The organism is Natrinema sp. H-ect4, assembly GCF_041894845.1.
In the GTDB taxonomy this organism is placed as follows: domain Archaea; phylum Halobacteriota; class Halobacteria; order Halobacteriales; family Natrialbaceae; genus Natrinema.
On the sequence record NZ_JBHDYC010000008.1, the window covers coordinates 1 to 57,671 of the forward strand.

Consider the following 57,671-nt stretch of genomic DNA (forward strand, 5'->3'; position numbering starts at 1 on the left):
GAGTATTTTTATTCTATCGTGTGAATTATTCACAAGAGTTCCCACAACTCTGGAAGGCTCAATGAATCATAGGAAGTATGCGTTCCGACCACTCCGCAGCGCCTTCGACAGGGACAGGTACCGCAAGCCGCTCTCGTGTTGCCACTTTTTGAGAATCTGCTACGCGTCGTTCCGGAAGAAGCTCGACAGCGCATCAGTGATCGATCCCGGACCGTGAATGAACATCACCATCAGGGCTTCCCGGAGGCACCGATACAAAACACGGGTAAAGCTCACAGGTCACGGAATGCGGCGTCAAAATCATCGTCTTCGAATCCGGCAGAATCGACATCTGCCTGTGCTTGGAGGTCAGCGATCTGGTCCACGAGTCGCCGGTATTCGTCATTCGTCTGGCGTTCCGACTCCGCTATCTCAGTTTCGAGAACCGCCTTCGTCTGAATCAATCGGTAGAGGTCTTCGACCGTCTCATCATACCGCTCCCGGGTTTGCATTCGCTCGACCACGTCACGGATCTCGGCTTCCTCGACCGGTTTGGTGATGTAGTCATCGAATCCCATCCCGATAACGTCGAAATCAGGTGTCACCGCCGAGACCATCACGACACGCGTTCCCAGATCGCGCTCACGGATGCGCTCGAGCACCTCGTCACCAGACAGTCCAGGCATCCGCCGGTCCAAGAGGACGACATCAATCGTGGAATCAGCGATCTCGAGTGCCTCCTCTCCATTATACGCGACCTCGACAGGGTACTCATCCCGGAGCCATGCTGCCATCAGGTCGGCGAGACCCTGATTATCTTCGACAATCAATACCCCTCCCGCGTTGCTCGATACGTCGTTAACCATTGGATTGCTCTGAGTCGATATCCTGCTTGTCGTCGGCCGTCTCTGACGAAGAACGTGGTTCGTCAGTGAACTTGATACCGGTGAATTCGAATCGCGCCCCGCCCTCACTACCGGACGAGGCAGTTACCGCCCAGCCGTGGGCACCGGCGATCTGTTTCACGATATTCAAGCCGAGACCTGTACTTTGATCAGTCGTGTATCCCGGCTCGAAAAGCTGATCACGGTCGCCTTCGGGAAGGCCGGACCCGTCGTCTTCGACGAAAAAGCCACGATCAGAGTCAAGGTCCCCAATTGTAACAGTCACGTCCTCGCCGCCGTGTTCGACCGCGTTTCGGAAGAGGTTTTCCAGTAACTGTCGGAGCCGAGACCGATCTGCCCGAATGGTTCGATCGGTCGTTATGCTAATTTTGCCGTCCTTCGTTTCCACGTTCTGCCAACACTCATCGCCGAGAGCACCGAGAGTGACTACTTCGAGGTCATCGATGGTCTGTCCCGCCCGAGCGAGCGTCAGTAAATTAGTGATGAGTGTTTTCATTCGCTCGTGTGCTTGCTCAATAGGATCAAGATGCTCACTCTCACACTCTTCGCGTGCCAGTTGGAGTCGGCCTTCGGCAACGTTCAGCGGGTTCTGAAGGTCGTGAGACACGACGCTGGCAAAATCGTTCAACCGCTTTTTCTGACGTTTGAGCTTCTGTGTGTTCTGTTTGCGCTCGGTAATATCGCGGCTGATTCCCATGATTCCGATAATCTCTCCGTCCTCGTCACGGTACGGGTATTTGTCATCGAGAAAGACATGCTTCTCGCCATCGATGAGCCGAACCGTTTCCTCAGTTACAGCCTCGCCGGACTCGATAATATGCTCGTCAACGGCTCGAATCTCGGCTGCGCTTTCCGAGTCGAACAGGTCCTCGTCGTGTCTACCGACAATCTCCTCGGGCGTGTGACCGAACAACTCAGCGCCGCTTTCATTAATGAATTGATAGTACCCCTCTGTGTCTTTGATATAGATCGCTTCCGAGGTGTTCTGCACGATTGCCTCCAGTTGCCGGGTTTTCTCTGCTACTTCTTCTTCGCGTGCGACGCGTTCGGAGATGTCCCGGAAGATACCGTATGTGACGGGACCGTCCGGAAGCGAGACCGTCTCGACACTGATTTCGACTGGGACGTGGTCCCCGTTGTCGGTAACTATATGGATGGGTGATCCATCAGGAAGTCGCCGCCTGGTTCCACCCGTTTGAACGTGTTCCTCGAAGAGTTGCTGATAGAGGTCAGCCTGATCTGAGGGATGGAGCTCGGACTGATGCATTCCGATAATTCCGTCACTTGACATCCCGAGCAGGGTTTCGGCAGCGTCGTTTGCCTCGATAATCTCGCCCGTCTCACCATCGGCAACGAACACTGGATCCGGAGCCGCCCCAAGCAACGTTTCATACCGCTCTTTCAACATCGAGAGTTCCCGTTCGCGCTCCCTGCGCTCCGTGATGTCTCTCGTCGCGCCGACCAATTGTGTGACAGACCCATCCTCGATGATCGGGCTCAGCTTCGTCTCCCAGAATCTCGATTCTCCATCAACGGGGATTTCCTCTACATATTGAAGCGTTTCCTGGCGCTCCACACACTCACGGAACCGCGACTCAATATCGGCCCCGGCCTCGTCACCGACCACTTCTCGGGGAGTCTTCCCTGTGACTTCGGCACTGGTACGTCCCGTTGCGTCTTCGTAGCCCTCGTTGACACGCCTGATACGAAACTCCTTGTCAGCGCTAACATCTATGAGAAACAGTGCATCCTGGGTGTTCTGGAACACCATCTCCGCCCGTTCCAGTTCCTGTTCTTGCTCTTTGCGATCGGTGCTGTCGATCCCGGCACCGATAATCCGTGTAGCTGTTCCGTCTTGTTCTGTAACGACTTGGACGCGTGTGTCGATCCACCGGAACCCGCCGTCTTCGTGTGCGATCCGGATTTCCCACTGGGCCGTCTCGCCTTCCTCGATAGCCGCCTCGATGTTTGCTTCGAGTTTCGCCGTGTCATCGGGATGAATCCGGTCAAAGAACGCATCGAACGTTCCCTCGAATGCGCCTGGTTCGAGCCCGAGGATGCGTTCCATCGTCTCGTCCCAGACGATTTCTTCCGATTCTATGTCCCATTCCCAGACGCCTGCATCTGCCGCGTCGAGAGCTACCGAGAGGCGTCGTTCAGCTTGCCTGAGTTCCTGTTCGCGTTCTTTACGATCGGTGATATTTCGCATCGCTAGAACCAGCTGTGTGACTTCGCCGTCCTGAATGAGAGGTGTCAGTTGTACCTTCCAGATTCTCGACCCCTCATCTCCTGGAACCACTTGCTCGAATTCAACCGGTTTCTGAGTCGTCACACACTCGCGGAACTGCGAACGTAGCTCGCCCCCGACCTCGTCACCCAGCATTTCCCGGGGAGTCATTCCAGTTATATTGGGTGTGGTATATGGAGTGAGCGCTTCGAACGCTTCGTTGACGCGATTGAGGCGATACTCCTGCTCATCGACAACGTCTACGAGAACGAGTGCATCCTGGGTGTTCTGGAACACGGTCTCCGCGATTTCCAACTCCCGTTTGCGCTCTCTGCCTTCGGTCACGTCCTGTTGGAAGCCGATGTAGTTGACCACCTCACCGGCATCGTTCCGCACGGGAGCGAGCTCGAGCTTGTTCCAGAACTCCGTCCCGTCCTTGCGATAATTGCGGATGTCGATCGATATCGGTTCCTCTGCCTCGATTGCGTGCCGAATCCTGGCGACTCGGTCCGGATCGGTATCCTCGCCCTGCAAGAATCGACAGTTTCGCCCAATGGTTTCCTCCCGTGAATACCCGGTCAGATCAACGAACGCATCGTTGGCGTAAATCAGGGGGTTATCCTCCAGGTCCGGGTCAGCGATTGTGATACCGATCGGAGCTTTGTCAATCGCCTGCTTTCGCTGCTTGAGTATCTCTTCTCGTTCTTTTTGTTCCGTGATATCTGTTTGAACTGCGACGAATGCATGAATTTCGTCGTTGTCGATAACAGGTGCGACTGTCTGCCTCGCCGTGTACGTCTCTCCGTTCTTGCGACGGTTGATGATCTCTCCTTCCCACACCTCGCCCGCGAGAATGGTATTCCACATGTCCTCAAAATAGTCCTCGGACATTTCTCCGGAGTCCAACACGCGTGGCGTCTTCCCCATGACCTCTGCCCGGGTAAATCCAGTCATCTCCTCAAATGTCGGGTTGACGTACTCGAATCTCCCGTCGGGATCGGTGATGAAGATTGCGTGTCCCGAGGCATCGACCGCCTTCTGGATGCGCTGGAGCTCAAGTTCGCGCTCCTTGCGCTCGGTGATATCTCGACAGACGATGAGATGCATGCCAGGGACAATATCGTTGGTCACCGAGCACTCGACGATTCGTTCTGAACCATCCGGCCGAACCAACGTTGCAGTCTCGCGTTGTAGTCCAGAATCTCGATCATCTCTCGAAAGTTCACGGAAATCAAAACTATCGACGGTAAAGTCGTCGAACGAACGACCCAGTACCTCTTCCTTTGGCAGACCAATGAGGTTGGTGGCACTTTCATTCGCTCGGAGAGTCTGCCCGTCGTCGTCGACAATCACCAGCGTATCGGCTGTTTCCTCGAAGATACGCTGGAATAGATCTCCAGACTGCTGTCTGACCGGCACTATCTCGTTGGTATCGTCGCTCTCCGGCCCCGCTGTGGACTGCGGGAGCGTTATCGTGATTGTCGTACCTTCGTCGGAGGCAGTCGTTTCGATGTCGCCGCCGTGGCCGGTGACGACCCAATAGACCATCCAGAGACCGAGGCCTTGGCCGTGGACCAGCGGCTCTTCAGTTCCAGTTTCGAGGACCCGATATTCCTGCTCGGGGAGTCCCGGACCGTCGTCGGATACCTCTAACTCGATCGTTTCATGGTCGACTTCAGCGGAGACGGTCACCGTGGGGGTTTCTGGGTGCTTGCACGCGTTTTCGATCAACTCGAGGAGCGCCGCTTTGAGGTTCTGATATCCCGATATTGGCACCTCATCTGGTCCAGTGACTTCGATTGAGGCCTCGGGATACTCGCCTTCGATATCCGCATTCACTTCACGGATCAACGTCATCATGTCGAACGATTGGACTTCGATATCTTCTATGAGGAAGGCATCGAGTTCAGTCGATTTCTCGGCGAGCGCCAGGACTCTGTCGATAGCGGAGATGACCGCGCTTCCATCGATCGAATCGTCTTCGAGTTGGTCGACCATCATGTCCGTGTAGCCACGGATAACGGTGAACTCGTTGCGAATGTTGTGTCGGAAAACTCTCAACAGAACTGTGTTGAGCTGCTGTTGGCGGACGAGATTCTGTTCTCGTTTCTTCTGGTCGGTTATGTCGACGACGCCACCTCTGTAGCCCTCGATGCGCCCCTCGTCGTCAGTGAGGGCCGTCACACTGTCAGACACCCATCGGATCTCTCCATCGGCAGTTCGGACGCGATATTCGAACTTATCGAGCTCGCCGACCGACGTGAGGGTTTCAGAATACGTCGCATACGCGTCTGGATCGACAAATACCTCGTCTTCGATACTGTCTACTGCCGCGCACAGCTCCTCGCCACTTTCGTACCCGAGTAGCTCCGCAAACGCCGGATTCGCCATGGCATACTCGTCGAGTGTGTCCGTAGTCGTGTAGATCCCTTCGACGGCGGTTTCGAAGAGCTGTTGATAGCGTTCCTCCAGTTCCGACGCGAGTTGCAGCGTGCCCCTGGTGGTTTTCTCCAGTTCTGCTTGCAGGGCCTCCTTCTCCTCGGTCCGTTGGTCCAATTGCGTGGCTTCGATTTCGCGGCCGAGGAGGCGTGCGACCAGTTCGATGAACATCTTCTCCTCGGTGGTAAACCCGTCTTCCCGGGGAGTTCGTTGGATAAAACAGACTGTCCCGTAGACCTCTCCCCGCACGAACATCGTGGTTCCGAGATAACAGTCGATGTTGTGTTCTTTGTAGGCCGGATCGTTTTGCCATCCCTGCTCTGGGGCATTCGAAATCGCAACGGGCGATGGCTCCTGTACCGTATGGCGACAGTAGGTTTTGCTGCGATCGAGCGTCGTTCCTTCGGGGAGCAACTCGGGATCCTTGCCAACGCTGACGAGTATCTCATCCGTCGTACTGTCGCTGGGATGGCGCTGGATGTGCCCGTTTGTGACTCCAAGATACTCTCTGCCTATTGCGAGGACGCGCCGTTGTTTCTCTTCCAACGACAACTCGGCGTCGTCTATCACCTCGTAGACCTGCTGGGTCGGTGGCGTTTCGTTTGCCGAGTTTCTCTCAGTAGTCATCGGACAGGTCCTCCGGTATGGTTTCGTCAGTCATCTTTCTCAGTGATGCGGTGAATTGCTGTCGGTGACCACGAGCGCTGTGGCATCGTCGTCTGATTTGCCGTATTGTTTGAGCAACCGGTTTGCTATCGCGCCAGCCGAATCCTCTGCATTCCCCCGTATTCCGTCCCACTCCCACCGGGTCGAAACGCCGTCAGAGTACAAAATCATCGTATACGACGGACGCCACTCCCGAGTGACCACAGCGGGCTCTGGGAAGTTGCCGCCGATGACGCCCCGTCGTACGACAAATCCCGTCCACTCCGGACCAGCTACTGTCACGTTGATATTCCCCACGTTGGCAAACGTGAGCGTTTCCTCAGTCCAGTCGAATTTCGCGAGCGCCATCACAACACCGCGAGTCCCATTACAGGCGCGGTCTGTCCCCCGAAAGATCGAATCAAGTGACTGCTCAGCGTGTGACTCGACGTAGTCACGTGCCGTGGTCGATGCTTCGTGTGCCTGAGGGCCATGCCCGAGACCGTCGATAACGCCGACGAGGGTCGTGTCGTTCCACGTCTTGAACACAAATGCGTCACCGTTTGGCAGGTCGCTGGAGATTCCTCTCGACGCGGCTCCAATCGAGGCTGGAATTGGGTTCGTCGCCCTGTGTTCGGGAGTCAGCCATCGATCTGTCACCAGTCGTGTCCCAGTATCTGTGCCTTCGGGTGTCGTGACGGTGAGTTCGTCCATGATCTGGTTGACCGTTGAGAGGTCAAGCCCGAGCGAGTCAGTAGTCGCAGACTCCGTCGTGAACGTGGCTTCGATATCCTGGATTTCGGGAGCGGTAGGATGTGCCTCTAGCCGGATCCCCGTCCGTGAATCGGCCGAGAGTCGTTTTATATAGAGCGTTCCACCACCAGCGTGTTTATGGAGGTTCGCAGCCAGTTCCGCCGCCACGTCCCCGAGATCAGCACGATCGTCGGTCTCGAACCCGATTTTAGCCGCCAACCGTTCGGATGATTGTCGTGCTGTGGCAAAATCGGCTGTTTCGGTAACGTCAACGGTGGCTGCATCAGTGACAACGAAATCGGTCAACTCACTCATCGGTAGAGATTGATCCGGTCATCATTGCCACTTTTTGATAGTGATGGTGGTGCCCTCACCCTGTTCGGTGTCGATTTCCATGTCGTCCATAAGCGTCTGTGTCCCGGACAATCCACGGCCCATACCGTCCGAGGTCGAAAACTCCCCCTCAAGAGCTGCGGCCGAATCGGCAATCCCCGGCCCTTCGTCCTCGAACACGAACGCAAGACCGGTTCGACCGTTCTCTTCGATCTGCTCCCAATCCATGACTCCCTCTCCAGCATATAAATGAATATTCCGGGCGAGCTCGGAGACAGCCGTAACAATCCGGGTAACGTCCGTGGTCCCGAGGCCGAGATCCTCGGCGACGTCTCGAGCCTGCTGACGAGCCTGGAGGATGTCAGCTTCCGAGTCAATCTCAACTCGGCCAGAGATACCCGTCATTGCGAGTCCAAGTTCACCCCCAATAACTCGAATGCGGTATCGGTCGACCGTGCCGTCTCGATGCCGTCCAAATCGTAGCCGAGTTCGACAGCCGTGATTGCGACTTCCGGGCGTATACCTGCGACAACCGTCCGTCCGCCCATAAGATCAATCATCTGGGCAGTCTCCGAGATATGCCGGGCAAAAAACGAATCCATCAACCCGACGCCAGACAGGTCAAGGATAACCCCGTCTGGCTGTGCTGTTTCCATCTCTTCCAGAATGTCCTCTTGCAACTCGTCGACAGCTTGATCGGTCGGATTGTCGGGGAACGTTCCCAACAGGATGTCGTGAATGCGAACGACATTGCCACTGGTCGTCGACATCAGTCGAACGACACCTCCTTAATTTCGAGCGCTGTCTTGAGTCCGTCCTGGAGCGACGAGCGGGTTTCGACATCGAATCCGATTCCGAGCTGGACGAGAGTCTGGGAGATATCCGGATTGAGGCCCGTGATGATGGTTTGACCACCCATCAGTTTGACCGCGTGGATCGTATCGATGAGATGTTGGGCCGTCTGGGTATCGATCGCTTCCGTGCCGGTAATATCAATAATGGCGACTGAAGCTCCTGTCTCGTCAATCAGTTGTAAGAGCTCTTCAGTAAACTGTTCGGCTTGTGTGGAGTCCAACCTGCCGATGATCGGTGAGAGCAGGATTCCGTCCCAGATCTCGACGATGGGGGCTGACAGGTTCTGAGACTCATCGGCCCTAGCCGGCTGACGTTCCGGGTTTCGGTAGCGCTCGGTGATGTCCCGACCGATACTGGCAATCGCTTTGAGACTTCCATCCTCGGTTTCAACGGGAGTCCACTGGAACTCGTATGGGATTCGGTCCCCAGTCTTGGTTTCGAGGACTGTGTCCAGTGTGACGGCCGTCCGATCGTCGGTGATCGTCTCGATAGCCGTGCGCACGTCCTCACGCTCTTTGTCGGGAACGAGACCGGCGGGATCAAGGTTCGCGATCTCGTCGTTGGCGTATCCTGTGACGCTCGTGAACCGATCGTTCCACTCTACGTACTCACCGTCGGGAGTAAATACGTAGAACAGGTCATCCAGTGTGTTGATAGCGTCTGATAGTAGTTCGGGATCCGAAGGAGGAGTCACAGGTACCCTTTCATTCCCCTAATTGATATAACCTTACGCTATCCATTTGGTAGTTATTTAATCTGTCACTAAATACATAACCTTCCGTTGAGAGCGATTATCTATGGCCGATTCGGATTCCCGGGATAGGACCGAGCACAAGTCCCTGTATAAAACCGCAGTAGAGCAGTCACCCGATGGGATATTTGCCCTGACAAACGATTTGGAACTGGCGTTAGTGAATAGACGGATTGAATCATTAGCCGGTGCTGAACAAGAGGAGTTGGTTGGGAGCCACGCGTCGGTTTTCCGCGAGATTGGGCTCGTCGATGAGGACAATTACGACCGAGCAATTGCCGCCTGTAGAACAGTGCTGAATGGTGACGCCGATTCGGAGCACTTCGAAATTCAACTCACGCCACAATCCGACCCGATCACTGCCGAGTATCGGGTCAAACGAGTGTCCCGGGAGGAGGAAAACGCGCTGTTGCTTGGAGTGCTCCGGGACATCACCCCCCGGATTGAGCAGCAAAAACAGATCAAACGCCAACGAAACGAGCTCAAGACGGTTAGTCAAATCCAGTCATTACTCCACGAGATCATGCAATCACTCCCATCAAGCACGACGAGAGCTGAGATTAATCAGGTCGTGTGTGATGAGCTCATTCAATCAAACTTCTATGATGCTGCCTGGATGGGATACAAAGGGTCTCGCGAAGAACAACTGGGAGACATCTATACCGCAGGAGTGGACCCCGATCTCCGAGAGTCCATCACGCCTCGTGACATGGACAGGGGCGGAGCGTCACTTCTGAGCGAGGCGTTCGATACTGAACGCATCCAAGTGATCAGTAGTCCGGCGACGGATCCGCGACTGCCCGATCAATTTCGAGATCGGCTCATCCGCCATGGATATGAATCCCTGATTCTCGTTCCGCTCACAATCGATGATATGTCTTTTGGAGTATTAATGACCGCAACCCATCGAAAGAATGCGTTCATCGGTCGGGAACGGATGGCTTTCGAAGCGTTAGGGAGTATCGTTGAATTTGCGGTGAATGCCGTCGAGAACATCCAATTACTGCAAGGGGCGAAAATGATCGAACTCAGATTCCGGATACAGAAGGGTGCGATCGCTGCAGACATCTCTGATACGTTCGATTGCGAGTGCCATCTCGATGGTATTTCCCCTGCTCCTAACGACAACCTACGATGTTTCTTTTCCGTTGAGGATGCACCCCCGGATGAGATAACTGCTTTTGCGGAACGGCGAGCTGCGGTTCGAAGCTTCGAGGTGATCGACGAGAGGGAGTCGGGTGGGACATTTGAGATTGTCTTGCAAGGGTCACCGTTGCAACCGCTCATTGAATCCGGGATTCCTATCGAGAGAGCTTCAGCGTCAGACGGAACCGCATACATATCAGTTCGGATCGGTGCAGAGAGAGATCCAATTGAGATCCTTGACAGGTTAGAATCGGTCAATCCAGAAATCGAACTCGTGAGTAAACAGTTGGTTGAGGATACGCGTCACCCCGTCATTGAACTCAGAGGATGGGTGGGCGAACATCTCACGACCAAGCAACGTCGGGCATTGGAGGAGGCGTACTTTCGGGGCTATTTCGAATGGCCCCGAGAGAACACTGCAGAGGAGATCGCTGAAGCCCTAGGCGTCTCGTCCGCTACGTTCCACGCTCACCATCGCAAGGCGACTCAGAAACTCCTCTCAGTGGTGTTTGAAAAGAGTCCAGAGCGGGAGATGTAGGTTACCAACAGAGCGGAGACGGAGAACCTGTCCGAACGCTCCCCAACGGGCGATCTATTGGGAAACGCCCTTACAGGGGTGACAGCGCCAGCAGATCCTGGATGTTCTTGAGGTAGACACATTTTCACTACCACTGGTGCCACCGACACAGGCTTCACGACGAGCCGTCTTCCGGACTATTGCGACAACCTCCTATAGCGAGTGGCCTGTCTACGACTCGACGCCGTTGTACGATCGGAATTCACTCGCTGGCCTCGAAGAAGACATCCGAACCGTTGCAGCCACCTGGTTTGACCACGAGGCCCACGACTCCGTCGCCGAGTTTGTTGCTCACTACCCATTGACGTATGTCGAGTTTCACCCTCACGACCGGTATTCGAGAGCAACACGATACGAGATGGCGCAGCTCCTCCGCGCATTCCTGCTCAAGGAAATTCACGGCTGGACCCACGAGACGGCACTCGTCACGTACCTCACCCAACGCCCAGAACTCCGTGCGCAACTGGGTCTGGAGACAGTTCCAGACCAATCGACGCTCTGGCGCAGCTGGCACAAGCGGTTCGCAGCTGACCTTCGCGAGACAGTCGAGACGGCGGCTCGAACGATCCTCATCAAAGCTCAGGATGCGGGTGTCGCGGTTCCGCGTGAACCGACACGAACGCCCCGAGACCACGGGAACGAGTCTGATGAGTCAGACCCGGACGATCAAACTACGTTGGAGCAGGCAGAGAAGATCACCGACCACGTCAGCCGTATCGTTTTCCCGGCATTTTCGCTGGATCGTGGAGACGGCTGTGAGATCCACGAGAACGCCTACTGGGACCTGCAGACGTATCTCGGACTTCGTGAGCGCCTCGCGGCCAACGAGGGCGCTCGTAGCTTCACCTACGAGTCGACTCGAGAGCGGACACCATTGGGTCACGCCCATCGCGAGCAAGTTCGTGACCTCTCCATCGTGAAGATCCGCGAGATGTATCGACAGGCCATCGGAAGGCTTCTGAACGAAGTTGCGGAGACAGAGCAGTTCTTCCGAGCTGGGATTGTTGCAATCGACATTACCGAAGCCGACCCCTTCACCGGTGATCGAACGGGCCACGAAGACGAGATCATCGGGACGAAGGAGAAGACCGATGAGTACGCCTATCAGTGGGCCACCGTCCAGTTAGTAGGGAATGCAGTGCCGATTGTGCTGGACGCACGGCCGGTTCGGAAGGGTGAGCCTCGCTTGGAAATCGTTGAGGACCTCTTGAATTCAGCCGAGGAAATGGTTCACGTTGATAACGTGCTGATGGACCGTGAGTTTGACAGCCAACACGTCCTGGAGATGCTCAGCCAGCGTGGCTTGTCGTATGTCGTCCCCAAACGAATGCAGACCAGCGAAAAAGCGCAGGCCAAGCGCCTCCTCAAACGGGGAAAGGACCGTTACGAAACTGACCGGAAATTGCATCTCGGAAAGAACGAGTGGCACGAGACGACGCTGATCTATCGCCGGAAAAAGAACTCAGAGCACGACGACCATCGACAGTATTCGGTGTTCATGACGAATAGAGGGACTGGGCACCTCACGGAGTATGGCTACCGGTGGGAAATCGAGAGTGGCTACAAGTCGATAAAGCGATTCATGGCGGCGACGACGTCGAAGGATTTCGGGCTCAGGTTCTTCTACTTCGCGTTCGCGTGTCTGTTGTACTCGATTTGGCGGGCAGTCGATCTGCTCGTCCAGGTTGAATTGACCGGGGAGTACGAGCACTCGCCGATCGTGACAGCCGACAATACGCTGACGCTGCTGAAGAAGGAGACTGGAATCGGGTAGAAAGCTCTCAGTCTGGGTTAGCACGACGTCTGAGTGGCTACACTATCCGAGGTCTCGGAAATGCTCCGAATTAGTTTCCAGTTCAACAAGAATACCCGATTGGAGAGGGATCTGAAGCAGGTTCCGCTCATCGATTCGGCTGAAACCACGCATCACAACCCCGCTAAGCCCACTGTAGTCTCAACTTCAGGGAGGCTCGGAATATATAGCGTTCCGGAATTTATCGAATCGGTTACTCCGAAGTTCCCCGGTCGGATTGGACACTGGGGATAGTCGAACACCCTGCTCTGGTGAGGGCAACGAAGACCTCCTCGCAGTCGATTCCACCCAATTACCGGTACTAGGGAGAACGCTGCAGCGCTGAATGAGTTCGTCGATTCCTGGAGAGTGGATCGTGACAAGCCTGTGGATCGGGGAGGTTCTCGAGGCTTCCGGTGCTGTAAATAGTACTTTTCATTAGTGGTCTGAATGAACTTGCTGCGTCAGGCAGTGGGGATGGCAGGCAGATTGTTGAGGCCCTATACAATGGCGAAATGAATCGCTTCCGCAGGGAGAGTGCGAACGAACTGGAGTATTCTCTCGAAGAGAACGGGTACATCGAACCTCGTGATATACTGGATTACGGTCAAATTCGTGCCCAACTTATCGAGCGCTTCGTCGATGAAGGTCTCCTGCCACGAGGCAGACAGGACTGGGGAACTGCTTTTACGATTGAATGAGAACTGTTGCTTTCTTACCACTCTCAGACTTTCATGGTCAGCTAGCGACTGATTCCGAGATTTGTCATCAAAGGGATGAGGAGAGTAAGCGACAAATCACGACGCCTGAGCGAATGGATCTGTCCTGAAAGCGTACTCCAGTTGCTCCTCGGAGAACAACGATATCCAGTACTGTTTCCCCTGACCTGTGGGACGTATCCAGACCATCAGTGACGCTTTCGCGGCGTTCGACGAATCCCGATTCGCTGGTGGGAGTGTTCCGACGGTTTCCCTCGAGTAGCGTGATATCGAGGCTCAGCTGGCGTGGATGTGCGTCTACCGAGTTCTGATGGACGGAGCTGTTCGAATCGTCGTTCGGAAGGTCTAGCGGTGCCGACTTCGGCCGGGACGATGCCACCGGTGATCCGTCACGACTGGCTGGCTATTGGAGATACAATAGGTGGGTAGCTACAATAGGCTCAATCTGCTCGATAGGTGGTGGTGGTTCAATAGTCGCAATGTGTACAGTAGATATGCGCAATATAATGGGTCAACTATGTTTGTTGGATACGATCGGCTATCTGAGGAGACTCTACTGCGGTTCGTTCGATAGCTGGAATAGCTATAATCGGTGGCGAGTCAACAATAGGTACCTATCCTCCCTCACCTACTTGTTCTATCACACCTATCTTGCCTATCCTATCTATTATGGCTATTCCACCTATTGAACCTATTGGGTCTATCGTGTCTTTTGTAAGTGGTGGTACTATCCTATCTGGCGTGCCTACTCTATCTACTGTCTCTTGAGTTGGCCTCGACAATCGGTGTTGGCTCCTACAATAGGTGCCTGAACTACCTTTCCTATTGGTCCTATTCTACCTATTGTAGTTACCTCTCCTATTGTACCTCGAGTAGGTAGAATTAATATGATGGGGTGGAATCCATTCTTCACCAGCTGAAATAGGAGATATCAGAACAATAGGGGCCTATTCTGGCTCGCCTATGGCAGGTACATCCAACAATGTCCGATACAACGACCGAGTCACGTGCCGTAAGCGTGGTTATCTTGAAAGGTGGCGTCGGCAAATCAACAACTTCGATGAATCTCGCGCGCCAGCTTGTAGAGCGTGGACGAACCCTCTACGCTGATCTCGATCCGAACGGTCACGCAACGAACGGCCTCGGTTTCGAAGCGGCATACAATGGTGAGATCAATCTCGGTGACGTCATTCTCGAGGGCAACGCGACACCGCATGACTTGATTCGATCGACCGATTACGGCTTCGACCTCCTTCCGTCTTCGAACACACTCGAGGATGTCGAAAAGGACCTTGCGGGCGCGATGCAGGGCTCGGCTCGGATCAAATCGAAGATCGTCGATCCGTTACTCGGTGACGAGTACGACTTCATCGTTTTCGACTGCCCGGCGTACCCGGGGATGCTCAATAACAACGCCCTCGTTGCGACGGGGAACGTCGTGATCCCGATCGAACCGGGCTCGAGTGCGATCGGTGGCTACAAGCGAACGATGGAACGGTTGATCGAACCGGCCCGGGAGTACATCGACGTCGACGTCCTCGCTGTCGTTCCGAACAAACTGTCCGATCGGATCGACCAACAGACCGAAGATCGGGAACTACTCGAGAACCTGAATACTGCGACCTACGAGGTAAATCCAGGACAATCGTTACAGGAGGCGATCCCGAACTTCGCTCGGATTACGGCCGACGAGTTCGATGCGATCGACGCCGGCGAGATGGCTCCGCCAAAACCCGGTATCCGTCACCGATCGGCGCTGTCGCGATCACTGCAGCAGAATCAACCGTTGCAGGATTACGACCCCGATAACGATCAGATCGACTTTTACGAGGAACTTGCCGAAATAGTTGCCGTCGGAGGGGTTGAACGATGAGTAACCCGTTCGACGATCTCAAAGACGACGAGACGGACACGTCCGAGTCGGAAGATTCGAACGACTCCGAGTCACGAACTGACTCGAACCGAACTGACAAACAACCGTCGGTAGCGGAGTCCTCCGCCTCGAGTATACACGAGGAGTCTGCTTCAGAAACGTCCGTGGAGGGAGAGAGCTCCGACGCGACCTCGGATGAACCGCTATCGCCTGCAGAAACGGGACCGGCGTTCGAGTACAGTGAAGTGAAACAGAAGCCGTTCTACGCACGCACCGAGACGGTGAACCAATTCGAAAACGAGATTCGGATGACGATCGTTCCGACACTTGCCGAGGCCGGACTGCTCGACGAAGAGACACGCGAAATTCACGATGCGGTCCTCCGCCTCGCAAACGAGCAGCCAGAACGGATCGCCGAACTCGTTCTCGAGGAACGACGACAGTCGGGGAGTCAGTGAGTTCGGTGGGCCGTATTCCTCATCGATTCGGCGCTGATCTGTGAACGGTTTCTCCGTCCTCGTAGTGATTGCTGAATCTCGAGCGATAATGGTTTGCAAAATGGGGCTCTCAACCTCTTTCTGTGAAGAATAGGTCCCTTAGGTTCAATAGGGTGTGTTGACAGCCTTGATGAAACGAATACAATAGGATGAATAGGTGCAATAGCCTAGGTATTTTGGATAGTAGAAAGGGTGTACGTTGTGGAAAGAATAGGAGGTGCATCGCCTCAATCTGAAGTTCCGAGGCAGTTGACCGGCCGACAATAGAGTTCGCTCTGTGAGTTCGAATGGGCGAATCTACGAAGCAGGCGCGACTAGATGATTGATATATCCTGAACTCACGGAACGATGTCGATACCAATTTATAAATTATATTATATAGTTCTGGGGCAGTGTGGTAGCACAGTTTCGGAGGAGAGGCTATAGTAGTCGTGGGTCAAATTCCCGTTGATTGGTGATTTTCATCGCCACTCAAGAGTCGGTTTCAAGCCCTGTCGACCAGTGTCATCGTATCGAACCCGACGGCGTGAAGCGCGTAAATCTACTGTCTGAAACTGCTTAGTAATTGACGGCGTCACCGTGGCCAGAATCGAACTACATCCGTTTGATCATGCTGTGTCCATCTCCAGCGTCTCTTGGAGAGGTTCGACACGAAACACGTAATCCGCGTAACTGCCATCAAGATTCGCGGGACTCTCTTCGGCGGCATGCTCTTGACAGAGAACGGCCTCTGCCTCAACGGCACCATGCCCGGTTTCTTCCTGATATCGTTCGAGGACAACAAATATCGCCCTCTCGGTGCAGTCGCGACGGTGGCATTCGGGCAGCGAGTCCGGAACTCCGTCCTCGCGTCGGTTCTCGTCGTCTGCTTGCTTCTCTCGTCCGTTTTCCGTGTCTGCCATCCCCTTTTCTTAGGGAAGCAAGCGGGATAATGCTGTGTGGTCGTTCGTAATCTCGGAGATGCATACGCGCTTTGTGGTCTCCATGATCGCTGACACCTATCACTGATTGTGGATTTCAGCAAGGCCAGATATTGGTATCCTTCGGCTACCCGTCAGCAGCGACTATCCCCCCGGCTGCAGGAGCAATCTATTGATTACTTGGGTTTAACTTTTGAACGAAAAGCCTCAGAAATCGCGTCAGACATTCGCTGGCGAAGTGACCTGGAACTCGTCTGGTCAGCTACTATCTCTTCGATTTCGTTGAACGATGCTTCGACGCGTATTTGGACTTCGTCACGGACGTCTCGAACTGTCTCCGTGTCTTTACCTTCCGAATTCGTGAAATAGCACACACGAGACTCGACTCCGTACTGTTTGGGATTGAACTCCGCGACAGTACATCCATCGTAATGACCTGCCTGAAGTCCACCTTCACGACGTGTCCCACGGATTCCAACCGCAGGAACAAGTGGGAGACTGTAAACCGTACTCTCCCAATCCAACGATGCGATGCCGTGGGATTCCTCCGCGTTCACTCCGAGGCGGATGCCAATCCGACCAGAGCTATACGCAGGTTTATAAGCTTTAAATACATATTTTTGAACGTCTTATGGCTGACCCGAAGGAATCCATCAACATCGAAAACGTAGTCGCGTCGACCGGCATCGGGCAGGAACTCGATCTCCAGAGCGTCGCAATGGACCTCGAGGGGGCCGACTACGACCCCGAACAGTTCCCCGGTCTCGTCTACCGCACCCAGAATCCCAAGTCCGCCGCACTGATCTTCCGTTCAGGGAAGATCGTCTGTACAGGCGCGAAAAGCACTGACGCCGTCCACGAGAGTCTCAACATCGTCTTCGACGAACTTCGCGAACTCCAGATCCAGGTCGAAGAGGACCCCGAGATCATCGTCCAGAACATCGTCAGCAGCGCTGATCTCGGCCGCAACCTCAATCTGAACGCGATCGCCATCGGGCTCGGCCTCGAGAATATCGAATACGAACCGGAGCAGTTCCCCGGACTCGTGTATCGCCTCGATGAGCCGAAAGTCGTTGCCCTCCTCTTCGGTTCCGGGAAACTGGTTATCACCGGCGGGAAGAAGGTGGAAGACGCCAGTCAGGCCGTCGATGTGATCGTTACCCGCCTCGAGGAGCTCGGCCTGCTCGAGTAACGCGTCTTCGTCCGTCGCTAAACCGTTTTGTTTGTACTGTCACCCGCTTTAGAAGTGCGACAGTAACAACTGAAACGAGTCACACCGACCGCACAGTCCGCGGTTCGGAGCGAACGCAGTGAGCGAGAACCGCGTTCCCATCGTATGATCGGGTGTACAGTGACTTTCAGCTACTATCGGGACAGAACCCGTTGTACAAGTACAGACGGAGGCGGTACCACGACGGGCGTCTGCGAACGTAGTGAGCACTTCACGACTTGCCGACCAGATGAATCCCGGATGCGCTACGATCCTGTTTCGATGAGTTCCGCTTCTCCGTACGTCTCGTCGACGGTAGTAACTCGAACCGTGGCCTCGATCGCTGCAATGTCTTCCTCGAGAAAGAGGACGAATCCGCTCTCGGTTTTGCAGACGAGCGTTCCGTCGGATTTCTCATCGACGATATCGACGGTGACCTCTTCCCCGGGCTCGGGTTTCCCGCCGAGGGGCTCCCCGCACCGCCAACAGTCAGTTTCGTATTCTGCGGACCCTTCTGGGGCATTGTTTGCCCCACATCGAGGCGTATCACACTTGATGAATGAGTCGTGTTTCCCTGGATGGTAGCGTCCCACGTCGCAACCGATGCCGGTAGTCCGTAAAAATATGCCGCTGATCACTTGGCGGAGGCACCGATCCCGCGTTCCAGTGATCGTTGAGTAGGCACATCATCTCGAGAGCGACACGCCCAGCGACATCGATCAGTTACGAGTATGCGCACGCCTTGCTCCACTTCGATGTCGATGACGACACCGAGCGGTCGAAACGCGAGGTCGGGGCCGAAGCTGTCGCGTATGTCGTCGACCGATACTGCGGGCTCGACACCAGCGGGTCAGCGTTCTACCTGGCCGAGTGAAAATCGGCCGATTCGGAGGTCATCCGAGATCGACCCGACTGGATCAATCGGACGGGAGAAGCACTAATCGAAGTTCTCCAAGGCTGAACCAGCGTCGGGAGGAGCCTCGATCGGAGCGCTGGGGTGGCCGTTAGCCGCGGGACGTGGCTGACCCGACCGGCTGTCGTCGCCACACACTTGCGATCAGTCCGGACCCGACGATGCCGATGAACGAGAACGCGAGGACGGTGGTAAGGACGTTTGGGTCCGAAAACCCGGTCGTCGCGATGAACAGCGCGATCGCCGCGTTTCGGGCGGCAGTCGTCGTCGCCAGCACCTCTCGGGTCTCTCGTGCTGGCCCACCGAGGGCGTACCCCAGCACCAATGACGCGCCCACGGCGACGGTCGAGAGCCCGAGTGTTCCCGTCCCGACGAGAGACACCATACTGTCGCTATAGACAACCACCAGCAACACAATCAGCCCGACGAACGTGTAGTCAGAGAGCCGCTGAATAAGGGTGTGTAGGCGGTCTACGAACCTTGTGAGGGCGAACGACAGTCCGAGCCCGAGCAGTAGCGGAACCAGCTGAATGCCCAGAACCATCCGTCCGATGGCGAGGGGATCGACGGCGACATCGCCAGGGAGCAACAGCAACAGGGAGACGGGAATCGTCACGACCGAGAGCATACAGAGGATCGCCATAAGGCCGCTCGCGAACGCTACATCGCTGTCGGAGACCTCTGCAAGTTTCGGGCCGAACGGTGCGCCAGGTGAGACCGCAAGCAGCACGATCCCGGCTGCGAACCCAGTCTCTACCGAGACCGTCCGAACGAGGAGATAGGCGATTAGCGGCACCACGACGAGGTTCACTACCAAGGATTTCGTCAGCAGCCGCCACTTCCGGAGCGCGTTGACGAGCTGGCTGAGGGACAGCTTTACTCCCATCGAAAACATCGTCGAGAGTACGAAGATAATCGTCACGACCTCGACGACCGTCTCTCCGGATGGCACTACCATTACTTGTGGTTCTCACATATAGTTTGGATCTCGCCCATTTGCTTGCTGTGGTTTCAGATTACCGGCTCCCGGGAGGGCGCTGTTCAGATAAGGCTTGAAAAGCGAGGCGATCTGAATTCTAAGTGTCCATGCCCGAATTCAACCGCTTCACCGGTGCTAGGAGTGGCATTCAATTAGATTTTGTGGAGCGTGAGGCGACACCGCGAGAGCTGATGTGATTGAGTATCCAGCTCCATCCCTCTGGACTATCACTTTCGGATACTGTTTCTGTCTTAGAGAGATTTGGTGTCAAACGAGCACGATCGGCGATCCATAATTGGGTGCAGAAAGCTGATCTACAGCCGACAGCTGGAAAACAACCGGACCACGTTGCGCTCGACGAAACCGTGATCCAACTCGATGATCAGCGCTACTGGCTGTACGCGGCTATCGATCCCAAAACCAACGAATTTCTCCACATCAAGCTCTATTCAACGCGCACAATTGCACTTGCTGAGATGTTTCTCCGCGAACTCACAGAGAAACACGACATCGAAGACGCCGTGTTTCTCGTCGATTCAGCACCGTGGCTCAAAGCTGCACTCCACCATCTCGGACTCCGATTTCGATACGAAAAACACGGAAATCGGAACGCTGTCGAACGTCTCTTCCAAGAGATAAAACAACGTACCTCTAAGTTTTGAAACTGTTTCAGAAACATCGATCCAGCAACCGCTGAAACATGGTTGCAGAGCTACGCATACTGCTGGAACCAGCTAATCTGAACAATGAAAATCTGGCAACACAACGGCTATGAGCAACAATAGCGTACAAAAACGGCTTGCTGAACTACCGATGGGACAATGTCCAGCGACGGACAATCTACACTGGCTCGATCGACTCAACACCGGCGAACCGCTCGAGCGGCCTGCTACTAACACTCATAAATCTGGGAGAAAACGAAAACACTCAGAAAAAGAGTACAAGGAATTCGAAGAAACTGTCCACGAACCACCCGTGGAAGTTGGTATCGGCGCGACGGCGTAGATCCCGACGCTCGTCCAGCAGTATCTTGTCGAAACAGATGATGTCGAATACTCACTCCCGAGTTGGCGGCCGTTACTCAAAGAAGCGGGATTGAGATGGCAATACTACGCTGTACAGCCGCCGAACCTGATGCTGACGTGCAAGAGATGTCCCGCTCGAACACAAAAAACAGCGGGAAATGGACGTCACAGGTGCCTGTATCGATCAACTCAAGAAATCTGTCCACGTAGGGCCACGTGAAGCGTGTTTCTTGCTCAGCATGCGACCATACGTCGAATTTCTGGCCAATTCGACTGGACCTTCGAACCAGTTCTTTTGCCCCTTTTCTGAACTTACAACAGCGATCGATACTGCTCTTATTCGACGATAAAAACGCACTCTCACGTAGTGCCCCGCTTCGTTTGCAGATGCGTACTCGACAGCGCCGCATTCGGATATGAGGAATCAATACTGACGTGTATGACTGTAGAACCGTATTTCAACAGATCATCCCGAGAAAAGTCCTGTTGGACAGGAATACGCATGACTGGGCGCGTGTCCCTCACGTTAAATACGTCCGTTCGTTCTCGGAATCCTTAACTACTAACACACGGAATTTTCGATATGCACGATCTCACTGGCTTCCAGCGCGACCTGTTGTACACGATCGCCGGACAAGACGACCCACACGGCCTCGCGATCAAAGACGAACTCGAGAAGTACTACGAGAAAGAGATCCATCACGGCCGCCTCTATCCGAATCTCGACGAGGTCGTCGACAAGGGACTCGTCGAGAAAGGCGAACTCGACCAGCGGACGAATTACTACACGATCACGGCTCGCGGTCGGCGTGAACTCGAGGCTCGCCGAGAGTGGGAAGATCAGTACGTCGGCGAGTTGTTCGCTGAATTGGAGTAACGAGTATAGTAGCCACTGAACGTCACTGCACACCCGATCGTACGACGGCAGCGCGGTTCGGAGCGAACGCGGTTCGGAGCGAACGCAGTGAGCGAGAACCACGGGAATGCGAACGGCGAGCAAAGCGAGCCGTGAGCGAGCACCTCGAGTGAGAACCGCGGACTATGCGATCGGTGTGTAAATCGTCTCAGTTGAAACCCTATTAGATAGATACGAAACGGTGCCGATTAGTGTCTTTGCGAATTACGACGCTGTAACTTTATTATGATCATGTTCTTCTAAGAATAATATGGAAATGCTGCGACTAGCCCCAGTAGAATTGGTGCCCATGACGGAAGACTTGAAAGTAGAATAACCATCACGAGGAGGATTTCAACAGAGCCAATCGACTGCATTCAGCCCAAACTGACGTCAAGGTACAGCATCACTATTACGCCAGCCATCACCCCGAGCGTGGCGGTCCGCTCGTAGCCACGCGTATGAGTCTCAGGGATAATTTCGTCGGAGATTACAAAGAGCATTGCGCCCGCGGCAAACCCCATCGCATATGGCAGTAGTGGCTCGACAACATTAACCGCCAGTGCACCCAGCACCGCGAGCGGGATCTCAACAATCCCCGACCGCAACCCAGCGAAGACAGCATAGGAGCGACGATCTAGCCCAGCGTTGATCGCAGCCACTGAGACGGCAAGCCCTTCAGGGATATTTTGGATGCCGATTGCCAGCATCAGCGTAATTGCGTTCTCGATGTCCCCAGAGCCGAACCCGACGCCTACTGCCAGCCCCTCGGGCATATTGTGAAGCGTGATCGCTAAGATGAACAGCACGACGGGAACCAGTCGCTCGTTAGCGACTGGGAGTGACGTGCTTGGGTTGGCTTCGTCCGTTCGTCTGCGCCCGGTCAACAGATAGTGTGCGTGTGGGACGAGCCTATCGGCTTGATCCAGAAAGATGACGCCGAATACGATGCCCACCAGCGTCGGAATCGGATTTCCGCCAGAGTATTGCTCTATTCCGGGGATGATGAGACTCGTGAAGGCTGCGGCCAACATCACACCAGCTGCAAACCCGAGGGCACCATCCAGCGTCCGTTCCGACGGGTCTCGCCAGACGAACACTAACAACGCGCCGAACAAGTTGAGTCCCGCGATAACAATGCCGCCGACAAACCCCTGAATTACGGGATTTTCACCAGCGACACGAACAAATACCTCAGCTACTGAAACCATCGGTTTAGTATCTGATCCACATTCACTGTGATAAGTATCCTGTTGTTGGTCTAGATTTGTACGCCCAGATCCGTTGCAAGACTCGTCAGAACGTCACGGACGCGACCTGTTAGGGACAAGCGTCTCGATCCACCGCGGAACTGCGAGATTCCCTCTCGCAGAAAGATAGGAACCTTTGGCTTTGTTGAAATTCTAATAATAGGATTTCAACAGAGTCACTCAACCGACAACTTACGCGTTTAGGACGTATCTGACTCGTCCTCTGGTGACGGGGGACGCTGGGATAGCTCGTCAAATCGCCGTTGGGCTTGCTCAGAGCGGTCTACCGTCTCACGTTCTTCGTACGTGATGTCGATCACTTCTTCGTCCTCGAGTTCGACGCTCACTACTGCATCGACGTGACGAGCGTCTTCAGGGAGCCGCTCCGTGTCGAGGACTGCTTGGTCGACCGTGTCGCCATCGTCCTCGAGCAATACTACCGCGAGGTCGTCCTCAAACCGGTCCACGACCGCCGTATAGACTCCGTCGGGTGTCATCAGTATTCCTCCTCGAGTACGACAGTCCCGCTGTCGTTTCGTACGGTAACGGTATCGCCGCCGTTGTTCCAGACTGCACGGCCCGAATCCCAATGCAGATCACTCGATGAATCCGTTCCGTTGCCGGTGTGGAGGGTGACCTGTGCGCCCGAATCGAGCGAGAACCCGCTCGGGAACGTGTAGGTGTGACCTGCTTCATCGGCGACCGACCAGCCGTCGAGCTCGAGCGGTTGGTCGCCGGTGTTTTCGAAGACGATATACTCGTCGTTCAGGTTGTCGCTCTCGTCCCCGGCGGCGTCCTCGTGGATCGTGACGATCGACAACGCTCCCGCTTGGTCTGTCGGTTCTGTCGGCTCTGTTGGATCTATCGGCTCTGTTGGGTCGGTCTCCGTTCCGCCATCAGGCACGACTGGTGACGTCGTCGACTCCGTGATCGAGATCACCGTTCGACTCTGGAGGGCATCGTCGACACCGGGTTCGATCGGCTCCCCGTCTCGAAGTGCCAGCGGCGCAGTTGGCGCATCGCGCTGGGTCGCGACCGTGATCGCGGACCCGTTGCTCGTCAACCGGACGGTTCCATGCGTCGCCGTCCAGTAGGTACGAATCGACTGCTGGGAAAACCGATCGAGGACCGACTCGTGGGGATGGTCGTACTGGGAGTCGTACCCGCTCGAGACGACGGCAATGCGCGGGTCGGTCACGTCGAGAAATTCGCTCCCTGAACTCGATTGACTCCCGTGATGGCCAGCACTCAATGCCGTCGCATTGAGGCCGGCCCCGTATTCGTCCACGAGGAACTGCTCACTGGTCGTCTCCCCGTCCCCAGGAAGCAGGAAGCTCGAGCGGCCGAAGCCGAGCCGGAGGACGATACTGTTCTCGTTTCGATCTCCGTTCGCGAGATACCCCTCAGGCGGCACGAGCACTTGCGTTTCGACCCCGTCGAACGGAATTGGGTCACCCGCTCGCGTCTCGTACAACGTCACGTTGTGTTCGTCGATCGCATCCAGATATCCCGTATAGGTCTGGGACGTCGACGTGATCCCGGGATCGTACACGGTACCGATTCCGTTGCCTTCCGTCTCGAAGTAGTCGATGACGGCCTCGTGGCCGCCGATGTGATCCGCGTCGGCGTGCGTCGTCACGAGGGAGTCGATTCGATCGATATCGTGCGTTCTGAGATAGGCGAGCACGTCTTCGCCGTCGTCGGACCAGTCCCCCGAATCGATGAGCATCGTCTCGTTCGTCGGGCCGACGATTAACGTACTCGAGCCTTGGCCTACGTTGATGAAAGTGACCGACAGGGTGCCGTTCGGACTCGCTGTTCGTTCGTCTCGTGTCTCACCCGGCGATTCAGGTGTTGGCCCTGTCGTTTCATCCGGCGACGTCGCTTCGTCACTGATCACTCCACCACACCCTGCGAGAGTGACGAGGACGACAACGGCGAGTATGCTGAGGAGCCGTCTACGCATCATGGAACCCTCACAGGACGAAGAGGCATAGCTGTACCTGCTATCAACTATGGAGAACGGACCACTCTCACACGCGGTCGCTCGTAATCGCTCTGACCGTCAGCCTTCGAGGTCGTCCAAAGGTGGTCCGAATATCTACTCCACCCCACTCCACTACCGTTTTCGTCCCCTATCGGAAACCGGCCCGGTTAGCCTACGAGGCGCGTCTTTGTCCCCTTCTCTCATCCGTTCAACGCCCACTCGCGATCAAACGGAACGGTGGTCGACCCCGTTCCGCGCTGTGCCCAGTGATCGAAACGAAACTCGAGGGAAGAGAGGTTAGAAGTAGAGGTCGCCGATTCGATCGGCAGTTCGCAGTGCGAGCGCTTGCCCGGTGTTGGTCGGGTTCGGGCCACCGAGTCCGTTCGCCAGCGCGGAGTGGTCCGCGACGAACAGCCTCGAGACGTTCTTCGCCTCGGCGTTCTCGTCGAGGACCTTCCCCATTCGCATCGTGGACTGCATGTGGAGCAGCAAGGGTGGCCACTCGCTGCGGTGGACGTGTTCGGCGCCGGCCTCTCGATGGATGTTCGCGGCGATACGGGCGAGCTCGTCGCGCTTCGCGTCGTCGTCCGGGTGCGGCTCGTACTTGACCTTCGGAACCGGCCCGTGCTCGTCGCTGAAGGTATTGTCCAGCGAGACGCCGTTGTCCTGGCGTGGGAGGTCGTCAGTGAGAATCAGGAGCGCCTTCGTCTGCCTGTAATCAGACATCTTTCGCTTGAGATCCTCGCCGACAACGTAGCCGCGGGTGTCCCACGGCTCGCCGGGGTCGACCGGGGTGTCGAAGCTGTACCCGGCCTCGGTGAAGAGGTAGTCGGCGTAGGAGACGAGGCCGGGAGACATGCCGATGTCTTCCATGCCGCCGACGCCGGGCTTGTCGAACCGAACTGCAGAGTTGTGCCCCACGTAGGGGTCCATGTGTTCGTTCTCGGGGTTGATCTCAGCGACGGTATCGTCGTCGTAGACGCCGACGACCCAGTCGAACCAGTGGGTCGTGAGCCCCTTTCCGACCCAGCCGTCGTCCGGCAGGCCCGAGTTGAGCCAGAGCCGCGGCGACTCGATGCAGCCGGCAGCGAGGACGACGACGTCGGTCGAAACGGTTTGTGAGGAGCCCGACCAGGAGTCGCGGAACGTGACACCGGTCGCCTCTATCGTCCCGAACCCGTCGTTCGTCTCGATATTCGTGACGAAGGCGTTCGGGCGAATCGCGACGTTCCCCGCGTCGGAATTGTCGTTGGTGTCGAGCGCTCGCGGAACCCAGCTCACGTTGGCGGACTTCCGAGACTTTTCGCGAACCGGTGCGTCGACGGGTGTCGACCCACCCTGGAAGTGGTCACCGACGAGCGTATCGCCACGGAACCCGTCGTCGTAGCTGAACGACCCCTCGTAGTCGGCGTCGAGCGGCTGGTTGGTCGGCGTCTCCTCGCCAGGGTCCGAGACGGCGTTCGCCTGGGGTCGCCAGCCCGTATCCGTGACGTTTTTTGTGTCGATTCGTGGGTAGCCGGCGTTCGTCGCACCCTCGATGAACACCTCCTCCTTGGCTGTCATCGGCGCTTGCTGGGTGCTCGTCACTTCTTCGTTGAGCTGGTAGTACGGGATGAGTTCCTCGTAGGAGATGGGCCAGTGGTCCTGCTCATCGATGGCGTGGGGGTAAGCTCGAGGGTGGTTCGCAAAGTAGTGGAGCGAGGTGCCACCGACCGCGCCGACTTGCCAGATAAACGCGTTCTGGTGGAGGTTCCGGAACCACGGCGCTCGCGAGTGGTCCGCCGGCCCCACACGGAGGTATCCGTGGGTGGGGTCGTTCGCGTCGGCTTCCCGGTGGGTGAACTGCTCGTCCAGGAGCTTTCCATCGAGGTCGTCGGGATCCGTGCTCACCGTCCCGCCGGCATCGGCGTGTGGCTCGGGCCACTGGTCGTTGCCGTGCCACGGCCCTCCCTCGAGGATGAGAACGTCGAGGCCGTGCTCGCGAGCGAGTCGTGACGCGGTGGCGGGACCGTCTGCACCGGCACCGATCACGACGACATCCGGATCGTTCATCAGGTGTCACCTCCGATCCCGTCGATGACGTCGTCGCCGGTCAGATCGTCCGGAAGGTTCAGATTCTTCGCCTTCGGATCGCTGAATCCGCCCGGAACGGCGTGGCGCCAGTCGGCCGCGTGCCCCGGGGCCGGCCCCGGATAGCCGCTCTGCTGGTGACTCTGAACCGATCCCGGCTCCGTCTGCATTTCGCGTTCGTTGGGCGTGTTCGTCTTCGTGTCACCGTATCCGGACCACTCGGTGTAGTACCCGAAGCCGTGGAGGCCGTTGACCGCCATAACGACGTACTTCAGGATGCCGGCGTCGGGCACGAGCGGCGACAGGAGGTCGTCGAGCGTGTCGATGACGCCTCCGTCGATGATGGTCCACAGGCACCGCAGCCGGTCCTCTCGAGAGAGCCTGGTGAACGTCCCGCCGCCCGGGAACTGCTCGTTCGGTGAAACGGGATCTTCGTTCTTTCCGAGCGCGACGAACTCCGCGGCCACGAGGTCGAACACGAGCGTGAAGAGCGCCGCGTAGGGGTAGTTCTGGAGGACGCGGTGGACGGTCTCGTTGGCCGTCTCGACGACTAGATCGAACTCGGCCACCCCCTCGGTTGTATCGTCGAGGTCGGCAAACCCGATCTCGAAGCGTTCGATCGGTCCGAACGTAAGATGAGCCTCGAGCGCTTCGCCGTCCAGATCGAGGTCCAGAAGGCTGATATCTGCGAGGTCCAGGAGCGCATCCAGATCGGAGCCGAGCCCCGTCGTATCGACCGTCACCTCGAACAGGCTCCGCGGCATCTCCGGTCCCGAATCGCTCGAGAGTGTATCCTCCAGGAGGTCATCCTTCTCGGTCACCATCTCGGCACGGATCTCCTGAAAGTGGTTGAAGTCCCAGATGAGGAACTTCTCTAACTCGACGTCGATACCACCCGGAACGTGCTCCGGCCCGAGTTCGTCCTCGAGCTGTGGTGTCCGTGGCACGATCGCGTCGACGATCGATCGGTACGTGTCCGCGGTGTGCGGGTCACTCTGCAGTGGCGAATCCATCGCTGCCTGTGCAGTTGCGATGGTCGCATTCGACATGGACAGCGCTGCGAGTCCGCCGATGCCCTTCACGACTCCCCGTCGGCCTATCTGACTCCTATCGTTTTCTTGCATGGTGTGTCCGGGCCACGTCAGCAACTATCGGTCAGTCACTGTGTGACTCCATCACAACTGAACCAGAAGATAGCGTATAAACCTACGCAACTGATATAAACTACATTATTATAGAGTCACACTATCGTAGATATACTCTCTATAGGCCGATAATATGGGCTTATATACTTTATAATGGCTTCCCAACCCGTCTTAAAAAATCTCAAATATTCGGTTTGTGGCACCGACATTCGTTTGATACTTTCTAACATCTATACTATTGATGGCGTGTGATTGGGGCGGTTCCGTCCCACAATGTCGCACACTTTCAAGGGACGTCGACACCCACGGGGGGACATGGACGAGGACCCATCGGTCTCGATCAACGCGATAAAACGGTCGTATACGATCGTCGATGAGATATGCGACCGTGACCGGGCGGGAGCGACCGAGCTCGCGGACGCGTTAGGGCTTCCGAAGAGCACCGTTCACAACCACCTCCGCACGCTCGCGACGCTGGGCTATCTCGTCGAAGAAGACGGGACGTACCGCCTCGGGGCTCGATATCTCCACTTAGGGCAGAAATCGCGGAACTCGCGGACAGTATTCCAGCACGGTCGCGGCGCCGTCGAGGCGCTCGCAGCGCAGTCCGGCAGATACTGTCAACTTGCCGTCGAGGAAAACGGAGAGACGGTAGTCATTCAGTCTACGCAGTGGGTTCCCGACGAGGGAGCCCGGCCCGCTCAACAGACGTATCCGATGCGTGCGCACCTCCACACGAATGCGCCGGGCAAGGCGCTCCTCGCACACCTGCCGTCCGAACGGATTACGGCGGTGATCGATCGGACGGGTCTGGATTCCCGGACGGAACTGACCGTGACGGACGAGGACGACCTCCGATCCGAACTGGAGACCATACGCGAGCAGGGGTACGCCGTCGACCAGGGAGAACTCGTCAGTGGAATGCTTGGTGTCGCCGCTCCCATCGCGACCGAACGGACCGTTCACGGCGCAGTCGCCGCATACGGCGCTGGCCACGAGATGCGAGAGGCACTCGACGAGGGGCTCCCCGACCTCGTTAAAGAAACCGCGGACGACATCAGGGCAGACATCGTCTTCGATAGCCTCGAGTAGGCTCAGTCTCGAGAAGGGGCTTGCTCCGTGGTCTCCATCACGGAGTTCACTCGCACGTTCGTCCCACAATATGGCACACAGACGGAAATCCCAGTTCAGCGTGTGAGTCGAACTCTCGAAGTGAACGACTTACAACTAGTTATGAGCCCAACCTGATATGTGAATATATTTTCAAAAAATCAGATGGTCCGGTAGGTGATTCGTCCGCCTATGAACTTCGGGAATGTCGTCGACAATGTCGCGAGGAATACTCCGGATGCGCGGGCGGTAGGGGACCCGGAGCGACAGGTAACGTACGCTGAACTGTCGGCAGCATCCAACGCGGCGGCGAACGTCTTCGCGGCGCGCGGTGTGAAGTCCGACGACCGCGTCGCGATCTGCCTCCAGAATCGGGTCACGTTCCTGACTGCGTACCTCGGCGCGATGAAGCACGGGGCCGTCCCCGTTCCCGTCAACACGCGATTCACCGACGAACAGATCCACTACGTGCTCGATACCAGTGACAGCTCGGTGATCGTGACTGACCAGGCGTTCGAATCGGTCGCAACTCACGTGGAAACGGCGCTAACCGTCGACGGGAGTGTGGGCGCCAACTTCCACACCCTGCTCGAGGACGCATCCGATACGTACACTGTGCATCCGCGGCGGAGCGACGAGACGGCAGCGGTCGTCTACAGCAGCGGGACGACCGGGCGGCCGAAAGGCGTCCGGCACACGCACGGTAATGTCATCGCCAACGCGCGGGGAATTCGCACCTACCACCGCCTGACGCGGGACGATGTCGGTCTGACGGTGAGCAAGTGTTTCCACGTCACTGGCCTCAACGTCACGACGACCCCACTACTCCTCGCCGAGGCGGAGAACTGGTTTTTGCCGAACTGGGATCCCGTTTCCGTCGCGGAGACCATCGAACATCGCGACGTCACATACACCTTCCTGACGCCGAACATGATGAGGGCTCTGCTCGCCGACGAGGACGTCGACGACTACGATCTCTCGTCACTACAGCGGGTCGTCGTCGGTGGTGCACCGATGCCGACGGAACAGTTCGAGGCCGCGGAGGCAGCGCTCGACGCGACGGTACTCGAGGGGTACGGGATGACCGAGACGACACCGCTGGCGGCGTTCAATCGACCTGATACGGTGGTGCGAAAGCCGGGTAGTGTCGGCCCACCCGCTCGTGAGGTCATCGACCTGCGCATCGAAGACATCGAAACGGGGCAGCCGGTCGATCGCGGCGAGCGCGGCGAACTGCTCTGGCGGGGCGACACGGTGACACCGGGATTTGAGCGACGACAGCGCGAGGCCAAGTCCTTCGTCGAGAGAGATGGAACCCGATGGCTCCGCTCTGGTGACATCGGCTATCTCGACGAGGACGGTCACCTCTTCGTCGTCGGTCGACGCGGGGACATGTTCACCGTCGGTTGTGCAAACGTCTTCCCGCGCGAAATCGAAGAGGTCCTCTACGAGATCGACGGTGTCACGGGGGCAGCGATCATCGACGCCCTCGACGATCGGCAGGGGGCGGTCATCACGGCTATCGTCACGCGTGACGGCGACATCGCCGAAGCTCGAATCCGTGAGGTGTGTGCCGCCCAGCTTAGAGAACACGAGGTGCCGGAACGAATCGAATTCGTCGACAACATTCCCCGGACGGCGACGGGGAAGATCGATCGCATCGCGCTCGGGGACCTGTTTGGGACACTCTCGTCTGCCTGAATCCGGACCTCTGGTGTCAACGGTTTGCACTCCACTGGGTCAGGGTCGTCGCCGTTGAACAGTGTCCGGAACGGACAAACTCGATACTGATCCTCGAGGGTATGTTGAAACCCCACTATTCAGGTACGTTTCCACGTGAAATGCACGCTCACTATACGTGCGTACTGAACGGTCAGTTCCCAAAAGCACTTGTAGTTCGTATCAGGTGGAAAATATATGAAACGGCGTCATTTCTTCGCGACGGTAACCACAGCGGGCCTTGCTGGTTGTTTCGGTGGGTCTAATAGCGAACCGACTGATCAAAGTACAACGGGTTCCATAACCGAACTCAAAAATAGCGAGTACGTGTGGAAACACAAGATCCCGGGAAATAGTCTGGTTGTATCCCATGGGAGAGTGCTCGGTGATGAAAAAGTACCACGCACTGACCAGCATGGTTTAGATATCTCTGGAGGTGTTTTTTCACTCAACGTTCAATCGGGGAATCATCAGTGGACATATGGCTCATCGCATGAGTCGATGTCGGGGTATGGGACGCCAATAGTAAAAGATGCGATTTATGTCAACAAAGGGAATGATGTCACCAGCTGGCCCTTTGCAATCGAGTTTGATGGAACTGAGCGGTGGTCCGGCTCAGAATCCTCGTCGGGTCCACTTAGTGGTGGGATCAGTCACGTTATCGACGGTATCGCTTATCTCGAAGACAGAACCGATGTCAGGGCAATTGATGCTGCTACTGGAGAACAGTCATGGACCGCTCGAGGGTCATCTGTCGAATTGGATACTGCTGTTTCAGACACTCACGAAACAGTCTACATTGGTGGGGACGAACTCGTTGCACGTAATCCAGATGATGGGAGTGTCCAGTGGCGTTATGAACATAGTGGTGACGAAAGTGATGTAGAAGTTGTTTCTGACGGTGTCGTATACGCTACTGTTGATCGCGAGGCCGTTATTGCAGTCGCCGATGGTGAACTACTTTGGCGTGTTGACGCGCTTTCTGGCGTATATCGCCTCAAGGTCGTAGCCGGATCTGTCCTTATTGGTAATCGAACTCGAATCTATGCGTTCGATGCTACCACGGGAGATCAACGCTGGACAAAGAAGATGGGGGGCAGAGTCCACGCTAATACTGACAGAGTATACGTCAGCAGAAAAGGGAACATAGGAGAGCGATCTTATGTCTCTGCATTCGCGTTCAGTGATGGTGCCAAAATTTGGACGACCGAAGTCGGTAATAAGGATAAGTTCCAATCATTATCGATGAATGTTATTGAAGAGGGAAAGAAATCAGATGGTGGGCCACTATTCGTTCAAATAGGTCGAGAAAAGCTCCACAGAATAAATTCAGTCGGTGAAATAACTCAGACGTGGACTGCCGAAGAGATGCTACACGATTTCGTAATAGATGAATTCCTTATTATCTCAACAGATTCCGGAATTTATGCGCTGAAGCCATGATAAGCGCAGTCCCTGTACTGAGCGATAGGTACTTGTCCTATACTGACCGCGAGTTCGTGGGTTCTTCTCAATAAAGAAACCGTGCTACTATCCCCTGTAAAGAGTTCTCATGAGTGAATCCTCAAAAATTGGTCGCTGACGAGAAGAGCAACGAAGCGCACCGTGCTGGCTGCTACGATACCGCCTCACGACTCATGGTGGAGGTGGAAGTAGCCCGAGTACAGAGGCAGGAAGCAGACTATCACTTGTTATTGATGCATAATTAAACTAATGCCACGCGTGATAAGGGTCTGGACAGGACCGGTATCCGCATACTCGAGTCCGTCGATTACATCCACTGCTTCGAGATGTGGTCGAAAGGAATTTAATCGATCAGTTGGTTGGACGATTCCGCGTTGCTGATTGTATTCAATAATTCCCTTCCTATCGAGTTTCGGGAGATGTTCTTGGTACAGTGGGATATAGACGCGCTGGCGTTGGGTAGAGGTCAGCTTTGCGACAGTCGTATCGTGTTCTTTTGCCGAGACGATCTCGGCGAGGTCTCCCATCTTGATCGGTTCATCGTTATCCAACAGGTGGGCGATTACGTCTCTTCTACGGCTTGCTTGGAGGAGATGAAAGGTTTCATCTTTGGAGAGTTTCGATATCCCGTCCGGTTCTCCATCGCTAGAGGGGAAGTCTTGTTTGTCCATCATTTCGTTCATTAGGTGATTGATTAGAGAATGTATTCCAAGAGTGAAAAGACATCTTCCATTATAATTTGGTATGAGAGAATGTCACTATTGCTGGTGAAACGCCTGGGAGGCCAACGGAAAGATCTACTACGAACGCCTGTTTCTGCCTTGTATCAATGGATTCTAACCCGGTTGTATACTACTTCTTTCCTATCCAATGGGTGATGATTCACGGAAGCGGAGCCTTGGCGTGATGGACTGAAACGAGTATACTACGGCTTGACTCGTTCTCTTCGAAACGCTCTCGGACTCCTCTCGCCACAATCGTCACGAATTGTGAGTTCACCCCGTTTGTCGTTCGATCCGAAACTGTACGCGGCAGGGGAGTTCCAACCCTGGCGTACAACTCAGGTCTCTGCCATCGTTACACGGAGTTCATCATCGACTTCGTAGAAGTAGCCCCGCTCGAGCAGCCGGGTAATCGCATGGTCCGCGTCCGCAGACTCAAGCGACAGTTCGTCGGATTCGAGGAGGACCTCAAACGCACGCTCTCGCGAGATCGACTGCACGTCTTCGTGATCGTCCGAACCGTGGCTGTGAGTACAAAGGAGGTCGTACGAATCCAAAATCCACTCCGGTAGCGGTGGCCGTGGATCGGTGAGATCGTTCATCTCGGGTTCGTGTGAACAGTCTTCGCACTCTCGCTGCTTAAGACTACTCCCCAGAATGGGGAAACTATCGTAGTCACTGAAAGTTACTGCACATCTGATTGCGTGACGGCGATGCAATCAGCGTGTAAATCGTTTCAGTGACTACTATCGCTACACGCAAGAAGCCGGTCTCGAGAAACGAATCGGACGGACAGCGATCGCAATCTCCAGTTAGGCTACTGGCACGACCGGAACTGTGGCGAAGAACGGAATCGCCGTGACGAGCTCACCGACCAGTGCGAACCACCAACACCACTGACTCCACTCGAGGCCGGTGGCTGCTCGATCAACGAGCCGCGAACGCGTTGTGCACTGTGCGATGACGTGGACAGCCGCTTCGCCGCGGTTGGTTCCCATGCGGTTGTCAGTGCGAACAGACGTGCCGACGAAGGAAATCTTGAGATAGAGACACGTGCTGGCCGGATTTCGCATAGCACCAGTCAGACGGAAGCCGTACGCAGCTTCGACGCCGTGACCTCGAGATTCACACGAGGCCGGTTCCAGTCCTGGATGGGAAATACAATAGCTCCAATAGGAACAATAGCTCCAATAGGTGAAGTAGTAACAATAGATAGAATACGAGAAACTGCTCTGTCACCCCTCGTCCGACATCTCCTCTCGGTTAGTACCGTCTATAGTAGCCACTGAACGTCATTGCACGCCTGATCGAACGACAACTGTGCGATCGGTGTGTAACCCGTTTCAGTTGGTACTATAGAGAATAGAGCGCATTAAAACGCCACGCCGTATTCTTTTCACTGTAGCTGAAGACCGCCATGAGGCGGTCCCGTGATGGAGCGTCGCAGAGAGCAGAAGGTTATAGTCTCTCTAGGTAGTATGTCACATGGTATGGAGTACACCGTTGTCGATAGCGAGGATGTACCGCTCACTGACCTCTCTGAAGTCGACGAAATGCCGCCGGATCTGGACATTCGGGCCGTTGACGAGGAGCTCGACTGTCAGAACACTGCGGTGAAGATCTGGTACTTCGACGAGGGCGAAGAGATCGGATATCACGCGCACATGGAGCAGGAGGAACTTTTCTACGTCCTCGAGGGGACGTTCTCGTTGAAACTCGGCCGCTCGGGCGAGGAAGAGTTCGTCGAGGCAGACGAGGGGACCTTCTGGGTCGCTGCGCCGAAGATCGGCCACGGCCATCGCTGTATCAGCGAGGATGGTGGCGCTGTCCTCGCGTTCGGCGCGCCATCAGTCGACGACCCCGGCCGTGATCCGCACTCGCTTTCCGACGAAGAGAGAGATGGCTGACGGTCCGTGACATCGACTGTGTTGCCGCTGCATCACCCTCGAATTTTCGGACCTGGAACGGTGGTGTGGAGTAGTCAACCTGAATGAGAGGAAGGGACGTGATAATCCCAGCCAGGCGGCTGTTGCCATGGATTCCTTCGCTCGAGTCGTCGTTCCGATTCACCCACGATCAGTTACGTGTCGTGATTGTGGGTATGGTCGTGGTCGTGCCCATGCTGGTGTCCGTGTCCCGCGTCCGGCGTTTCGAGAACGTCCTCGCACTCGACGTTCGTATACCCGGAATGGAACAGTTCGACTGAGCCACCGTCGGCGTCGAACGCGTGCCGTTCGATACAGCCGACATCCGCGCCGAGCAGGTGGACGCTGACGCTGGGTTCGTTCGACGTCGTCTCGACGGAGTGGATGTCGTTGTTCGGCGGGATCAGTTCGTAGTAGTCACCCCGTTCCATGCGCTCGGTCCGGATCCGCTCGAGTTCCGCCTCGCCTTCGTCGTTCGTTGCGTCATCGACCCGGCGGTAGAAGTCTTCGCGTTGCGTTCCACCGTAGATTCCGACGAGTCCCCAGGCGAGATGATCGTGGACCGGCGTCGAGGCGCCCGGCGGGAGGACGAGCGTGAACACCGACAGTTTGTTTCCCTCCCGATACAGCAGCCACTGGGCGATGTCCTCTCCCATATTGCCCTTGTCGTCCACGTCGTCCATGGCGAGTTCTTGATACCGTTCAGCAAGCCAGTCGTCGTCCGCGAGGAGTTCCTCGAACGGGTCCGCCAGCGACTCGAGCAGCGGTGGCACCTCCTCGTGTTCGTCAGCGGTCGCTTTCACCGTCTCGACGAATTCACGCAGTCGATCGGAATCGTCGATAAACTCCGGTTCGGGGTCCGATTCGGATGATACCATCTCAGCTTGGTACTTGTGGTCAATGAACATAAGCACGCTTGGTCTGCTGCCACGTTGTGGCAGCGCCGAAACGACTGAGGGTACCGAGTATGCGTACTCAGTACCGCTGCTCCTCGGAAAGCTCGAAGTCTATCGGTGAGGTGCTATCGATCGTATTCGGGCTAACCGTTCCCCCGCCTCGCTCGGCTCCGATCTGACGGCCCGTCATCGGTCGTCGGTTCCGCGTCACACGACTCGATTGGTCAGTTCTCCGCCCGCCTCGAGTCGCTCGACGTTCCTGCGGACGATGTCGCCCACGTCGCGGTGGTAGTCACGGGTGTACGCCGCGGCGTGCGGCGTGACGATTACCTCGTCCATGGTCCACAGCGGCGACTCCCGGGGGAGCGGTTCAGTCTCGAAGACGTCGAGCGCGGCGCCCCGGATGGCTCCACTTTCGAGGGCGTCGATCAGCGCCGACTCATCGGCGATTGCGCCGCGAGCGACGTTGACGAAGTACGCGTCCGACCGCATCGTTTCGAACTCGGCCGCGCCGAAGAGTTCGCGAGTATCCTCGGTCAGGGGAACGGCGGCGACCACGAACGTCGCGTCGGCGATCGCCTCGTGGAGCGCATCGGTCGCGTCGATCTCATCGAACCCCGGGACGGGGTCGTCGGACCGGCGGACGCCGGTCACCCGGACACCGAGCGGTCCCACGACGTCGGCGATGCCCCGGCCGAGCGTTCCCGTCCCGACGACGCAGGCAGTGGTTCCGGGCAGGGTGAACGCCTCGTCCCACGCCGGGCGCTCCCAGCGCCGCTCCGTCGCGCTCGCGATCTGGTCGTGAAGCCGACGGGCGAACGCGAGCAGATAGCCCGCGACGTTCTCACCGACCGTCCGGCCGTGGATGCCGGTGCTGTTAGTGAGCGCGACCCCCGCATCTGCAAGGGCCTCGAGCGGGAAGCGGTCGACGCCCGCCTGTGTCGAGTGGATCCAGTCGATCTCGAGCAGTGCGTCGAAGTAGTTGCGCGTGACGACCGCGTCGCAGTCCGCAATCCCCGCTTCATCCACGACAGTGACTTCGACCGGTAGATCGGAGAGGTACCCCGCGAGTTCAGACGGCGGAAAGATGGCCTCGACGGACTCCTGAATGCCGAGTCGCTCGATATTGGCTGTCATTATCACACACATGACCGGTCCGGACATCAAGATTCGGTTTCGACCGCACCGAGCAGAGAAATACGGCTCGAGCCGTCGCTGCTTCGCTCCTGTCCCGCCGACGTCCGCGGAACGGGGTTCGGGATCCGCCGATCGATCGGGTTCACGCTCGGTGCGACGAGTCCGGTTCTGTTCGGTGCTGCGGCCGACCGCGGCTTCTTCGACGAGGCGTTCGCACCCGTGCCGCAGTCGATGAGGCTCGCCCAGATACGGACCGGCGGGCGGTCGCGATAGCCGGTGATCGCCATCAGCCCGGAGACCGCCTGAATACAGGGATCGTAGCCGGGATAGGACCGGTACGGGCCGGTTCGGCCGAACCCCGACAGCGAGCAGTAGATCACGTCCTCGTTTCGCGTCCGAACCGACTCGTAGTCGAGATCGTACTTCTCGAGAACGCCGGGCCGGAAGCTTTCGACGATCACGTCGGCCTCGTCCACGAGTTCGGTGACGATCGAATGTCCGGCTTCGGTATTCATGTCGACACAGAGGCTCTGTTTGCCGTGATTGAAGGGTGCAAAAATGTTCCCGTTCATGATGTGACGGAAGTTGTCGCCCGATGGCGGTTCGACCTTCAGCACGGTCGCACCCATTTCTCCGAGCAGTTGCGTACAAACCGGGCCGGCGACCGACTGCGTGAGGTCGACGACGGTGAGATCGTCTAACGGCTTCATACTATCCACCATGTCACAGTCCGAGAAATGAATTTGGGAAATATTACCATGCGTGACGTATATGCAGAGCAAGTATCGGCGTGAATGCGACGAACCGATCGGCCGATCAAGGGCCAGTCGTCCGTTTTCGGCGTGTGCGTATCCGACCCACACCTTTTTGCCGCCCCCATCGAAACGACGAATCGATGGCACAAACTGCCGACGCGAGCGATCGGACCGTCCGTCGACGGACGGTGGCCCAACGAACGAGCGCGACGACGCTGTCAGGTCGTCCACTCGAGACGAGGCGGTTGCGATGACGGGCGGCGACTTCAGGGAACGGTTCCTCGAGGGCGACGCGCTCGGGACGTGGATCTCGATCGGACACCCGGCGATCGTCGAGGCGGCGGCGAGAGCGGGGTTCGACTTCGTTCTCATCGACGGCGAACACACCGAGATGAGCCTCGAGACCGTTGCCGATCTCGCTCGCGCGGCCGCCGCCGCGCCCGGCGAGCTCGCCGTGATCGTCCGGCCCGCGTGGAACGATCCGGTGCGGATCAAGCGGATCCTCGACATCGGCGTCGACGGGATCATGGTTCCGATGATCGACACGCCGGACGCGGCCGAAGAGCTGGTGCGGGCCACGCGGTACCCGCCCGACGGCGAGCGGGGAGTCGCGTCGGGGCGGGCGGCCGGCTACGGGCAGAACTTCGTCGACTACGTCGCAGAGGGGCACCGATCGCTACTCACGATCGCACAGATCGAGACGCCGACCGGCGTCGAACACGCGGCCGAGATCGCGGCGACCGACGGCATCGATGCGCTGTTTGTCGGTCCCGCGGACCTCTCGGCGTCGCTCGGCGTCTTCGCGGAGTGGAACGCGCCCGAACTCGACGAAGCGATGGCCGACGTTATCGACGCCGGCGCGGCCGCCGACGCGCCAGTCGGAACGCTCACCGTCCGCGAATCGGACGTCGCGGACCGCGTCGAGCGAGGGTTCGATTATCAGATCGCCGGCAAGGACATGACGACGCTCATCGAAACCGGCGAGCGGATCCGCGAGACGTACGAGGGGAGCGTCTCGAGCCGAGAGTAGGTTACCTGACAGTGAGACTGTAGTCGAACGACAGGAGGATGACGGGGGGATGATCGGAGGGCGACAGGAATGAGGCTCGTTTTCTGCGAATTGTGACACCTCCCGACTGCTCGAGTCGGGACGCACTGTCGGTATCAGTTCATCCAGACGCCGGACTGGGGTTCGTAGGGATCGGTCGGAATCTCGACGAGCGTCGGGCCGTCGCTCGCGATGGCGTCGGCCACGGTCGACTCGATCTCGTCCGGTGTTTCCGCCCGCTCGACCTCGAGACCGAGCCCCTCGGCGACGGTGGTGTAGGAAACCGGCGTTTCCTCCCAGCCGTACTCGCCCTCGTCCATCCGGTAGCTCCGACCGGCCTCTTCGCTGATGATCGCGTAGTCGCTGTTGTTGAGGACGACGACCGTCACGTCAATCTCCTCGTCTGCCAGCGTGTGCAATTCGTGAAGACACATCAACAACCCGCCGTCACCGGTGAGTGCCACGACATCCTGTTCGGGGTTCGCGACTTTCGCCCCGATAGCTGAGGGGACTCCCGATCCCATCGTCGCCCACGACCCCGGATTGACATAATCGCGGGGCTCGTAGGTGGGAAACATCACGAGCGTCCACAGCCGGAAGCCGCCCGCGTCGACGGCGACGACCGCGTCGCGCGGCGTTCCCGCCCGAATCGCGTCCAGCGCCTTGACGGACGTCAGCGGCGCCTCGGTCACTGCCCGCAGTTCCTCAAGGCGCTCGTCGACCGCGTCCCGCGTCTTCCGCACCCGCTCGCTGCCGTTTCCGCCGGCGATCGATCGGTCCGCCAGTTCGCCGTCGAGCGCCTCGAGCGTCCGGGCCGCGTCGGCGACGATGCCGACCGCCGGCTCGTAACCGGTGCCGATGTCGTCGGCGCCGAGGGTCACGTGGACGAGGTCGTCGGGGATCTCGATCGACCAGCCGTGCATGGAGACCGCGTCGAAGTCGGTGCCGACGCCGAGCGCGGCGTCGGCATCGGCGATCAGTTCCTTGACGGCTGTTCCGGTCCCGCCACAGAGGACGCCGCCCATGAGTTCGTGGTCGTCGGGGAAGACGGCCTTCCCCTTGTACGTGAGAACGACCGGGGCCTCGAGCCGTTCGGCGACCGCTCGCAGTTCGTCGCTCGCCTCAGACGCCCGAACGCCGCCGCCGGCGACGATGATCGGCTTCGACGCGTCCGCGAGGAGGTCCGCCGCGGCGGCGACTTTGCCCTCGGGAACGCCGCTGAAGGTTTGTCGCTCGATATCACCCCGTTCGGCGAGCGAGACATCCATCTTGAGGAAGTTCTTCGGAATCCCGATCCGGACGGGACCGTTCGGCGCCGTTTGCGCGGCGTCGATCGCTCGCTGGAGTTCGGCGACGGTGCTCTCCGGTGTCTCGACGGTGATGTTCTCCTTGACGACATTGTCGTACGTGTCGGGCGGCGTCTCGTGTATCCCGTCGCCGCCGCGGATCTCCGGCTCGGTCTCCACGGCGATGTGCAGAAGCGGCGTACAGTCGTTCAGCGCGTTCTTTAGCCCGTTCATCGCGTTCATATCTCCTGGTCCCGGAATGACCACCGTCGCGGCCATGCCGCCGCTGGTCTCGGCATATCCCCACGCCTGGTGTGAGACCGCGGTTTCGTGGCGAGCCATCACGAACTGAATGTCGTCGCGTTCGCTGATAGACTCGTTCAGCGGGAGCGATTGCTTGCCTGGGATACCGAACAAGGTGTCGATATCGTTCTCAGTCAGGCAATCGATAATCGCCTCGTTGACCTTCATAGCAGTAATGAGAGGGAAGACAGTGTAAAGGTCTCGGATCATTCGACCGTGAAACCGGGGCCGTTCGTCGACCCGAACAGTAACTCTGCGGCTGGGACGCGTCCTTCGGTGTTCTCGCAGTCATCGCGGTCCTCGTTCTCGGTGCGCTGGCCGGAACCCGACTCCTCGATATCGGTCTCTGATCGCCATCGACGCGACGACGACGGTATGTTTTTATATAGTGGATTGGTGGTAGTTGACATGGATGTCCTGCACACGGCCATCTGGGTCGACAACATCGAGGCGCAACTGGACTTTTACTGCGACGGACTCGGTCTCGAGCGCACGCGAGAGTTCGATCTCGACGGCGTGACGAACACGTACGTCGCCGGGGAGAGTACTGCGGAGATTCAGTTCAAACACGACGGGACGGAACGGGACCCGAAGCCGGCCGGGATCGATCATCTCGCCGTCGGGATCGACGACATCGACGGTACCGTCGACGACCTCGTGGAGCACTACGGCAGTGAGGTGGTCGAAGGACCCCGAACCGTCGACGAGAAGGACATCCGGCTCGCGTTCGTGACGGCCCCCGAAGGCTACGTCGTCGAACTCATCGAAACGCTCGAGGACTGACGATCGGTGTCTCACGATGAGTAACGATCGAACGGGTCCCTTCGGACGGCTACTCGAGGCCGAACGCCAGTTTCACGAACTGATGCCGGGCAAAGACATCTACAGCAAACTGCTCTTCCGGACGCTGTTCTGGTTCGGACTCTTCAGCGTCCTGTACACGGTCATCTCCGGACTTTGACATCCTCCCCGCGCTAAAGGGCGAGGCTTTCGCCTCGAATTTTCCGTAAGCCGCCCGCAGTCCGACGTGAGCTATATGTCCGTCCCGCGCGTCGCCCTAGACGTGACATCGAACGCCACCGCGCGGATGACGGCGCTCCTGAAAACGCGCGCCGAGCCGGGGATGACGCTCGAGACCGTCCCGGTCCCCGAGCCGGGGCCGGGCGAGGTTCGGATCCGGGTCGAGTCGGTCGGCATCGACGGCGGGGCGGAGGCCCTCATCTACGACTGGCACGAGAGTAAGCACCACTACGCCGACGACTTGCCACAGCTGTTCGGCCACGAGTTCGCCGGGACGGTCGACGAGATCGGCCACGGTGTCGACGGTGTCTCGACGGGCGAACGCGTCGCGGTGGAACCGATCGTCGGCTGCGGTCACTGCCGGTACTGTCGGTCGGGCTCGTTTGCGATCTGTCCGGATCGGTACATCCTCGGCCTCGATACGGCGGTCGACGGTGCGCTCGCGGAGTACGTCGTCGTTCCCCGGGAGACGATCTACCCGATCGGCTCGCTACGCGCCGATGTGGGCGTCTTCCTCGAACTTCTCGGGTTAGCTGTCCACGGGATCGAACGATCGAGCTTCGAACCCGGCGATAGCGTCGCGATTGCCGGCCCCGGCCCGGTCGGCATCGGCGCGCTCGTCGTGGCGGTCGCCGGCGGCGCGAGTTCGGTCACCGTCGTCGGAACGGACGCCGACCGCGGGGACCGACTCCCGCTCGCCCGGGAACTCGGCGCGACTCGCGCGGTCACGGCCGAAGCTGTCGCCGACGGGCTCGAGACGGCGGTCGACGTCTTCGTCGAGGCCTCCGGCCACCCCGACGCGCTGTCGCTCGCGTCGTCGGCGACCCGCCGGGGCGGCGAAATCGTCCAGATCGGTATCTTCCACGGCGCGGAGGCGGTGCCGGTCGAACTCACGAACCTTGTTCGGCGCGAGGTCTCGCTCGTGCCGGTCTACGGCCGGCGTGACTCGAGCTGGCGGCGAGCGATCGCGATCGCCGAGGGAGTCGATCTCTCGCCGGCACTCGGGCCCGCGTTCCCCCTCGAGGAGTTCGATGACGCCTTCGACGCGGCGCGGAACCGCGAGGGGATCAAGATCACGCTGCACCCGTGAGACTCGCGGCGAATCGAGGCGGGTCGAGAGCGATGGTCACTCGGTCTGTTCGGTGTACATCTCGTCCGGGTCGAGATCTTCGCGGATCAGTCGAAGTTCCTCCGCCTCGGGCTCCGGCGTCGTTCCCAGATCGTCGGCGAATGCGATCTCCCACCCGGTTTCCTCTCGTACCTCCTCGCGCGTCGCATCGGGGTGGAGCGCGTCGACGTACATCTCGCCGCGCTCGTCGAACCGGCAGACGGCGAGGTCCGTAATGACTGCCTCCGGACCGCCCGAAAGTCCGAGTTCCGCTCGTCCCTCACGGCCGTCGACGTAGCCCGGACTCGTGATGAAGTCGACTTCTTCGGGAAACCGTCGCTCTGAGTGGGGCGTGACCACCAGCGTTCGGTCGACGTGACAGGCAATCTCGCAGGCACCGCCGCTGCCCGGCAGTCGAACGTCCGGGTCGTCGTAGTCGCCGATGACCGTCGAGTTGATGTTGCCGTTCTTGTCGATCTGTGCGCCGCCGAGGAAGCCCACGTCGAGGCGGCCAGCCTGCAGTTGGTAATTGAAGTTGTTCCGCATCGGCTCGATCGAGACCGCCCCAGACGCCAGCACCGGATCGCCGATGGACAGCGGCGGCGACGACGGATCGGAGCCGATCGTGCCTGACTCGTAGACCATCTGCAGCTCCGGCGCGTGCGTGCGTTTGGCCACGTTACACGCCAGGTTCGGCTTGCCGATCCCGACGAGAACCGAGTCGTCGTTCTCGAGTTCCCTCGCGGCTGCGACCACCATCAGTTCGCTTTTCGTGTAGTTCATTGGATTGCCTCCGTGGATTCGTTCGATCGATCGGCTCTGCCGTTCTCGCCAGCGCTCGAGCGGCGGGGCGTCGTCCGTCCGCTCCACGGTCGATCGATCATCGGTACGCCCCCATGTCGACGGGCGTCGCGTACGAGCGATCCGGCTGCAGGTCGAGCAGCCGGTCGACGCCGAGCTTTTCGACGTACTCGCGGCGGTCGTCGACGCCGTAGACCCACTCGTCGAGCCACGCCTCGACGCGGTCGACGTCGCTCGCGATCTCGCTCCATTCGATGTACGCCTCGTTGTCCCGCCCGTAGTAGCCCTGCGCGTACGACGGATGTGACCCGTAGGGGTCGTGGACGACGTGGTCGACGTCGTCGCTCGTAATGACCGTCCGGTTCGGGTCGCTGCGGATCGTTTCCTCGGAGCAGCGCTCTTCCACCGAGAGGATTACTGTATCGGCGGCCAGCCCAGCGATCTTCACCTCCCCCTGGATTCCCCAGAGGTGTGCGTTGCCCGACTCGTCGGCCCGCTGGGCCCGAATAACTGCCACGTCCGGCTCGATCGGCGCGACGGCGTAAACGTAGTCGTCGTCGAACGGACTCTCCATGCGAGCGATATTGTCGTTGTGCTTGGGCAGGTCCGAGCCGATAAAGCCCCGAAGCGGGGCGAAGGGCAGGTTGGATGCGCCCGCGTCGAGGGCGGCGATCAGTCCGAAGTGCGTGTACTCCTCGAGTTCGAGTTCGGTCGGAATCCCGTCCTCGGCCGCCCGGCGGAACGCCGGGAGGCTGCCCACACCGGGGTTGCCGGCCCACGAGAACGTCGCCTTTCGCGCACAGCCGGCGGCGATCAGCTGATCGTAGACCAGATCCGGCGTGGCCCTGATCAACTCGAGATCGCGTTTTTCCTGTCTGATGATCTCGTGTCCCGCGGCGAACGGGATAAGATGGGTGAACCCTGCGAGATAGACACTATCACCGTCGGAGACGCTGTCGCTGACGGCGTCGTGCATGGACGTGAGTTTGCTCATAGCTGTGCTGAACTACGAAATGAATGGCGAAATTCGCACATAAGAATTGCCTTTGAGGCACTTCGATGCGGGATCGACACGCGAGTCTCTCCGTCGGGGGAGCGGATCTGGTGCCGTACATTGATATCGGATACCGCGATACCAGGTTACATGATCTACTCAGCCCCGAGCAGGAGCCGCTCGTCTCGTCGCTGGAAGACATCGCGGACCGCGAGTTCGCCGAGCGGGCGTTCGACTGGGACGGCGAACCGCCGTGGGAGAATGGCGAAACGCGTTGTGGACCTCGGGGCGATCGATCGGTATCGTCGCGATACCGCCGTCCGTCTCGTCTCGGATGTCTTCGGTCATGCTGATCACTCGTAGGTTCGCCGTCCGATCTCTCTCGCTTCGATTTCGTCCCAGTCGTACTCGACGCCGAGTCCCGGTCCGTCCGGCACCTGCACGCGGCCGTCTGCGTCAACGGTGTCCAGCATGTCCGAGTAGTCGTCCGCGTACACCGGCGGCTGCGTATTCGGACAGATCGGGTGGACGAGCGCCACTTCGTAGTAGTTGCTGTTGCGCGTCGCGGCGAGGCAGTGGCGCTGTGCCGGCCCCGGTGCGTGGTACTCCACGTCGAGGCCGAACCCTTCTGCCATGTGGGCGATTTTCATCGCGCCGGTGATCCCGCCGTCGTACTCCGGGTCTGCCCGGACGAAATCGGTCGACTCCGTCGCCACGAAGTCCGTGTGGGGCTCGAGGCCGCGAACGTGCTCGGTCTGGAGGATCGGCGTGTCGAGCATCTCGCGGAGCTTCCGGTGGGAGTGCTGGGAGACACCACCGTCGCGGTAGGGATCCTCGTACCAGAGGAAGTCGGCCTCGTCGCAGGCCGTTCCGATCTTCAGCGCGTCGGCGAAGGTGGCCGGGTTGCAGGCCGGATCGAGCATCAGGTCCATCTCGTCGCCGACGCGACGGCCGACCTCGCGGACGACCGCGGCCGTCTCCTCGGGGTCCGTCCAGTCGCCACCCCAGTCGTGAATCTTGAACCCCTGGTACCCCATTTCGAGACAGTCCTCGGCGAAGTCGGCGTACGCGTCGGGCGAGTCGAGGCCGCCGTTCCGGTCGCCCTGATAGGTCGACGCATAGGCGGGGAAGGTGTCGCGATAGCTGCCGAGCAGTTCGTGGATCGGCGCGTTGCGGTACTTCCCGGCGAAGTCCCAGAGCGCGATGTCGATCGCCCCCATTCCCATCCAATCGTACTTCCGCAGGGCGCGCTTGAAGGCGCTCCAGTGGCGCTCGCGCTCGAGGGGGTTCTTCCCGATCAGGTAGTCCGCGATCATGTTGAGTTGGGCGGCGCCGGGCGAGTTGCCGCCGACGTACTCGCCGGTGGTGCCCTCGTCGGTGTGTACTCGTAGCGCGAACAGTTTCCGTTCGGTCGTCGAATCGGGGTCGTAGACGATGCTGAACCCGTTCGGCGCGTAGCCGACCTCCGGGAGGTCGTAGCCGAACTCGATCGACTCGATGCGCGTGATCGTTGGTGCCATCGGTACGCTATCACATAGCTAACGAGTTCCAAATGCGTTTGCATCGCGGCCACTCGCTGCTCGAGCAAAGGGTTACCACGGTCCGTCGAAAAGGGATGGTATGGTATCACACGGATTCGTGTTGCCGACCCGCGGCGTCGTACTGTCGGCTGATGACTCGCTCGAGCAGGCCGCTCGCGTCCAGTCTGAGGTGATCGGGCTCGCCCGGCGAGCCGAAGCGCTCGGCTTCGACGGCGTCTGGGCTGGTGACAGCGTGCTGGCGAAGCCGCGGCTCGAGCCGCTCTCGACGCTCGCCGCAGTGGCGGGCGCGACGGAGTCGGTCACTCTCGGGACGGCGGTCTACCTGCCCCAACTCCGCAATCCGGTCCACGTCGCCCACCAGACGGCGACGGTCGATCAGGTCAGCGGCGGCCGCCTCGCGCTCGGCGTCGGTGTCGGCGTCGGCGAGGGGGTCGAGAACGAACACGACCAGCTCGACGTTCCCTACGAGCAACGGGGGGCGTTGCTCGACGAGGGGCTCGAGATCCTCGCGGGACTCTGGGACGACGAGCCCGTCTCCGTCGACGGCGAGTTCTTCGAACTGACGGACGCCGACATCGGGATCCGCCCCTGCGGGAGTCCGCCGCCGGTCTTCGTTGCGTCCGCGACCTTCGATCCGAGGGACGGCTTCCCGCCACGGATTCGGGACCGCATCGCCGATCGTGGCGACGGCTGGCTGCCGATCGGGATGTCATCCGAGATGTACGAGGGCGGGATCGAGCGGGCCCGCGAGATCGTCGACGACGCCGGCCGCGACGCCGCTGGCTTCGACGCCGCCTACTATCAGGACGTGGTGATCGCAGAGACCGAAGCCGAGGCGATCGATCAGGCGCGGGACTTCCTCGACCGGTACTACCCCTCCTGGGGCGAGCTGAGCGACGACGACATCAAGCGCCGCGGGGCGTTCGGCCCGCCATCGGTCGTCGCGGACCACCTCGAGCGCTACGCCGACGCCGGCGTGGAGAGATTCGTCACGCGATTTACGGCGCCCGACCAGCGCGAGCAGTTACAGCGGTTCGCGGATATCGTCGGCTGAGACGCATCGTCTCGAGGGACCGGCGAACCGTCTCCGAGCCAGCGAAATTCGAATCTTTATGGCCCCCGGATCTGATTTGCCGGTATGGGTGCGACGGAGAGTCGGTTGGGAGCCGCCGGTCGGGTACTGATCGCCGAACGAGCGTTCGTCGGCTGTCTCCTCGGAACGTGGCTGCTGACCGCAGCGGCTCACTACTACGTGATGGCACCCGCGAGCGTCCTCTCGCGGGTCGCCGACGATCTTGCGGTGACACCGGCCGTGGCGGTCTGGATCGTGAGTGCGGTCCCGGGGACGTGGGCGCTCACGAACTTCGCGCTCGGCGTCTGGATCGACAGACTAGGGGAGTATCGCGTGATCGTCGTCGGAACCGCGGTGCTCATCGCAGCGGGGGGCTGGAGTTGGTGGGCCGGTCGTCGAGGAACGTTCTATCCCTTGCTGGCGTCGCGATTGCTAGCGGGCGTCGCGGTGGGCGTGATCTGGACGGCGTCGACGAACCTCATCGGGGGCGCCGTCTCCGGTGCCAATCGAGGGACTGCGATCGGGGTCTACGTCACGAGCGCGCCGGCCGGATTCGCGCTCGGGCAACTCTTCGGGCCGATCGTCACGGCGCGAGCCGGCTGGCCGGCGAATTTTCTCGTGATGAGCGTCGTCGCCGGCCTCGTGATCGGCGTGATTTCCCTGTCGGTCCGCCGCCTCGAGATCGATCCCGTGACGAACACCGCATCGATGCGGTCGAATTTCACGTCGGTGCTGAGCCATCGAGTCGTGTGGTACGGCTCCGCGATGGCGTTCGCCGCCTACTCCTACTACCTCTTCATGAACAGCTGGATGCCCACGTATCTCGGGAACGAGTTCGCCCTCTCGGCGGGGCTCAGCGGGCTTCTGACGGCGGCGTTCCCGGCTATGGGCGTGCTGTCCCGGGCCGGCGGCGGTCTCATCTCGGATCGGCTCCTCGGTCAGCGTCGCGTTCCCCTGCTTCAGGCGTCGTTTCTCGTTTCGGTGCCGCTGGTCGTCCTCATCGGGTGGACTCGGCACCTCGCCGTCATCGTCGCGGCGCTGGTCGCCGCCGGCTTCGTCATTCAGCTCACGTTCGGCGTCGTTTACAGCTACGTCCAGGAAGTCGTCGAGACGAGTATCTCGGGCACGGCGCTGGCGTTCGTCACGTCGGCGGGCATTTCGGGGGCGTTCTCGGCACCCCTGATTACCGGGGCGCTCATCGACTGGACCGGCGGCTACCTGGCCGCCTTCGCCTACGCGACCGCGCTGACCGTACTCGGACTCCTCCTCTCGAGCGTGGCTCCCGAGTCTCCTGCGGCCGACCGCTCGCAGTCCCGCTGATCCGGTGTCGCTGGTAGACGGCCGCTGAGAGGGGTGATTCCCGATTCCCGGGCAAACGGCTCCCTCAGGACAGGTGATTGACGAACGAGGTGCAGTACTCCTCGTACCCCATCTTCTCCGTGTAGAATCGGTGGGCGTCCTCGCGCCACTGTCCCGACTCGAGTTCGACCGCGTCACAGTCGTTCTCCGCGGCCCACTCGTGAACGAACGAGAGGAGCCGTTCGCCGTGCCCCTTCGACCGCTCGTCTTCGTCGGTCACGAGGTCGTAGACGTAGACGTGTCGACCGAGGTAGAAGTTCGTCGCGATCTTCACGCCGGCGACCGCCACCGGTTCGCCGTCGACGTAGCGCGCGAACAGTCGGTACCCCTCCTCCCGCATCTCCTCGAACAGGGCGAGAAACGACTCGACGTCGAGGTGATCGCGGAGTTGAACGAGGACCGGGAACGCCGCCCGGCGCTCGCTTTCCGTCGTTACTTCCCGAATGTCGGCTGATGACATACACCGCTATGGGGAACGACGGCTAATCAAACCGCGGGTTAGGCGGGGGTGTACTGCTCCGTATCGCGGCTCGAGGGATCGCTGGCCACGAATCGTCCGGATCGTTGCAGCGCTGGCGAGGGACGAGACGTGTCCCAGCGATATCGACGAGTCGGAAATCGCGGTTCCGGTGTTCGTCCCCGAGGACGGCTGACGGGCCGCTCCGAGTCGATCGGAGACGCGAGGAGTGGCTGGGGACTTTCCTACGGGAGTCGACCGGTCAGCGCCTCGCTTGCGGGTGCGATGGGGAACTCCGTCCCGAGTCCGTCCGCGCGCGCTTTTTCGTAGAGCATGTAGGCGGCTGCGACCGTCTCGATACCCGTTCCGCCGCTGTCGAAGACCGTGATCTCGTCGTCGCCCGTCCGCCCGGGCTCGGTCCCCGCCACGACCTCGCCGAGTTCGGCGTGGACGTGGTCCTCGTCGACGACGCCTGCCTCGAGGGCCGCCAGAAACGAGCCCGCGTCCTGCGTGACGCGGTCGCGGAGGTCGGGAACGTACGTCGATCGCTCGATGGTCGTCGTATCGAGTTCGCGCCGACCGGGCGTGTACTGCCCCATCGCCGTCACGTGCGCGCCGGGCTCGAGGTCCTCGCCGTCGAAGACCGGATCGGCCGCCTTCGTCGCCGTGATCACGATATCCGCGCCCGAGAGGGCGGCCGCGCTCGAGTCGACGGGACCAACGGACGCCTCGAGGTGGTCGTCGAACTCCGCGGCGAACGTCTCCCGGTTTTCGGGCGTCGGCGAGAAGACGCGGACCTGCTCGAGATCGCGGACGGTCGCCGTTGCGTGGAGCTGGCCCCGCGCCTGCGCGCCGCTGCCGATGACGGCGAGCGTGCTCGCGTCCGCTCGCGCCAGTGCGTCGACGGCGACCGCACCGGTCGCCCCGGTCTTGAACGGGTTCATGCTCGCGCCGTCGATGAGCGCGAGGGGCTCGCCGCTCTCTGCGTCGAACAGCGGCGTCACGAACCACGCGTTCGGACCTGAAAAGCCGGACGAGTACGTATAGCCTCCCATCGCACCCGTCTCGGGCAGGATCGTCGAGTAGTTCGTCAGCTTCCCGTCAGGGTTCTCCCGGCGGAACGTCTGCCGCGGCAGGGCCGGTGCGCCCTCGCCGCGCTGGCGGTAGCCGTCGCGGACGACCTCGACGTATTCGGCGGGCGTTGCGAGACCCTCGACTTCGGCACTGGTCAGGAACAGTGTGTCTGTCATACTCCGTGTTACACACGCGAGGTAGAAAAAGACGGCCGATCCGATGGCAGTCGTGCATAGCGAGGAACGGCTCCCACTGTCTCGCCGGTTGGGCACGCGTCACTCTGTCTGGAGTACCCGGTTCTCTTTCAGTTTGTTCAGTCGGTAGTGGATCGACGACTTCGAGCGGTCGAGTTCGTCGGCGCAACTGATCTCCGCGATATCCGATCGACACGTCCCGTTCGAGCAGAGACGGATTCGGCGGTGGGAGAGAGATCAGTAACCGACAGCTACTCCGTTCGAAGCTACTCCGTTCGATGTTCCGCGACGACATCCCAGTCGAGTTCGATCCCGAGCCCCGGTTCATCGGGAACCTCGATATACCCGTCCTGAATGAGTGGTTCGTCGGCGGCAACGAGGTCGTCCCACCACGGCACGTCGCGGGCGTGGAACTCGAGCGCGAGGAAGTTCGGGACCGTCGCGCCCACGTGGACGCCGGCCATCGTCGCGACGGGGCTCCCGATGTTGTGGGGACTCATCGTCTGGTAGTAGGTGTCGGCCAATTCGGCGATCTTCTTGGTCTCCGCGATGCCGCCAGTCTTCGGGATATCGGGTGCGACGAACGAGACGGCTTCCTCCTCGACGAGATCGCGGAAGCCGTGTCGGCCGTAGCGGTTCTCCCCGGTGAGCAGCGGCTGTTCGATGCTCCGATTGAGCGTCGCCAACGCGTCGGCGTTCTCCGGTGGGAGCGGATCCTCGATCCACGCGAGGTCGTATGGCTCGAGGGCTTTACACAGCTTTTCGACCGCCTCGACGCTGAAGTTCCAGTGGAGGTCGACCGCGACCTCCGCCTCGTCCCCGACTTCCTCGGTCACGGCCTCGACCAGCCCGCGCTTGTGCTCGATCTCCGGACGGTCGAAGTGGCGCGCGAGCGTATCGATGTCCCGGCCCGACGGCACGTCGAGGTCGAACTTGATGATCTCGTAGCCGTCGTCGACCGCCGCTCGAGCGGCGCGGGCGTAGGCGTCGGCCTCGTAGGTCTCGTCGGGCTGGTCGTTGAGCGCCGACTCGACCATCCCCTCGCCGGCGTGGCAGTCCGCGTACATTCGGACCTCCTCGCGGGTCTTGCCGCCGAGGAGCTGGTAGACCGGCTGCTCAAGGATCTTACCGGCGGCGTCCCAGAGCGCGAGTTCGATGCCGCTGATCGCGATCGTCCCGATCCCCTGCTGGGAGCCCCGTCCCGAGAGACTCTCCCGCATGAGGTGATACAGCCGCTCGACGTCGAGCGGGTTCTCGCCGACGAGGACGGGTTCGAAGTAGTCCGTGATTACCTCGTGGACGCCCGGCGAGGGGTAGGCTTCGCCGATTCCCGTCACGCCGGCGTCCGTCTCGAGGCGGACGATCGTCCACGGAAAATTACCGTCGACGACGATCGTCGACAGTCCGGTGATCTCGGGCGTCTCCGTCGAACGAGCCGGCGTTTCGCCGAAGTCAGGCCAGATGCTGGACGCTAACCGCGCCGCGAAGTCGGAATACATGGTATCATATCTCACTTTTCGGAGTCGTCATATTAACTTATGGGCGAGACGAGAGCGCGGTCCGCTTCGAACGGAGTTCGTCGCGTGGAGGAACTGGGTCTGAGACTGTGAACCGATATGCTACGCGTCGGGGAGTACCTTCCCGGGATTCAGGATTCCGTTCGGATCGAACGTCTCCTTGACCGATCGCATGAGATCGAGTGCCTGGCCGTGCTCCTCGGCCATGAACTGCCGCTTTCCGATGCCGACACCGTGTTCACCGGTCGAGGTGCCGCCGAGCGCGATGGCCTTCCGGACGACGCGCTCGTTCAACTCGTGTGCCCGTTCGACCATCTCCTCGTCGTCGGGATCGACCAGCGACGTGAAGTGGAGGTTCCCGTCCCCGGCGTGGCCGACGCAGGACGTCAACAGGTCCAGTTCTTCGCTGACCCGCGAGACTTCCTCGACGATGTCGGGGTAGCGCGAGATCGGTACGACCACGTCACCGACCAGCGCGACCTCCCACCCCTCTCGATAGCTTTGCGTCGCCGGGTACTTGTCGCGCCGGGCCTGCCAGATATCGTCAAGGTTCTCCTCGCCTGCCGCCTCCCAGGAGAGCATCCCGTGATCCTCGCAGATCGCCTTTGCGAACGCGAGGTCCTCCTCGATCCCGCTGTTGTTCGCGTGCAACTCGATGATCAGCGTCGGTCGCTCCTCGAAGGAAACGTCGTCGTGGTACGCGTTCAACATCTTGACCGCCGTGGTGTCGATGAACTCGATCGCACCGGGAACCAGCGCCGAACCGATCGCGTCCGCGACGGCCCCGGACGCGTCGACGCGCGAGGGAAACGTCACCAGCGCCGCCCGCCGGTACTCGGGGATCCCCACGAGACCGAGCGTCACCTCGGTGACGACGCCGAGGGTGCCCTCGCTCCCGACGAAGAGATCCTTCAGACTGTAGCCCGCGGATGTCTTGACGACGCCCCTCCCGCAGTCGACGACGCGCCCGTCGGCGGTGACCACCTCGAGCCGGCGGACGTGGTCGCGCGTCTCGCCGTAGCGGACCGCGTTGAAGCCGCTCGCGTTCGTCGCGACCATCCCGCCGATCGTCGCCACGTCGCCACTCGAGATGCCGGGCGCAAACCGCAGCCCGTGGGAGGCCAGTCGCTCGTTCAGGTCGTCGTAGACAACCCCCGCGCCGACGGTCACCTGCATGTCGCCCGGCGAAACTTCGATGCCATCGATCTCGGCCGTGCTGAGGACGATGCCGCCGGCGGTCGGGATGGCGTTGCCCTCGAGACCCGAGCCGCCCGAGCGTGGCGTAACCGGTACCCCGCGGTCGTTCGCGGCCGCGAGGACAGTGGCGACCTCGTCGGTCGATACCGGCCAGACGACGGCGTCCGGAACGCGTCCGGCGTGTGGACTTTCGTCTGACGCGTACTGTTCGCGAACGCTCGTTCCGTGGGCGACGCGTCCGTCGGTGACCGCATCGTCGAGAAACGTGCAGTCGTAGCTCGAGTCGGGCTCTTGGTCCATGGTACCGCATTGGACGCGAACTGGATAAGTTCTCTCTCCGATTCCCACCCCACCAGTAGCTATTCGTAGATCGGGCGTCTGGGAGAAGACATGACCTGTCCGTACCTGTCGTACCGTCGATCGGCCGGCGACCAGGAGTTCGAAACGGAACGTGCCTACTGTGACGTCGTCGAAGAGTTCGTCTCGCCGATGCGTGCAGACGTCTGCAACGACCGCCACGAGTTGAACCACGAGCGAGACTGCGAGTTCTACCGCGACGCCGAATCCGAGTGAGCGGCGGTCGACGCCGGCGACCCCCATCCTCAGTCCGAACTATAGTAGTCGTTGAAAGTCATTGCACTCCCGCTCGCGAATCAGCGGCCAGCACGAACGGTGCTGGCCGCTCGAGTGCAAGCGGTGAGTAAATCGTTTCAACGACTACTATAGCGATCGCCACGCCGGATCCGCGATCACCGGGTCGGAATCTCGAGCAGTTCGCGGGCCTCCGCAGGCGTCGCGAGTCCCCGGTCGAGTTCATCGGCGATGCGAACCGTTCGCTCGACGAGTTGGGCATTGCTCTCGGCGGGTTCGCCCCGGCGGTAGTAGAGGTTGTCCTCCATGCCGATGCGAACGTGGCCACCCATCACGATCCCCATCGTCGTCAGCGGGAGCTGATGGGGACCGATCGCGAGCACGTTGAAGATCGAGTTCTCCGGGAGGTTGTTCACCATGTTGACCATGTTCTCCGGCGTCGGCGGCGTCAGCGTCCCCGGCCCGAAGATGATGTTGATGTAGTACGGTTCCTCGAGCAGTCCCTTGTCGATGAGGCGGTGGACCTCGTTCATGTGGCCGTTGTTGAACACCTCCATCTCCGGTTTGATCCCCTTCTCTTGCATCTCCGCGGCCAGCGTATCGATCATGTGACGCGTGTTCTCCGAGGTGATGTGCTGATACCGGTTCATCGGCCCCATATCGAGCGACGCCATCTCCGGCAGCGGATCGGTCCGAATCCCCTCGGCTCGCTGCTCGAGCGGGATTCCCGTCCCACCGGTCGTGTTCTGGATGATGATATCGTCACAGCGGTCGCGAACGGCATCGTTGATCTCCTGGAGGCGACCCGCGTCGCGCTCGCCGTGTTCGTCCCGGCCGTGCAGGTGAACGATCGCCGCGCCGAGTTTCTCGCACTCCCGTGCCGCCTCGGCGATCTCGTCGGGCTGTTCCGGCAGGTTCGGGTTCGCCTCTTTTCCCTGCACGCCGCCCGTCGTCGGGACGGTCAGGATCAGCTTCCCGCCCTCGAGGTAGGTCTGGTAACTCATCTACCGTCTTCCAAACGGGCCACCACGAAAGCGTTAATGGACGTCCCAGAGACGGTCCACCATGGACGACCAGCCGTCAAAGGATCGGGAGATAGCGTCCTGTCCCGCGATCATCGGTGCCGGAACGATGGGACGGAACATCGCCGTGGCCAGCGCGGTCGGCGGCCGGTCCGTCACACTGTTCGACGTCGACGAGGACGCGCTGGCGGACGCGAAGAACGAGATCCGATCGACCGTCGGGACAGTCGTCGACCGCGGTATGGGGGACACGACTGACGTCTCGGCCGTCCGCGATCGCGTCACGTACGCGACCGAACTGCCAGCTGCAGTCGGGAACGCGCCCCTGATCATCGAAGCGGTGACCGAGGACCGCGAGGTGAAAGCGGCCGTCTACGAGGAGATCGAACGCCACGCGGCGTCCGATGCGACGATCGCGACGAACACGTCCTCGCTGTCGATCACGGAACTCGCGTCGACGCTTGACCGTCCCGAGCGGTTCTGCGGAACCCACTGGTTTCACCCGGCCCACATCGTGCCGGTCGTCGAGGTCGTCTACGGCGAGCACACCGCCGACGAAACCGTCGACGCCGCTGCGGGCTTCCTCGAGTCAATCGGCAAGGATCCCGTCGTCGTCGAGCAGGACGTGCCGGGATTCATCGCAAACCGGATCCAGTCGGCGATGGCCCGCGAGGCGTGGGCACTGCTCGATGCCGGCGTCGCCAGCGCCGAGGACATCGACCGTGCGGTCAAGGGGACGTTCGGCTTCCGGCTCCCGACGCTCGGCGTCCTCGAGAAGGGCGATCACTCGGGGCTCGACGTTCACCACACGGTCCTCACCGAGTTGCTCGACGAGATCGACTCGCGACCGGAGCCGCCGGCCGTGCTCACGGAACTCGTCGATGAGGGTCGCGTTGGCCGCAAGGCTGGCCGTGGCGTCTACGACTGGACGGCGACGGACCGCGACGAGGTGACCGCCGAGCGCGACCAGCGTCTCCTCGATCAACTCGAGGTCTATCGAGCCGCGAGCGACCCGCCCGAGACGGCCGACGGTTCCGAGTCGTCGACCCGCGATCCGTGATGCCGCGATCGCGGCGCCACAGCCGCCGACGCTTCCGGCGCTGCGAGTACGATTATATGGCTGGGTCCCCAATTATAGGGAGAGTCTATGTACCACATCGTCATCCCGATCGACAAAGACGGGACGCGATCGGCGGCCGCTGTACAGTTCGTCTCCGATCTCGGCGACGAGTCGGGCCTCGGCGTCGACTTCGACGAACTCTCCGTCACGGTCGTGAACGTGTTTAAGGAATTTCAGGCGATCGACGACGGCGGAAACGTCGACTCCGAGGATCTCTACGACGAAAGCGAGTTTCCCGACTCGATCGAACGCATCCGGGAGCAGTTCGCCGAGGCGGGTATCGAGGTGGACCTCGTTCGCCGGCACGGCGACCCCGGCGACGAGATCGCCGAGTACGCCGAGGAGGTCGACGCCGATACCATCGTGATCCCGGGTCGGAAGCGGTCGCCGGTCGGGAAGGCGGTGTTCGGAAGCGTCACTCAGGACGTTATTCTCAACGCGGATCAGCCAGTCACGATCGTCTAGCGGCGACGCCGGAACGAGGGACGCCGAAACCGGCAGGACCGACGCTGATCGGACCGAAACTGGTCAGGCCGAAATAGGTCGCGCCGGAGCGCCGGCGATCCGCCCCTCACAGCCAGCGGGCCGAAGTCAGACGATGTCGTTCTCGCGAAGCCGCTCGCGCTCGGCCTCGTCGTACCCGAGTTCCGCCAGCACCTCGTCGGTGTGTTCACCGAGGCGCGGCGGTGGCCCCTCCGCATCGGTCTCGAGCGAACTGAAGGTGACTGGGTTGGCCGGCGATTTGAACGTCCCGAGATCACCCGCTACTGGTTGCATACTCCTGAAACCCTTGAGTGGCGGAAGGATACAGATTATGGTGGTTAGAACCCGATCGCAGTCCCGTCCTTTCGCGGATCGGTTCCGCCAGAGAGCACGCCGTCGGCGGTGCGCGCGATCTGGCCGCCGCCGAAGTGCGGCGGCGGCATGACGCGAACGTCGTGGCCGCGTCGGGCGAGTTTCGTCAGCACCGAGCCGTCGAAGCGCCCTTCGACGGCCAACTGGCCATTCGTCTGGTAGCGCCAGCGCGGGAAGTCAAGCGCCTCCTGAATCGACATCCCGTCGTCGAGGAGGTTCATCAGTACCTGGAGGTGGCCCTGCGGTTGCATGTAGCCGCCCATGACGCCGAACGCGGCCCAGTCGTCCTCGTCGAACCGCGCGAGGCCGGGGATAAGCGTATGGAACGGTCGCTTTCCGGGCTCGAGGCGGTTCGGATGCTCGGGGTCGAGAGAGAACGAACTACCTCGATTCTGCAGGGCGATGCCGGTGTCGCCGGCGACGACGCCGCTGCCGAAGTCCTTGAACCGAGAGTTGATGTAGGAGACGACGTTTCCCGCCTCGTCGGCGATCGTCAGCAACACGGTGTCGGCGTCTTCGGCGCGGCCGTTCGGAACGCCGACCGCAACGTCGTCCGTGGCGTTCGAACCGATCTCCGCGGCGCGGTCGCTCGCGTAGGACTTCGACGCGAGCGTCGGAACGTCCGCGAACTCGGGATCGGTGACGTGGTGGAGACCGTCGGTCAGGGCGCGCTTGGTCGCCTCGGCGGCGAGATGGATCCGTTCGGGAGAGTCGGGTGGATGCTCGCCCGCCTCGAGTGCCTCGGCGACGTTGAGCGCCTCGAGGGCGACGAGCCCCTGATTGTTCGGCGGGAGTTCGTAGATCTCCGCGCCGCCGTAGGTCGTGCTGACGGGATCGACGAACTCCGGCTCGAACGACGCGAGGTCGTCGTGCGAGAGGAACCCGCCGCGCGACTGGACCTCGGAGACTATCTCGTCCGCGATATCGCCCTCGTAGACGACGTCAGCACCCCCGTCAGCGATACGCTGCATCGTCTCGCCGAGCTGGGGGAGGCGGACGCGCTCGCCAACGGTCGGTGCGCGACCGTCAGGGAGGTACGCCGCCCGCGCATCGTCCCCGCGCAGAACGTCGGCCGCCTCGGCCCACTGCTGGGCGATGATCTCCGAGACGGGGAACCCCTCGGTCGCGTACTCGATCGCCGACTCGAGCGCGCGCTCGAGGCTCAGTTCGCCGAGTTCCTCGATGGTCCGCTCCCAGCCGCGAGCCGTTCCGGGGACGGTCACCGTCAGCGGGCCGTATTCGGGCATCGTCGCGTCGTTGGGATCGACGTCCGCGTCGTCGGCGACCCGCCGGCGAACGTCGTCGAGCGTCGCCGACGACGGTGCGCCCCCGCAGCTTCGAAGCGCGCCGATCTCGCCGTCGGCGGTTCGATAGAGCGCGAACACGTCCCCGCCGAGGCCGGTCGAGGTCGGTTCGACGACGTTTAACGCCGCGGCGGTCGAAACCGCCGCGTCGAACGCGTTTCCGCCGTCCCGCAACGTTGCGACACCGGCCGCCGC

48 protein-coding genes and 4 pseudogenes (1 of these 52 running past the window's edge) are annotated in these 57,671 nt (G+C 59.7%); 22 read left to right on the top strand and 30 right to left on the bottom strand.

Annotated elements, in window-relative coordinates; all coding sequences use genetic code 11:
* Positions 1-272: 272 nt before the first annotated feature.
* From ACEWFR_RS11445 to ACEWFR_RS11470, 6 genes are all read right to left on the bottom strand, one after another.
* On the bottom strand, positions 273-809 hold the full coding sequence (locus ACEWFR_RS11445; RefSeq protein WP_374061148.1) for a response regulator: 537 nt from the start codon (positions 807-809) through the stop codon (positions 273-275).
* 28 nt (positions 810-837) lie between these two features.
* Entirely contained in the window at positions 838-6,120 is a 5,283-nt protein-coding gene (locus ACEWFR_RS11450) for a PAS domain S-box protein (protein ID WP_374061149.1), read from the bottom strand.
* A gap of 96 nt (positions 6,121-6,216) precedes the next feature.
* On the bottom strand, positions 6,217-7,263 hold the full coding sequence (locus tag ACEWFR_RS11455) for a SpoIIE family protein phosphatase (protein ID WP_374061150.1): 1,047 nt from the start codon (positions 7,261-7,263) through the stop codon (positions 6,217-6,219).
* Between the two features lie 21 nt (positions 7,264-7,284).
* Entirely contained in the window at positions 7,285-7,686 is a 402-nt protein-coding gene (locus ACEWFR_RS11460) for an anti-sigma regulatory factor (protein WP_374061151.1), read from the bottom strand.
* Entirely contained in the window at positions 7,683-8,051 is a 369-nt protein-coding gene (locus ACEWFR_RS11465) for an STAS domain-containing protein (protein WP_374061152.1), read from the bottom strand. The genes ACEWFR_RS11460 and ACEWFR_RS11465 overlap by 4 nt, the downstream gene beginning before the upstream one ends.
* A complete protein-coding gene (locus tag ACEWFR_RS11470) occupies positions 8,051-8,830 on the bottom strand; it encodes a PAS domain S-box protein (protein WP_374061153.1) in 780 nt (259 codons plus the stop codon). Before ACEWFR_RS11470 ends, ACEWFR_RS11465 begins: the two co-directional genes overlap by 1 nt.
* Positions 8,831-8,933: 103 nt before the next feature.
* Here ACEWFR_RS11470 and ACEWFR_RS11475 point away from each other — a divergent pair, with 103 nt between their 5' ends.
* The 4 genes from ACEWFR_RS11475 (at position 8,934) to ACEWFR_RS11490 (ending at position 15,452) form a co-directional block, all read left to right on the top strand.
* Complete coding sequence (locus ACEWFR_RS11475) at positions 8,934-10,571, top strand: bacterio-opsin activator domain-containing protein (RefSeq protein ID WP_374061154.1); 1,638 nt, start codon at positions 8,934-8,936, stop codon at positions 10,569-10,571.
* A 136-nt stretch (positions 10,572-10,707) separates the two neighbouring features.
* Complete coding sequence (locus ACEWFR_RS11480; protein ID WP_374061155.1) at positions 10,708-12,384, top strand: transposase; 1,677 nt, start codon at positions 10,708-10,710, stop codon at positions 12,382-12,384.
* Positions 12,385-14,103: 1,719 nt separating this feature from the next.
* Positions 14,104-14,994 carry a ParA family protein gene (locus ACEWFR_RS11485; RefSeq protein ID WP_374061156.1) on the top strand — a complete coding sequence of 297 codons (891 nt, stop codon included), beginning with the start codon at positions 14,104-14,106 and terminating at the stop codon, positions 14,992-14,994.
* Entirely contained in the window at positions 14,991-15,452 is a 462-nt protein-coding gene (locus ACEWFR_RS11490) for a hypothetical protein (RefSeq protein WP_374061157.1), read from the top strand. Before ACEWFR_RS11485 ends, ACEWFR_RS11490 begins: the two co-directional genes overlap by 4 nt.
* Positions 15,453-16,099: 647 nt before the next feature.
* On the opposite strand, the gene ACEWFR_RS11495 is transcribed toward ACEWFR_RS11490, so the two are convergent.
* Entirely contained in the window at positions 16,100-16,393 is a 294-nt protein-coding gene (locus tag ACEWFR_RS11495; protein WP_374061158.1) for a hypothetical protein, read from the bottom strand.
* Positions 16,394-17,042: 649 nt separating this feature from the next.
* Here ACEWFR_RS11495 and ACEWFR_RS11500 point away from each other — a divergent pair.
* Positions 17,043-17,603 (top strand): TATA-box-binding protein, encoded by a 561-nt coding sequence (locus ACEWFR_RS11500; RefSeq protein ID WP_374059392.1) that lies wholly within the window; start codon positions 17,043-17,045, stop codon positions 17,601-17,603.
* A 284-nt stretch (positions 17,604-17,887) separates the two neighbouring features.
* Here the strand turns inward: ACEWFR_RS11500 and ACEWFR_RS11505 are convergent, their stop codons facing one another.
* Entirely contained in the window at positions 17,888-18,214 is a 327-nt protein-coding gene (locus ACEWFR_RS11505) for a TRAM domain-containing protein (protein ID WP_374061159.1), read from the bottom strand.
* 131 nt (positions 18,215-18,345) lie between these two features.
* Between ACEWFR_RS11505 and ACEWFR_RS11510 the strand changes: the two are divergent.
* Positions 18,346-18,582: pseudogene (locus tag ACEWFR_RS11510) on the top strand (DUF955 domain-containing protein); the annotation flags it as partial.
* Between the two features lie 43 nt (positions 18,583-18,625).
* Here ACEWFR_RS11510 and ACEWFR_RS11515 read toward each other — a convergent pair.
* Positions 18,626-19,492, bottom strand: a complete 867-nt coding sequence (locus ACEWFR_RS11515) for a bile acid:sodium symporter family protein (RefSeq protein ID WP_374061160.1) — start codon at positions 19,490-19,492, stop codon at positions 18,626-18,628.
* 128 nt (positions 19,493-19,620) lie between these two features.
* Here ACEWFR_RS11515 and ACEWFR_RS11520 point away from each other — a divergent pair.
* From ACEWFR_RS11520 to ACEWFR_RS11530, 3 genes and pseudogenes are all read left to right on the top strand, one after another.
* Positions 19,621-20,256, top strand: a pseudogene (locus ACEWFR_RS11520) (IS6 family transposase).
* 32 nt (positions 20,257-20,288) lie between these two features.
* A pseudogene (locus ACEWFR_RS11525) lies at positions 20,289-20,818 on the top strand (IS630 family transposase); the annotation flags it as partial.
* A gap of 303 nt (positions 20,819-21,121) precedes the next feature.
* Positions 21,122-21,415, top strand: coding sequence for a PadR family transcriptional regulator (locus ACEWFR_RS11530; protein ID WP_374061161.1), 294 nt, complete (start codon positions 21,122-21,124; stop codon positions 21,413-21,415).
* Positions 21,416-21,810: 395 nt separating this feature from the next.
* On the opposite strand, the gene ACEWFR_RS11535 is transcribed toward ACEWFR_RS11530, so the two are convergent.
* The 5 genes from ACEWFR_RS11535 to ACEWFR_RS11555 all read right to left on the bottom strand — a co-directional run bounded on the left by ACEWFR_RS11535 (position 21,811) and on the right by ACEWFR_RS11555 (position 27,822).
* Entirely contained in the window at positions 21,811-22,644 is an 834-nt protein-coding gene (locus tag ACEWFR_RS11535; protein ID WP_374061162.1) for a ZIP family metal transporter, read from the bottom strand.
* Positions 22,645-22,883: 239 nt separating this feature from the next.
* On the bottom strand, positions 22,884-23,180 hold the full coding sequence (locus ACEWFR_RS11540; RefSeq protein WP_374061163.1) for a DUF3006 domain-containing protein: 297 nt from the start codon (positions 23,178-23,180) through the stop codon (positions 22,884-22,886).
* The gene (locus tag ACEWFR_RS11545; protein ID WP_374061164.1) at positions 23,180-24,652 is read right to left on the bottom strand and encodes a lamin tail domain-containing protein; all 1,473 of its coding nucleotides are present in this window, start codon (positions 24,650-24,652) and stop codon (positions 23,180-23,182) included. Before ACEWFR_RS11545 ends, ACEWFR_RS11540 begins: the two co-directional genes overlap by 1 nt.
* 315 nt (positions 24,653-24,967) lie before the next feature.
* Positions 24,968-26,722, bottom strand: coding sequence for a GMC family oxidoreductase N-terminal domain-containing protein (locus tag ACEWFR_RS11550; protein WP_374061165.1), 1,755 nt, complete (start codon positions 26,720-26,722; stop codon positions 24,968-24,970).
* Entirely contained in the window at positions 26,722-27,822 is a 1,101-nt protein-coding gene (locus ACEWFR_RS11555; RefSeq protein WP_374061166.1) for a hypothetical protein, read from the bottom strand. Before ACEWFR_RS11555 ends, ACEWFR_RS11550 begins: the two co-directional genes overlap by 1 nt.
* Positions 27,823-28,200: 378 nt before the next feature.
* Here ACEWFR_RS11555 and ACEWFR_RS11560 point away from each other — a divergent pair, with 378 nt between their 5' ends.
* From ACEWFR_RS11560 to ACEWFR_RS11570, 3 genes are all read left to right on the top strand, one after another.
* Positions 28,201-28,977: an IclR family transcriptional regulator gene (locus ACEWFR_RS11560; protein ID WP_374061167.1), complete on the top strand. Its 777-nt coding sequence runs from the start codon at positions 28,201-28,203 to the stop codon at positions 28,975-28,977.
* Positions 28,978-29,187: 210 nt separating this feature from the next.
* Positions 29,188-30,696, top strand: a complete 1,509-nt coding sequence (locus tag ACEWFR_RS11565; RefSeq protein ID WP_374061168.1) for a class I adenylate-forming enzyme family protein — start codon at positions 29,188-29,190, stop codon at positions 30,694-30,696.
* 216 nt (positions 30,697-30,912) lie between these two features.
* A complete protein-coding gene (locus ACEWFR_RS11570) occupies positions 30,913-32,157 on the top strand; it encodes a PQQ-binding-like beta-propeller repeat protein (RefSeq protein ID WP_374061169.1) in 1,245 nt (414 codons plus the stop codon).
* A gap of 248 nt (positions 32,158-32,405) precedes the next feature.
* On the opposite strand, the gene ACEWFR_RS11575 is transcribed toward ACEWFR_RS11570, so the two are convergent.
* Together ACEWFR_RS11575 and ACEWFR_RS11580 are read right to left on the bottom strand one after the other, a co-directional pair.
* On the bottom strand, positions 32,406-32,852 hold the full coding sequence (locus tag ACEWFR_RS11575) for a hypothetical protein (RefSeq protein WP_374061170.1): 447 nt from the start codon (positions 32,850-32,852) through the stop codon (positions 32,406-32,408).
* 386 nt (positions 32,853-33,238) lie between these two features.
* On the bottom strand, positions 33,239-33,502 hold the full coding sequence (locus ACEWFR_RS11580; protein WP_374061171.1) for a hypothetical protein: 264 nt from the start codon (positions 33,500-33,502) through the stop codon (positions 33,239-33,241).
* A gap of 888 nt (positions 33,503-34,390) precedes the next feature.
* Between ACEWFR_RS11580 and ACEWFR_RS11585 the strand changes: the two genes are divergently transcribed.
* On the top strand, positions 34,391-34,807 hold the full coding sequence (locus ACEWFR_RS11585) for a cupin domain-containing protein (RefSeq protein ID WP_374061172.1): 417 nt from the start codon (positions 34,391-34,393) through the stop codon (positions 34,805-34,807).
* A 173-nt stretch (positions 34,808-34,980) separates the two neighbouring features.
* Here the strand turns inward: ACEWFR_RS11585 and ACEWFR_RS11590 are convergent, their stop codons facing one another.
* From ACEWFR_RS11590 to ACEWFR_RS11600, 3 genes and pseudogenes are all read right to left on the bottom strand, one after another.
* Positions 34,981-35,703 (bottom strand): hypothetical protein, encoded by a 723-nt coding sequence (locus ACEWFR_RS11590; protein WP_374061173.1) that lies wholly within the window; start codon positions 35,701-35,703, stop codon positions 34,981-34,983.
* A gap of 225 nt (positions 35,704-35,928) precedes the next feature.
* Positions 35,929-36,858: a D-2-hydroxyacid dehydrogenase gene (ddh, locus tag ACEWFR_RS11595; RefSeq protein WP_374061174.1), complete on the bottom strand. Its 930-nt coding sequence runs from the start codon at positions 36,856-36,858 to the stop codon at positions 35,929-35,931.
* A 203-nt stretch (positions 36,859-37,061) separates the two neighbouring features.
* Positions 37,062-37,568, bottom strand: a pseudogene (locus tag ACEWFR_RS11600) (CaiB/BaiF CoA transferase family protein); the annotation flags it as partial.
* Positions 37,569-37,863: 295 nt separating this feature from the next.
* Here ACEWFR_RS11600 and ACEWFR_RS11605 point away from each other — a divergent pair.
* Positions 37,864-38,643 carry an HpcH/HpaI aldolase/citrate lyase family protein gene (locus ACEWFR_RS11605; protein WP_374061175.1) on the top strand — a complete coding sequence of 260 codons (780 nt, stop codon included), beginning with the start codon at positions 37,864-37,866 and terminating at the stop codon, positions 38,641-38,643.
* A gap of 134 nt (positions 38,644-38,777) precedes the next feature.
* On the opposite strand, the gene ACEWFR_RS11610 is transcribed toward ACEWFR_RS11605, so the two are convergent.
* Positions 38,778-40,418: a thiamine pyrophosphate-binding protein gene (locus tag ACEWFR_RS11610; RefSeq protein ID WP_374061176.1), complete on the bottom strand. Its 1,641-nt coding sequence runs from the start codon at positions 40,416-40,418 to the stop codon at positions 38,778-38,780.
* Between the two features lie 240 nt (positions 40,419-40,658).
* Here ACEWFR_RS11610 and ACEWFR_RS11615 point away from each other — a divergent pair, with 240 nt between their 5' ends.
* The 3 genes from ACEWFR_RS11615 (at position 40,659) to ACEWFR_RS11625 (ending at position 42,360) form a co-directional block, all read left to right on the top strand.
* A complete protein-coding gene (locus ACEWFR_RS11615; RefSeq protein ID WP_374061177.1) occupies positions 40,659-41,033 on the top strand; it encodes a VOC family protein in 375 nt (124 codons plus the stop codon).
* A 16-nt stretch (positions 41,034-41,049) separates the two neighbouring features.
* Positions 41,050-41,211 carry a hypothetical protein gene (locus tag ACEWFR_RS11620; protein WP_374061178.1) on the top strand — a complete coding sequence of 54 codons (162 nt, stop codon included), beginning with the start codon at positions 41,050-41,052 and terminating at the stop codon, positions 41,209-41,211.
* 102 nt (positions 41,212-41,313) lie between these two features.
* Complete coding sequence (locus tag ACEWFR_RS11625) at positions 41,314-42,360, top strand: zinc-binding dehydrogenase (RefSeq protein WP_374061179.1); 1,047 nt, start codon at positions 41,314-41,316, stop codon at positions 42,358-42,360.
* 36 nt (positions 42,361-42,396) lie between these two features.
* On the opposite strand, the gene ACEWFR_RS11630 is transcribed toward ACEWFR_RS11625, so the two are convergent.
* From ACEWFR_RS11630 to ACEWFR_RS11640, 3 genes are all read right to left on the bottom strand, one after another.
* Positions 42,397-43,161, bottom strand: a complete 765-nt coding sequence (locus tag ACEWFR_RS11630; RefSeq protein ID WP_374061180.1) for a CoA-transferase subunit beta — start codon at positions 43,159-43,161, stop codon at positions 42,397-42,399.
* A gap of 97 nt (positions 43,162-43,258) precedes the next feature.
* Positions 43,259-44,173: a CoA transferase subunit A gene (locus tag ACEWFR_RS11635; RefSeq protein WP_374061181.1), complete on the bottom strand. Its 915-nt coding sequence runs from the start codon at positions 44,171-44,173 to the stop codon at positions 43,259-43,261.
* Between the two features lie 353 nt (positions 44,174-44,526).
* A complete protein-coding gene (locus ACEWFR_RS11640) occupies positions 44,527-45,693 on the bottom strand; it encodes an enolase C-terminal domain-like protein (protein WP_374061182.1) in 1,167 nt (388 codons plus the stop codon).
* Positions 45,694-45,793: 100 nt separating this feature from the next.
* Between ACEWFR_RS11640 and ACEWFR_RS11645 the strand changes: the two genes are divergently transcribed.
* A complete protein-coding gene (locus ACEWFR_RS11645) occupies positions 45,794-46,768 on the top strand; it encodes an LLM class flavin-dependent oxidoreductase (protein ID WP_374061183.1) in 975 nt (324 codons plus the stop codon).
* 84 nt (positions 46,769-46,852) lie between these two features.
* The gene (locus ACEWFR_RS11650; RefSeq protein ID WP_374061184.1) at positions 46,853-48,106 is read left to right on the top strand and encodes a nitrate/nitrite transporter; all 1,254 of its coding nucleotides are present in this window, start codon (positions 46,853-46,855) and stop codon (positions 48,104-48,106) included.
* Between the two features lie 64 nt (positions 48,107-48,170).
* On the opposite strand, the gene ACEWFR_RS11655 is transcribed toward ACEWFR_RS11650, so the two are convergent.
* The 4 genes from ACEWFR_RS11655 to ACEWFR_RS11670 form a co-directional block, all read right to left on the bottom strand.
* Positions 48,171-48,605 carry a GNAT family N-acetyltransferase gene (locus ACEWFR_RS11655; RefSeq protein WP_374061185.1) on the bottom strand — a complete coding sequence of 145 codons (435 nt, stop codon included), beginning with the start codon at positions 48,603-48,605 and terminating at the stop codon, positions 48,171-48,173.
* Between the two features lie 242 nt (positions 48,606-48,847).
* The gene (locus tag ACEWFR_RS11660) at positions 48,848-49,852 is read right to left on the bottom strand and encodes an ornithine cyclodeaminase family protein (RefSeq protein WP_374061186.1); all 1,005 of its coding nucleotides are present in this window, start codon (positions 49,850-49,852) and stop codon (positions 48,848-48,850) included.
* Between the two features lie 284 nt (positions 49,853-50,136).
* Complete coding sequence (locus ACEWFR_RS11665) at positions 50,137-51,369, bottom strand: mandelate racemase/muconate lactonizing enzyme family protein (protein WP_374061187.1); 1,233 nt, start codon at positions 51,367-51,369, stop codon at positions 50,137-50,139.
* Positions 51,370-51,489: 120 nt separating this feature from the next.
* On the bottom strand, positions 51,490-52,884 hold the full coding sequence (locus ACEWFR_RS11670; RefSeq protein ID WP_374061188.1) for an FAD-binding oxidoreductase: 1,395 nt from the start codon (positions 52,882-52,884) through the stop codon (positions 51,490-51,492).
* 90 nt (positions 52,885-52,974) lie between these two features.
* Between ACEWFR_RS11670 and ACEWFR_RS11675 the strand changes: the two genes are divergently transcribed.
* Positions 52,975-53,157 carry a hypothetical protein gene (locus ACEWFR_RS11675; protein WP_374061189.1) on the top strand — a complete coding sequence of 61 codons (183 nt, stop codon included), beginning with the start codon at positions 52,975-52,977 and terminating at the stop codon, positions 53,155-53,157.
* Between the two features lie 176 nt (positions 53,158-53,333).
* Here ACEWFR_RS11675 and ACEWFR_RS11680 read toward each other — a convergent pair whose 3' ends face one another.
* Positions 53,334-54,179, bottom strand: coding sequence for a 3-keto-5-aminohexanoate cleavage protein (locus tag ACEWFR_RS11680; RefSeq protein ID WP_374061190.1), 846 nt, complete (start codon positions 54,177-54,179; stop codon positions 53,334-53,336).
* A gap of 61 nt (positions 54,180-54,240) precedes the next feature.
* Between ACEWFR_RS11680 and ACEWFR_RS11685 the strand changes: the two genes are divergently transcribed.
* Together ACEWFR_RS11685 and ACEWFR_RS11690 are read left to right on the top strand one after the other, a co-directional pair.
* Complete coding sequence (locus tag ACEWFR_RS11685; RefSeq protein WP_374061191.1) at positions 54,241-55,257, top strand: 3-hydroxyacyl-CoA dehydrogenase family protein; 1,017 nt, start codon at positions 54,241-54,243, stop codon at positions 55,255-55,257.
* Between the two features lie 87 nt (positions 55,258-55,344).
* Entirely contained in the window at positions 55,345-55,782 is a 438-nt protein-coding gene (locus tag ACEWFR_RS11690; protein WP_374061192.1) for a universal stress protein, read from the top strand.
* Positions 55,783-55,908: 126 nt separating this feature from the next.
* On the opposite strand, the gene ACEWFR_RS11695 is transcribed toward ACEWFR_RS11690, so the two are convergent.
* Both ACEWFR_RS11695 and ACEWFR_RS11700 read right to left on the bottom strand, forming a co-directional pair.
* Positions 55,909-56,094 carry a hypothetical protein gene (locus tag ACEWFR_RS11695; RefSeq protein ID WP_374061193.1) on the bottom strand — a complete coding sequence of 62 codons (186 nt, stop codon included), beginning with the start codon at positions 56,092-56,094 and terminating at the stop codon, positions 55,909-55,911.
* 44 nt (positions 56,095-56,138) lie between these two features.
* A protein-coding gene (locus tag ACEWFR_RS11700) for a gamma-glutamyltransferase family protein (protein ID WP_374061194.1) crosses the window boundary here: on the bottom strand, positions 56,139-57,671 show its 3' portion. The gene runs 93 nt beyond the window's last position; 1,533 of the gene's 1,626 nt are visible here — the last part of the coding sequence; the start codon falls outside the window, past its right edge; its stop codon occupies positions 56,139-56,141.

Coding starts and splice junctions, on each gene's coding strand:
- ACEWFR_RS11455 (WP_374061150.1), bottom strand. CDS start 7,263: ATGAGTGAGTTGACCGATTTCGTTGTCACTGATGCAGCCACCGTTGAC.
- ACEWFR_RS11460 (WP_374061151.1), bottom strand. CDS start 7,686: ATGACGGGTATCTCTGGCCGAGTTGAGATTGACTCGGAAGCTGACATC.
- ACEWFR_RS11465 (WP_374061152.1), bottom strand. CDS start 8,051: ATGTCGACGACCAGTGGCAATGTCGTTCGCATTCACGACATCCTGTTG.
- ACEWFR_RS11475 (WP_374061154.1), top strand. CDS start 8,934: ATGGCCGATTCGGATTCCCGGGATAGGACCGAGCACAAGTCCCTGTAT.
- ACEWFR_RS11485 (WP_374061156.1), top strand. CDS start 14,104: ATGTCCGATACAACGACCGAGTCACGTGCCGTAAGCGTGGTTATCTTG.
- ACEWFR_RS11490 (WP_374061157.1), top strand. CDS start 14,991: ATGAGTAACCCGTTCGACGATCTCAAAGACGACGAGACGGACACGTCC.
- ACEWFR_RS11495 (WP_374061158.1), bottom strand. CDS start 16,393: ATGGCAGACACGGAAAACGGACGAGAGAAGCAAGCAGACGACGAGAAC.
- ACEWFR_RS11500 (WP_374059392.1), top strand. CDS start 17,043: ATGGCTGACCCGAAGGAATCCATCAACATCGAAAACGTAGTCGCGTCG.
- ACEWFR_RS11515 (WP_374061160.1), bottom strand. CDS start 19,492: ATGGTAGTGCCATCCGGAGAGACGGTCGTCGAGGTCGTGACGATTATC.
- ACEWFR_RS11530 (WP_374061161.1), top strand. CDS start 21,122: ATGCACGATCTCACTGGCTTCCAGCGCGACCTGTTGTACACGATCGCC.
- ACEWFR_RS11535 (WP_374061162.1), bottom strand. CDS start 22,644: ATGGTTTCAGTAGCTGAGGTATTTGTTCGTGTCGCTGGTGAAAATCCC.
- ACEWFR_RS11540 (WP_374061163.1), bottom strand. CDS start 23,180: ATGACACCCGACGGAGTCTATACGGCGGTCGTGGACCGGTTTGAGGAC.
- ACEWFR_RS11545 (WP_374061164.1), bottom strand. CDS start 24,652: ATGATGCGTAGACGGCTCCTCAGCATACTCGCCGTTGTCGTCCTCGTC.
- ACEWFR_RS11550 (WP_374061165.1), bottom strand. CDS start 26,722: ATGAACGATCCGGATGTCGTCGTGATCGGTGCCGGTGCAGACGGTCCC.
- ACEWFR_RS11560 (WP_374061167.1), top strand. CDS start 28,201: ATGGACGAGGACCCATCGGTCTCGATCAACGCGATAAAACGGTCGTAT.
- ACEWFR_RS11565 (WP_374061168.1), top strand. CDS start 29,188: ATGAACTTCGGGAATGTCGTCGACAATGTCGCGAGGAATACTCCGGAT.
- ACEWFR_RS11570 (WP_374061169.1), top strand. CDS start 30,913: ATGAAACGGCGTCATTTCTTCGCGACGGTAACCACAGCGGGCCTTGCT.
- ACEWFR_RS11575 (WP_374061170.1), bottom strand. CDS start 32,852: ATGATGGACAAACAAGACTTCCCCTCTAGCGATGGAGAACCGGACGGG.
- ACEWFR_RS11580 (WP_374061171.1), bottom strand. CDS start 33,502: ATGAACGATCTCACCGATCCACGGCCACCGCTACCGGAGTGGATTTTG.
- ACEWFR_RS11585 (WP_374061172.1), top strand. CDS start 34,391: ATGGAGTACACCGTTGTCGATAGCGAGGATGTACCGCTCACTGACCTC.
- ACEWFR_RS11590 (WP_374061173.1), bottom strand. CDS start 35,703: ATGGTATCATCCGAATCGGACCCCGAACCGGAGTTTATCGACGATTCC.
- ddh (WP_374061174.1), bottom strand. CDS start 36,858: ATGACAGCCAATATCGAGCGACTCGGCATTCAGGAGTCCGTCGAGGCC.
- ACEWFR_RS11605 (WP_374061175.1), top strand. CDS start 37,864: ATGACGGGCGGCGACTTCAGGGAACGGTTCCTCGAGGGCGACGCGCTC.
- ACEWFR_RS11610 (WP_374061176.1), bottom strand. CDS start 40,418: ATGAAGGTCAACGAGGCGATTATCGATTGCCTGACTGAGAACGATATC.
- ACEWFR_RS11615 (WP_374061177.1), top strand. CDS start 40,659: ATGGATGTCCTGCACACGGCCATCTGGGTCGACAACATCGAGGCGCAA.
- ACEWFR_RS11620 (WP_374061178.1), top strand. CDS start 41,050: ATGAGTAACGATCGAACGGGTCCCTTCGGACGGCTACTCGAGGCCGAA.
- ACEWFR_RS11630 (WP_374061180.1), bottom strand. CDS start 43,161: ATGAACTACACGAAAAGCGAACTGATGGTGGTCGCAGCCGCGAGGGAA.
- ACEWFR_RS11635 (WP_374061181.1), bottom strand. CDS start 44,173: ATGAGCAAACTCACGTCCATGCACGACGCCGTCAGCGACAGCGTCTCC.
- ACEWFR_RS11640 (WP_374061182.1), bottom strand. CDS start 45,693: ATGGCACCAACGATCACGCGCATCGAGTCGATCGAGTTCGGCTACGAC.
- ACEWFR_RS11645 (WP_374061183.1), top strand. CDS start 45,794: ATGGTATCACACGGATTCGTGTTGCCGACCCGCGGCGTCGTACTGTCG.
- ACEWFR_RS11650 (WP_374061184.1), top strand. CDS start 46,853: ATGGGTGCGACGGAGAGTCGGTTGGGAGCCGCCGGTCGGGTACTGATC.
- ACEWFR_RS11655 (WP_374061185.1), bottom strand. CDS start 48,605: ATGTCATCAGCCGACATTCGGGAAGTAACGACGGAAAGCGAGCGCCGG.
- ACEWFR_RS11660 (WP_374061186.1), bottom strand. CDS start 49,852: ATGACAGACACACTGTTCCTGACCAGTGCCGAAGTCGAGGGTCTCGCA.
- ACEWFR_RS11665 (WP_374061187.1), bottom strand. CDS start 51,369: ATGTATTCCGACTTCGCGGCGCGGTTAGCGTCCAGCATCTGGCCTGAC.
- ACEWFR_RS11670 (WP_374061188.1), bottom strand. CDS start 52,884: ATGGACCAAGAGCCCGACTCGAGCTACGACTGCACGTTTCTCGACGAT.
- ACEWFR_RS11675 (WP_374061189.1), top strand. CDS start 52,975: ATGACCTGTCCGTACCTGTCGTACCGTCGATCGGCCGGCGACCAGGAG.
- ACEWFR_RS11680 (WP_374061190.1), bottom strand. CDS start 54,179: ATGAGTTACCAGACCTACCTCGAGGGCGGGAAGCTGATCCTGACCGTC.
- ACEWFR_RS11685 (WP_374061191.1), top strand. CDS start 54,241: ATGGACGACCAGCCGTCAAAGGATCGGGAGATAGCGTCCTGTCCCGCG.
- ACEWFR_RS11690 (WP_374061192.1), top strand. CDS start 55,345: ATGTACCACATCGTCATCCCGATCGACAAAGACGGGACGCGATCGGCG.
- ACEWFR_RS11695 (WP_374061193.1), bottom strand. CDS start 56,094: ATGCAACCAGTAGCGGGTGATCTCGGGACGTTCAAATCGCCGGCCAAC.